The following is a 57,671-nucleotide window of genomic DNA, read 5'->3' on the forward strand; positions in this document are numbered from 1 at the left end:
TCAACTATTACGCTTCCTGATAGCTCTCAAAGGAAGTGGATGAGATTAAAATCTAATGGTTATTATCGCCAGTATGCTTATTGGGTTGAAGGAATTGGAGATATTGAAATGGGCTTTTTTGCCAGTGGCGACTTTGAAGGAGGAAGAACAAGCTTAATTTGTCATAAGGAGGAACAAGAACTTATTTGGGAAACATTGGAAAACAGAGATATTGCTGATTGTAATTCTTTAATTGGGATATTAGAACCCAATGGGGGCGGGTGTACTATAAACTATTCCAAGCAATCTAACAGTAAACAGTATAATATCTGGTATTTTGGGCAAAATGCAGGCTTAGATTTTAACGGAGATACGCCTGTAGCTTTAACAAACAGTGCAATGTTTGTTGAACATGGCTGTGCAAGTATTTCTGATGCCAACGGAAATTTATTGTTTTATACTGACGGAAAAACTATTTGGGACAAGAATCATGTGCCTATGCCCAATGGAACTGGACTAACTGGACAGGCATTTTCAACCCAATCAGTTATGATTGTACCGCAACCCGGAAATGATTTGGTTTACTATGTATTCATAACGAATGAATCGTGGAATAGTAATAATTTCTGTTATTCAATAGTGAATATGCGCCTAAATGGGGGAACGGGAGATGTGGAATACACCAAAAAAAACTCTCTCATTTTGGCAAATGTAACCAATAAACTTACTGCCACCTATCATGCAAACTGTAAGGATATCTGGATTATAGTCCATGGTTTAGGAAATGCAAATTTTTATGCTTATCTGCTTACTTCCACAGGACTTGAATTATCACCAGTTGTATCATCAACGGGTATTGTGAATAATAATAATTTTGACAATATGCAGCTTAAAGTTAGTCCTAATGGAGAAAAACTAGCTAACTGCATTTCCAATATAGGGAGGGTTCAATTATTTGACTTTGATACTCAGACCGGAACAATAAACAATCCCATTACTATAAATTTTCACTCCCGGTTACGCCCAACCAGTTGTGAATTTTCTCCTAACTCGGAAAAGTTTTATATTTATTGTTTAGACCCCAAGATCTCCAATCCTGTTTTTCAGTATGACATAACATCAAACGACAGTCTTGTTATAGCAGAAAGCAGAGAGATGATTTCTTATAAGGGCGGAGGTTTTCTTCAATTGGCTACAAATGGCAAGATATATGTTTCAAACCCATACAATGAATCCTATATAGGTGTAATAAACAGCCCTAATGCATCGGGTACATCATCAAATTATATTGAAAAAGCAATCTATCTGGCAGGAAAGAAAAGCTATACAAGCCTTCCAAATATATTAATAACAAAGCCTTGTGTTGAGCAAATTGATTTTACTGTAAATATCGGCTGTCAAAATAAAAACTCATTTTTCAACTTTATCGGAACTTATTGTGTTGATAGCTTGAAATGGAATTTAGGAAACGGTACTTGCTCGGAAGTTCAATTAACAGACTCATTTCATTATATATATTCGTTCTCAGGGGACTATATAACTAAAATGATTTATTGGAGAAATGGCGTATCTGATACCATTGAAAAAAGCATCGAAATTCCTCAAAGCTATATAGATACTCAAATATTTAAAATCTTTCAGGGAGACACATTATTTGTTGGGGGGAAATACTATACAACTTCGGGTAATTATTCAGATACATTTCAGAGTGTATCAGGTTGCGATAGTGTTGTTTTCACTAACTTAACTGTTTGTAATATTGATTCAAGTATCCAATATTTTGAGATATGTCGTGGAGATAGCATACATATTGGTTCAAATAGTTATTATGAAACTGGCACTTATATTGACACTCTTATTTCAAGTTTTGGTTGCGACAGCATTGTTACAACCAATTTGACTATTATTACTCCCATTGTTACCCTCAACACTTACAACGAATGTGAAGGGTTTAGCGTAATAGTCGGGGCAAATACCTATTCCGCTTCGGGAGTGTATAAAGATGTCGTAAACGACTGCGATACAATAATTACAGACCTAACCATTAACCCATTACCAATCTTCTCTTTTTTAAAGACAGACGATAATTGCAAGGATGGAATAGGGCGTGTTGCTGTTGCCAATGTTTCAGGCACACCTCCTTTTTCCTATAATTGGAACACAGGTTCAACCGATTCTGTTATTACGGACTTAGGGGCAGGTTATTATGTTGTATCTGTTATAGACAGCAACAGTTGTACAAAAGCAGACACAGCAGAAGTGCTTAATTTCGACATAGACTGTGAGTTTTATCTGTATGTTCCCAATGCTTTTTCTCCGAATAGGGACGGACTGCATGATGTTTTCAAAGTGGTTACACATTCTTTGAGCCATTTTGATATGCAGATTTACAACCGTTGGGGTGAAATGATATTCAGGAGTGATAATCCCAATGTGGGTTGGGACGGAACATTTGGTGGTGTGGATTGCAAACAAGATATTTATACTATTGTCATTCACTACGGAGGGAAAGCGGGAACAGTTTTGCAGCATAAGAGTACATTGCATTTGCTACGATAGAACAAAAAGTATTGAAGAAATAACAGCACCTACAAACTCATAAAGCAAACAGAATAAGAAAATAACTACAAAATAATCCAATAACTTAACAAAAAATCATCATGAAAAGAAAAGTACAACTTATCTTAATGGCTGTGCTGTTGCCTTTTAGCCTCCCCAACCCCTCCCAAAGAGGGGCTTTCTGTTCTTCCGATGAGATTTCCAGGCATTGAGATGTTTTCTCCCTTGGGGGAATTAAAAGGGGCTTCACAGGGGAAGCTGTCGCCTGTGTTTTATGCTTCATTATCTCCATTTCAAAGCCCGACAATTCCGTTTCCGAACTCATTTTTTCACTTTCAAAGCCCAATATCTCATTTTCAAACGTCATTATCGCAGTTTCAAACGTCATCAACACAATTTCCAACGTCATCAACGCAGTTTCAAACGTCAACATCTCCGTTGTAAACGTCATTTGTTCAGTTTCAAAGCACAACATCGCAGTTTCCGACTTCGGAAACGCTCTTGTTGTGCCTTGAAACAGCGTTGTTCTCCTCTCAAACGCTCTTGTTCTCCTCTGAAACACTGTTGTCGTCCTTTGAAACTGCGTTGATGACGTTTACATTTCAGTTTATGACGTTGGAAAATGAGATGTTGTCCTCGTCCATCGGAATAATGACATTGCCCACAGAATACACCACCTTTGCAAAGGGGATTTTCTTTGCAGAATTGCAAAAAATAATGTATAAAAAGGGGGTTGCCCCCTTTGTTATTTATTATTCGTTTACTTTTATCAGCTTGCAGGTGCTTATTCGGTTGTTGTCAAGCAGCACATGAACAAAGTACACGCCCGCACTTATGCGGGTAATGTCTATTGTGTTTCCGCCTCTTTGCAGGTTGCCCGATGTGATGAGGTTTCCTGCAATGCCTGTTATCTCGTAGGAGTACCCGCCTTGTTCCAAAACTTCAATGGTTAATTCATTGGTAGCGGGGTTGGGGTACAACTTTATGTTTTTAAATAGTATTGTGTTCACATTATCCGTTGAGGTATCTGCTTCCGCAGGTATGTGTATTGTATCAGAAAAGGCGGTGCAGCCGCCATTGCTCATAACCTGCAACTGGTATATTCCTGTATCACTCAAAACCAATCTTGGGCTGTTTGTGCCTGTGGGGTTGCCGTCCCTTAGCCATAGATATTTGGGGGAAACATCATCTGTCTTTAAGGTATCGTTATCCCTGTAAATGGTTGGAGCATTGGGGACAGTATCTACTGTTACTGTAATGGTATCATACAGCACACAAAAGTTAGGGGTTACTATTTTAACAAAGTAAACGCCTGTGGTATCAGTAACCAACTCATTACCTGTATTTCCGTTGCTCCATTCGTAACAGTGCATACCCAAAGGTGCTTGCAGGGTTAGGCTTGCGCCTACGCTCTCACACCAACCCGTGTCAGAGCCTAAAAAGTTCTTGTCTATCTTGGGTAAGATTGTTACTTCTTTGGTTACTGTGTCGCTTCTGCTGCCGTTGCTTGCGATGTAGCGGACACTATAAACGCCTGTGTCCTCAAATTCAATTAAGGGGGCTTTAATATTAGCGGTAACAGGTGCTGCGCCTTGCTTTGTAATAAGCCAATCGTGAGTAGTGGCGGAAAACGTGTCTTGTCCGTGAAATTGAATTGTGTTTTCAATGCAATTTAAGCGATAGGTAAAATTGATTGAGGGGGTGTAATGATAGCTTGGGTTAAAATTACACAATCCAATAGAGCCAGCAATAGAATTGCCAAAAGGGTTTAAATCAACCGCTTTTTCTTGGAATGTTGGTAAACTGTCGTTTATGTTTTCAATAGCACTTAGAAAGGAAGAGTCCATACTGCCGACATAGATTACATCATTGAAATTTGTCAGATATTGAATTGTTCCATGAAGATATTTGGTTATTAAAACCAACTCCTTATTTTCGTAATAATACAAGTAAGACGTATCCCTGTTGGCATCAACAGTTTGTATAAAAAGGCGATTGCCTTTGCCATTATACGCCACGCAATAGACATTTGAGTTAAAGTAAATAGTATCGGATATTTTAAGGATACCTGTACTATTATCAAAATCAAATATTTCTACTTTTCCTGTACGCAGGATTGCTGCTGCTACCTGATTGCCCTGATAATTTAAGAGCATATTTCCCTGACAGTTAAATGACCAGAAAGTGGGGTCGCCTTCTAAGATATTACCTGTTACAGACTGGACGGGACATTCAACCAACCCTTCTTTTGTAAGCAAATATGAAAAATAAGAATTGGAAGTGTAACCGTGCGCTATAATCCAAATGTCTTTGCCGTTATCGTGATTTATTGCAGTCAATTTTTCAGTAGTTGCAGACAGCAATAATTTGTTCTTTACTATCACTTTGCCCCCTCCATTATTTGATTTTGTGTTTATTACATTGTGTCGCAACCCCACATTTGGAAAAATACTCGGTACTGTAACAAACAAGTGTACTAATGAATCATTTTCGGGGTGTTGCAATAAAACAGAACCTTGCGTAGAGGATGGGTGTCCATTTATGTCTGTTCCATTTTCAACAATATCATGATTTTTGTTCCAAACAGTCCTTGTGTCTGTATAGAACAGTAGATTTCCCGCAGTATCACAAAGGGTAGAGAACCCTTCCCACGTTTGTTTTGTTTGTCCGTCAAAAACAGGTGCAGGCGAGCCTGAATTAAAGTCCACCCCTGCTTGGTAGCCAAAATACCAAATGTTAGCCCGCTTGTAGTCAGGATTGGTTTCGTAGGGTTGGGCGTAAGTTGGAAGCAAACAAATTATGCTAATCAATATCAGAAAAGAAATCTTTAAGCGAGATTTCATGAATTTTGAGCAGGGACAAGAAGTAATCCATTGAGAGGTTTTGTTGTCCCCGCTCCACTTTCCAATAGTAAGCCCTGCTAAGGTCAAAGTCCATTGCAAAATTCTCATAGCTCGTGTACCCTTTTTCAATTCTTAATCGCTTTAGTTTCGCTCCAATTTTAGCGATAATTTCTGGGTTTTGCAAATTCATTTTGCAAAACGCCTGAATTTTGATTTGTTTTATTACTCTCTACCGAATACATTTGAGCCCTTAAAAGGAATAATTCTATGAAAACAAAAATTTTACTATTGACAATTTCTCGCTTGTCTTTCATTCAAAGTGAGTAACGCCCAGTCCGACAGCGTAGAGTGTCTGTTTGACACGCTTTTGCAAAAGCAGCTTGCTTTCGGAGTCATGTCAAACCTCTGCAAACTGTGGCAGGACTTGGATTTGGAGGGAAAAAGAATGTTCCTTAGTTCGATTTTCCCGAAAAAACTGATATTTGAGAAAAATCAATGTCGAACTACGGACGGCAGTTCTGCTATTGCCGATTTATTGTTGATTACCAACGATTTGCAATCCGATGAAACAAAAAAGGCCGCCAATTTTGACGACCTGTTTATTTTTGTAGCCCGTACGGGAATCGAACCCGTGTTGCCAGAATGAAAATCTGATGTCCTAACCCCTAGACGAACGGGCCAGCGTTCTTTTCCTTTTTTAAGGAGGTGCAAAAGTAATGTTTGTTTTTTAACTTCCAAATAACTGCAAGAAATATTTTTTTATGTATTGTAAATTCATTGAATTTTGTAGCTATGAACATCAAGGTTGTTGTTGTTAACTCAGCACAAATGCTCGAACAGGCAATGAAAATTAGGACAGCTGTTTTTGTGGAGGAGCAGGGAGTTGAAAAGGAATTGGAATTTGATGGTCTAGACCATCTTGCAACCTCTTATTTACTTTTGCTGGATAATGTGCCTGTGGGTACTACAAGAGTGAGGAAAACAAAAGAGGGGTGTAAAATTGAAAGGTTTGCTGTGCTGAAAAATTACAGAATTCAAGGGCTTGGTAAGACATTACTGCATGATGTGATGAATAAAACTTTGCCTTTGGGTGAAAGAATTTATTTAAATGCCCAAGAACAAGTGGTTGAATTTTATAAGAAAAACGGTTTTCAAGTGTGTTCTGACAGGTTTGTTGAAGCAAATATTCCTCACTTTCAAATGGTTAGTGTCGAATCGTTAATACGGGGGTAATCACTTCATTACTTTGATTTCCCGCTCTATCTTCTAAAGTTGCAACAAATAGGACAGAATCAGGTTCATATCCAAGATATGGACTCGTTGGTATTCTTACGGTTATTTCACCTTTAATAGATTTGTCTTTGCCGGAAGGTGTGAGATATGGTGTATATTGATTAAAGTTTAGAGTGTCATTGCTTAAAGGAATGATATAGGGTGTTTGATTTCCGTTGGTAATTTCGAAAAATCGAATGAAAAAATTTGGTCCGGACAAGGTGTCTGAATCAGGTTTTCCTAAATCGCCATCTCCGTCAGTATATGAAAATTCTAAAATTATAATGGAGTCTCTGGAAACATCTGTTGAACTTATTACTTGCGCAGATTTTAGTTGTAAGACAGGAATGGGTGAATTTGAAAATGGTTCTTTTTTGCACGCACTATACATGAAAAGAAGGGAGAGCAGTGCTATCTTTGCAGCCGATTTGGTTATGAATCTTACTTTATCAGACATTCTGAATGCAAACTTAGGTGATAATCGCAATTTTAATGAAACTGCTGTTGTATTATTTCGTTGGCAATATGAGAATAATCTGATATATCGTCAATATGTTGATTTGATTGGGGTGCGTCCTGCATCAATCAATCATTATCTGCAAATCCCTTTTCTTCCGGTTGATTTTTTTAAAAAATATCAAATTCAAAGTGGTGTTTTTGAACCGGAAAGCGCTTTTTCAAGTAGTGGTACAACGGGCGGAACTCAGAGTCTGCATTTTGTAAAATCATTAGATGATTATACTCGAACTTCAATCTATTGTTTTCAGACTTTTTTTGGACAGTATTCAAACTATTGCCACCTTGCATTGTTGCCTTCTTATTTGGAACGTACAGGCTCTTCTTTAATTTATATGTTAGAACAATTTGTACGTCATTCTCAATATGTTCAAAGTGGATTTTATTTAAATGAATTTGACCGGTTGGATGCTGTTCTCAAAGCGAATGAAAAAGCTAAAGTCCCAACAGTTCTATGGGGAGTAACCTTTGCGCTTCTGGATTTTGCAGAGTTTTTCACAGGAAAACTCAACAATACAATGATAATGGAAACAGGGGGGATGAAAGGACGTAGAAAAGAAATTACCCGTCCGGAACTTTATGAAACCCTTTCAAAAAGGTTTAGCACAACAAACATTGCTTCTGAATACGGAATGACTGAAATGTTCAGCCAATGTTATAGCAAGGAACAAGGGGTGTTTTCGTGTCCACCTCATGTGAAAGTACTCGGAAGAGAGTTGAATGACCCATTCGCTATTTGTGAAGTTGGACGTAATAAAGCAGTGAATATTATTGATCTTGCTAACATACATTCTTGTGCTTTCATAGCCTTATCTGATTTATGCAATATTCATAATGACGGCACATTCGAAATACTTGGGAGGGTTGATATGAGCGAAATCAGAGGGTGTAATTTAATGGTTAAATAAGAAGAGCAGGAGCCCGTTTAAGATGATTTGTTTGCTTAAATAAATTCAGTATAACAACAAACTAACAACTGTATATTTGTGCCCGATTATGGTGCGAAATTCATCTCAAAATAATTTAGATTTTAACAACACAGAATCTGCTTATGGCTATCTGTCCGACAAACAACTGAATGCGGCAATTAAGCTTTTTAAAATGTTTAACTACCCTGCATTGGTAAAGTACGGACCTGCTTTTGCTGGTTTTTCCATGAAAATTGGTTTGCCGGTTAAGGGTCTTATAAAGAATACAATCTTTGCTCATTTTTGCGGAGGTGAGTCAATTATTGACAGTAAATCCAAAATCAATTTTTTATATAATCATAATGTCAAAACCATACTGGATTATGCAGTAGAGGGAGAAGCAAATGAAGCTGTATTTGATGCCACGTGTGCGGAAGTGATTAGAACAGTAGAAGAATCTGCAGTGAATGATGCCATACCTTTCGCAGTTTTTAAACCAACCGGTGTTGCTCGTTTTGCTTTATTGCAAAAGGTGAGTGCCGGAGAAAAATTGACTCAAAATGAACAAGATGAATTTGAAAAAGTCAGGGCAAGATTTGATGCAATTTGTAAGAAAGGAAGTGAGCTCAATGTGCAAGTGTTGATTGATGCAGAACACTCTTGGATTCAACTTGCTATTGATAATCTGGTCTTAGAAATGTCTGAAAAGTACAATAAAGACCGCGCTTTGATTTTTAATACTCTTCAGTTATATAGACACGATAGGGTGCAATTCTTAAAAGATTGTTTCGAGAAATATACATTCCCCCTTGCATTTAAGTTTGTGAGAGGAGCATATATGGAAATAGAAAGAGAACGAGCAGCACAAATGAATTATCCAAGCCCAATCAATGCAGATAAGCAATCAACTGACAGGGATTTTGATGAAGCGGTATCAATCTGTTTACATAATATTGACCGTTGTGAGGTGCTTATCGGGACACACAATGAAGAGAGTTGTCTTAAAGCTGCACGTCTTATGGCAGAATTGAAAATCGCATCTAATGACAAAAGAGTTTATTTTTCACAATTATTGGGAATGAGCGATAATATTAGCTTTATCATGGCAAAAGCAGGATATAATGTGGCTAAATATGTACCTTATGGTCCTGTAGCAACTGTTTTGCCATATCTGTCCAGAAGAGCTCAAGAGAATAGCTCAATTGCCGGACAATCTTCAAGACAATTGCAATTATTAGTAGGAGAAAAGAACAGAAGAAAAAAAAGGCAATAATCGATTTGGAGCAATTGCCAATATCAAAGTGAAATTCAGTACTGTTCTTAATGAAACATAGAAGTAATTACAGTTTAGACATAAGTCAGGAATAAATATTGATTATATTTGCGGAACATTAAAAAACTCAGTACCTTGACCCAAACTTCTCAAAGAAAAGCCGACCACATACAACTTGCATTTGAATCTGTTGCCGATGGTCAGGATAAGCGTTTTTATTATGAGCCAATGTTAGCAGCACACCCAACTGAAAATACTATTCCGCTTACAAAAATTGGGAACAGACAAATGAAATTACCGCTTTGGGTTTCAAGTATGACCGGAGGTTCTGAAAAAGCAGGACATATCAATCGCAGTCTTGCACAAGCCTGTGGGAAATACGGAATAGGTATGGGATTAGGTTCTTGCAGGATTGTTTTGGAAGACAGTAAATATTTTAGCGACTTTGATTTGCGTGCATATTTAGGAGATGAAGTGCCTTTTATGGCAAATCTTGGTATTGCGCAAATTGAAAATATTGTTGCAAATGGCGATTATAAGATAGTAGAAGACCTAGTACATTCACTGCAAGCGGACGGATTGATTATTCATGTCAATCCATTGCAAGAATGGTTTCAGCCGGAAGGTGATAAAATCACTGTTAGCCCTATTCAAACTTTGAAATCATTTCTAAAGCATTTTAATTATCCTATTTGGGTAAAAGAAGTAGGACAGGGGTTTGGTATAAAAAGTCTTGAGGCATTGTTAGAGTTACCTGTTAGTGGGATAGAGTTTGGTGCATACGGAGGGACGAATTTTGCGAAACTGGAATCGCTCAGACACAAGAGTAACGCTGCAAACAGCATTTTGCCATTATCCAAGGTCGGACACACCGCTGATGAAATGACAGAATTTATTAATGACTTATTTAACCGAAAACCACAGTTGTTTGAAAATAAAATAATGGTTGTGTCAGGAGGGATTAAGAATTTTTTAGATGGATATTATCTAATCAATAAACTCAATGTGCCCGCTGTTTATGCACAAGCATCAGCTTTCTTAAAACATGCTTTGGAAGGTTCGCAAGCAGTAGAACAGTTTATTGAGTCAGAGAAGAGAGGATTGATGGCAGCGTACGCATATTTAACTGTAAAGAAATGAAAGTAGAATCACAAAAGTCTATTAAGGGCTTTTCTAAGTTATCCAAAGAAGCAAAGATTGAATGGGTTGTAAATAATTATACAAACAATCCCGAACTTTCAACTTCATTATTAAAAAGCTATTGGCATGAAGAATTGTCAATACAGAAATTGCATGATGAGTTTATTGAAAATACATTAACTAATTATTATCTTCCTTTTGCTGTTGCTCCTAACTTTAATATCAATGGGAAGATGTATTGTATTCCGTTGGCAATAGAAGAGAGTTCGGTTGTAGCTGCTGCAGCAAAAGCTGCCAATTATTGGCTGGGTCGTGGTGGATTTAAGACCTCTGTCATTTCTACCACTAAGATTGGACAAGTACATTTTATTTGGAAAGGAAGCGATAAAACCAAATTGTCTGAATTTTTCAATCAAATCAAACCTAAGCTGTATTCCCAAACAGAGTCGCTGACTCAGAATATGCGAAAACGCGGTGGAGGTATCTTGTCTATTGACTTGCGCGATAAAACAGACGCAATGGAGCACTATTATCAAATTCATGCAACATTTGATACCCGAGATTCGATGGGTGCAAACTTTATTAATTCTGTTTTAGAAGAGTTTGCAAAAGTGCTAAGAAGTGAAATCCAATTACAACCATGGAGCGATATTGAAAAAGAAATACAAGTAGTGATGTGTATCTTGAGTAATTATACACCGGATTGCAGGGTGCGTGCGGAGGTTTCATGTCCTATTCAGGACTTAGATGGTGATATACTGTCGCCAGAGGAATTTGCTTATAAATTTCAGAGAGCGGTTCGAATTGCAGAAGTGGAGCCATATCGTGCAGTTACACATAACAAGGGTATAATGAACGGAATTGATTCAGTTGTGATTGCTACGGGAAATGATTTTAGGGCTATTGAAGCTTGTGCTCATGCTTATGCTGCTCGCAATGGACAATATGCAAGTTTGACACATTGTAATATTGAAAATGGACAGTTTGTTTTTTATTTAGAAATTCCTTTATCTCTCGGAACGGTTGGAGGTATTACTTCTCTACACCCTATGGTTAAATTTGCTCATGATATTTTAGGACATCCCGGAGCGGAAGAACTGATGCAAATAACAGCTGCGGTTGGTTTAGCTCAAAATTTTTCTGCGGTACGTTCACTCACAACCACCGGAATACAAAAGGGACACATGAAAATGCACTTGTTAAATATTCTGAATCAATTGGGAGCATGCGAGGATGAAAAAGCCAAGGTTATCGAATACTTTAAGGACAAGGTTGTAAGTTATAATGCGGCTGTTGCAGCATTTAACAAGTTTAAATCCTGATTTATTGTTTCTTGATTCTATTGGGATTATTTTTAATAAAATTACCCCAACCCCCTTTGTTTGCTGTAGTTTTGTTGCCGAATTTGCGTGGTGTAAATTGTGTGATATGACATACAGCGGCTCCTAAAGCATCGGTTGCATCAAAGAATTGTGCATCATTTTCAAATTTTAATAACCTTGAAAGCATTTCTGCAACTTGTTCTTTGCTTGCATTTCCATTGCCGCTGACTGTGAGTTTAATCTTCTTAGGAGTGTATTCAAAAATAGGAATATTTTTCTGCAATCCTGCAGCAATGGCGACTCCTTGCGCCCTGCCTAATTTTAACATACTCTGAACATTTTTGCCATAAAATGGTGCTTCAATCGCCATTTCATGAGGCTCATATTGATTGATAATTGCGGTTACACGTTCAAATATAAAGTTGAGCTTTTGGGCATGGTCCTCAAGTTTGCGCATTTCCAAAATACCCATGCTTAACATGGTCATTTCCTTGCCAATCATACCGATAACCCCATAACCCATGATGTTGGTTCCTGGGTCTATTCCTAATACAATTTTATCAAAGTCCGAATTTGAGTAGTTTGTGCGCAAATGCTTTTCTTTGCGGACAAAGATAGAAGGTCTGCATTTTAATTCATGGAGAAGTTACACACGAATTTAATTTTACTGCTCAAAATAATATTTGCATGTTTGATTCTGACTGTGTGTGTAGTTCCTTTCTTACCGAATGGTAGGTTTACGATTTTTATTAATCAAGATTTAATCAAGTTAGTATATATTCCTTGGTCGGTTTTGCCGGTTGTAATGCTGTTCTCAGTATTGAATTTCTTGTTGGAAGCGCTTAAATGGAAGAAAGTAGGTGCTGTGGTTGAACAATTTTCATTCATAACAGCAATCAAAGGTGTTTTTGCAGGGATTGCTTTTAGCAATATCTTTCCTTGGAAAACCGGTGAGTTTATTGGCAAAATTGCATGGTTAAAAGAAGAAAATCGCGCCAAAGGAGCTTATTTGTCTGTTTATAGCTCAATGACCCAATTGTTTGTAACCATTGTTTTGGGATTGTTAGGACTTTATTTTTTCTCTGTGAATGGCATTAATGAAATTGAAAAGAATAGGATCAGTTTAATTTCAATGGGCTTGTTGTTGTTTTTATTATTGTTTTTGTTTGTGTTTAGAAACCGTGTTTTGCAAATGACAGGAAAGGTTTTGGGAAAGAGAGTCGGAGAATATTTTCAAAGCATGAAATCAATCCCTTTTACACTTACCATTCAACTGCTTGTGCTTTCATTTTTGCGATATGTTACATTTTGTGCCCCGTATTTGATATTATTTAAAATTTTTGTTCCTGAATTGTCTGTCTTTATAGCTGTAACGGGAGTGTCACTTGTCTTTTTGTTGCAATCTATTGTGCCCGGTTTTTTGTTGTCTGATTTGCCGGTTAAGGGCTTTATTCATATTGCTATTTTCTCAACTGTCATTGCTGAAGCATGGATTGTTGGGAACGCAGTTTTGCTTGTGTTTATAATCAATCAAATAATTCCATCCGTAATTGGTGCATGGATATTATTAGCAAAAAGATTTAGGAATGTGTAAAACAGCAGATGTTAAAATGCTCTTATTTTGCATTTTCAATCTATGAATATACTTTCTCAGCTTATTGGTACTCTCTATGTTGTAATAATGCTCTATTTTGGAATGGGGTTTATAAAGGGACTGAGGAGGTCAATAAGCAAGAAATCGCTAACACAAAACTTTCAAGATTTTACTATTATAATTCCATTTAGAAATGAGGGGGAGACGTTAAGGGCATTAGTACGTTCTTTGGATGTCCTTAAACAACCAAAGGATTCAAATGTTAAATTTATTTTTTCAAATGATCATTCTGAGGATCATTCTTTAACAGTATTACAGGATACATTAGCTCAATTTCCTTTTGAATATGAAATTATTCTCAGTGCAGGCGATGGAAAAAAAGCAGCTTTACAAACTGCTATTCATCATGTTAATACGGATTGGATTGTTACTACCGATGCAGATGTTGAAGTGCCTCAAACATGGTTGTTGGAAATAGAAAAAGCGATTGCACAAACGCACGGACAAATGATTGTAATGCCAATTGAACTAAGCACAGACGGTAGTTTCTTTCAGGATTTGCAAAAGTTAGAAAGTGCCGCATTGGTTGCCATGAATGCAGGAGCGTTAATGATGGGAAATATGTTTTCTGCAAATGGAGCAAATCTTGCGTTTACCAAGACAGTTTTTAATAAAGTTGGAGGATATGCACCAGAAATGAATGTTGCTAGTGGAGATGATGAATTTTTATTAAAGAGAGTGCATCATTTTGACAAATCTTTAATTGATGTGTATTTCACATCAGAATCTAAAGTGGTTGCACAGCCTTGTCATACGTTTAAAGAGTTGATTAATCAACGCACTCGCTGGGTTTCAAAGACAAAGATAAACAAGCTCGACATCAAACAGTTTCCTGTCATTATTCCAACTTTTTTTATGTTATATTTCATTGTGTCTATACCCGTTTTCTTGTTTACCGGATACAGTTTACATTCTACAGGTCTTTTATTTCATAAGTGGATTGGCGATTTGATTATTTACGGTTTTATGGCTTCATTTTTTAGTTTGTCATTGAGAAAGAACCCTCAGGTTGTATTATTGATTTTAGCAATGCCCTTTTATCAAATTGCATACATGGCTCCTGTGGTATATAAGAGATTCTTTGGGCAGTTTGCTTGGAAAGGGAGGAAATACCATGCTTGATCCATTAGAAATTAAGATTTTGTCAACGCTGCTTTTTGAAGAAACCTTTGAGCATATTTTAGAAGATTCAGGAGAGAAAAACAAAAATATTGTGTCAGATGTTCTCAGAACCTTAATTGTCAAAGATTTGGTTAGAGTCTATGAAAAACAACAAGAGCGATATATACCTGTTGCTCATATAGAACCGGATTCATTTAAAGGGCAATATTTTAGAATTACTTCTAAAGGATTGAAATACCTTTGATTTCTGTTTTGTTATTTTGTTCCTATTCTGGATTGCTTCGGGCGTAGCCCTCGCAATGAAGTGAGGTGGCGCGTCATTGCGAGCCGTAGGCGCTGCAATCCAGCAAGCGGAAGATTAGCGTTGGTTGTTTTGTTGTGAGAGGATAAAGTGTGATTGTCCTTCTGAATTGCTTCGGGTAGGGAGACTGTGTTGACTTGAATTAATGTAATGTGAAAGGATTTTTAAGCCTTTTTTAGTATTTCAAAACCGATGGAACAATCCAAACATTTTTTCTTAGTGCAATAACTTTCTTTTAGTTCTATCAAGCCTTGACTTTCAAAGCAGTTAGAAGGCTTAATTCCGATACTTCGCCAATGCCGAATGATATTATTGTTCTCCGGTTTAATATTTTCAAGCCAAGACAACGCTTTTTCACAATAATCATCATTGCCGGATTCTTTGCCATAGAGAAACACAAATGGGACACAAGTGTTTACTATCAACAAGTCTATTGAATCTTTTGACAAATCATTGTTTAGAAATTTGCCCTGAATGCCGGGTTTGTAATGGTCTTTCCAATATTCAGGAATATTGGTGTTGAACAATTTAATTAAATCATTCACAGTACTTGCTTCTAAAACACGAGCGGGTAAGTGGTAGTTTCTATTTAAAAGAGATGCAAGTTGAACCAAACGAATAAATGGGAAATTGTATGGTCGCATTTTAGAGAATTTCCATAGGGTAGGAGAAAGTGTGTTAAGACTGTATTTATGTTGTAAAAATTTGAATTCTTCATTTAGAAAGCGCGAATATTCATCAGCATTTTCATCAAGAAACAACAATCCTGAACAACCAATTAACAAGGCTTCACTTGTAATGGGTTTGTCTTTTAGTAAGTCAAATATTTTGATGGGTAAGCAGGTAGATAGTTCTTCAAATGCATGTTGATTGGTTTTGAAACCGAAATTGCGAAAAAGCGTTTGATAAAAAGCCCTAAACCAATCATTGTTATTTTCGATTAATATCTTTTGAATACGCTCGGTCTTACGCTCGATACGTTCTACAACTGTTCTGTGAAGCATTTGATGTACTGCCAAAGAATTCACTTCCTTAATTGAGTCCTCACATGGGATTTCTTTTAGAGATTGAATTAAGGATACATAATTGTTCAGTTGCTTTTGTGATATGATGTTTTTAAGCTCTAGACAAGGCAGGACATCACCGTCTTGTAAATGTATTTCAGTGTCGTGTTGCCAAACTATATGTAAGATTACATTTTTATAAGCAGGGTCTTTTGAGTGTCCGTGCTTCAACCAATCAGAACTTTTAATATGAAACTCAATATTTCCAGCCCATACAGTATTGTCTATCCTGATTTTAGCCTGAATGAAATCGGGTCCATTGTTACTATTGTGTAATCCACGGTTAAGGACTTCGAGTTTTCTACCATCAGTTAAAATGTAATCCGGTTTGTGCAACAGCCCTGTTTTCCAGCAGGCTTGTAAGAAGTCTTCCCGAATCATAGGCTTTAGAGTTTTTAGATATCAAACTTAATTCCTTGTGCGAGAGGTAGTGTTGTTCCGTAATTGATTGTAACGGTCTGACGTCTCATATAGGATTTCCATGCATCAGAACCACTTTCTCTACCTCCTCCTGTTTCTTTCTCACCTCCGAATGCTCCTCCAATCTCTGCACCGGAAGTGCCAATGTTTACGTTGGCTATACCACAGTCTGAACCATTGGCTGCAAGAAATGCTTCAGATTCTCTTAAATCTGTAGTGAAAATTGCAGAACTCAATCCTTGCTTTACGTCATTTTGCATTACAATCGCCTCTTTAAGGTTGTCATATTGCATTACATATAAGATGGGCGCAAAAGTCTCCTCTTGTACTATTTTATAAAAATTCTGTACTTCGATGATTGCAGGGACTACATAACATCCGGATTCATATTCCTTGCCATTTAAGACATCTCCTCCAAAAAGAACCTTTCCACCTTCTTCTTTTGCCAACATAATGGCTCTAACAAAATTTTCAACTGCTACTTTGTCAATCAGCGGACCAACGAGGTTATGTTCATCCAACGGATTACCGATTTTTATCTGTTTATAAGCAGCAGTAAGTCGTTTTATAACTTCTTTATAAATTTTCTTTTGTACAATGATTCTACGTGTTGTAGTGCAGCGTTGTCCGGCAGTGCCAACAGCGCCAAATACGACAGCGCGAATTGCTAAATCAAGGTCTGCTTTGTCGGATATGATAATGGCGTTGTTTCCGCCTAGTTCTAAAATTGACTTACCTAATCTCTCGCCAACCAGTTTAGCAACAGATTTTCCCATACGTGTTGAGCCGGTTGCAGAAAGGAGTGCAACCCTATTGTCTGTTGCAAGTCTTTTTCCCATATCTGCGTTTCCATTAATTAATGTTATCACACCTTCCGGAATTTTATTGTTTACCAAAACTTCCTGCAAAATGTTCATCACTGCAATGGCAGAAAGTGGAGCTTTTTCGCTGGGTTTCCAAACACAGGTATTTCCACAAACCAATGCTATAAAAGCGTTCCAGCTCCATACCGAAACAGGAAAGTTAAAAGATGAAATTATTCCCACAATACCCAAAGGATGCCATTGTTCTAACATTCTGTGGTGTTGACGTTCAGAATGCATGGATAAGCCATACAGTTGACGACTCAATCCCACGGCAAAATCACTGATATCAATCATTTCTTGTACCTCACCCAAACCTTCTTGCAGGCTTTTACCCATTTCATAAGAAACCAATGCGCCAAGTTCTGACTTGTATTCTCTGAGTCTGTTTCCCATCTGTCTTACAATTTCACCTCTTTCCGGTGCAGTATATTTACGCCATTTATGAAAGGCATCCTCTGATCTTTTGAGTACAGCTTCATATTCAGTTTCACCTGCATACACGATTTTTCCGATGAGTTTACCATCTACCGGTGAAATGATTTCCCTACTCTTAGTTCCTACTGCCGTAATCCAATTTGTACCGGTACAAACACTTTCATTTAATCTTCTAATTCTGAGTTTCTTTAGAATGTTGCTTATATCTTGTGTTTCCTTTGCCATGTTTTTTTCTTGAGAGTTACAAAGATATGATATTTGAGAGTCCTGTTGTCAATCGTTTAACCAAAAATTATAGCTTTGACGCAGCTTGTATGCATTCAAATCAAAAGAATATCTTTTATTTTTTGATGTTCAGCTACGCTGTTCTTGTCTTATTTAATTTGGCATTTATTCCTATTGCGTGGATTGATGAGATTATGGATTTAGATCCTGCTATGAGATTTGTGGAAGGGCATGGGTATAACAGTAATTTATGGTCATATAAAGGTTCCGAGAAACTGTTTCTCGCGAATTTGCCTTTGCGAAATATGCCTTTTGTTGTAATGGGTTATCTGTTTGGAGCTGATATATTTTGGATACGACTTCCGCATGTGTTGTTTTTCTTAGGTGCATGCTTCTTCTTGTTTAAATTGCTCAAATTTTATTCTAATGAAACAGTTGCCTGGATTGTGTTATTATTTTTTGTGTTTGACAAAGGGATTTATGAGAGTTTGCGTGCTGTGCGTTGTGAAATGCAAGAACTCTTATATATCTCCGCCTCTTTGTATTTTACATTTATTAAGAAGCGAATATTCTTATCGGTTTTATTGAGTGGATTGTTGGCAATAGTACATCCCGCAACTTGGGTTATTTCCGGATTGATTGCGTTGAAAAATATTTTTGCCGTGAAAAAATTTCAATCCAAAATACTGGCTATTGTCTTGTATTTATTACCAACTATGATTTGGTTATATGTAATCAAATTAGATTTTCAAGGTGTTGTTACTCAGCTCTTTGCTGCCGGTATGGATCATACAGAAATCGCTCAAGGATTAAATATTCTTGGTGCTCATTTTTACAAAAGATTTAATATTTATTTTAGCTCTCAACCTTGGGTTTGGTTAGGAGTGTTGGTCGCACATTTAATTGCATTAAGAAACCTAATCAGAGAGAAGGACTATCTTTCATTTATTTTTATTTCACATTCGTTGTTTTGGTTGTTTCTACTCGCGCCTAATTATCGTTACAATCCAAGTCTGCTCTTGTTCTCATATTTATTGATAGCAAAAGAAATTGCTCGTATCAAGTGGCAATTCTCATGGGCTAAAGTGCTTGTTGGAGTTCTGCTTATAACTCAAATGCTGCCTTTTGCAGCAATTAATATAATGGGAATATTACAACGAGAAGAGCGTAACCCTTATCAAGTGCAGCAATGGCTTTCTCAACAAGTATCTCTAAAAGGAAGAACATTGCTATGTGGTGAATCTATCGGATTATATTGGCTGCATAGTCGTATTGATAAGAGTGGAAAACTGAACTTTTGTGCGCCTAACTATCCCCATAAGTTTGATTTTTCGAAATATGACCAAATCGTCTTGTTCACATCTGAGGATATTGCTTTATCGCCATTTGCCGAATACGTAATTCCGATCAAATTTCCACAAATTACATCTTTGTTAAGCAAGTCTGGTTCACCTACATACAATGGGATGAAACTTTATAATGTATCACCCGAGCAATTAACGGAGTATTGTTTAAAGATTCGACATGGAGACCCGTGGTGATAATCTAGAAATCACCTATATCTGTCAAAGCTTCAAAACCGTCATCTGTAACCAGAATAGTATGCTCAAACTGGGCAGAAAGTTTGCCATCAATTGTTCTTGCTGTCCAGCCGTCATATTTGTCAACTTTGCACCTTGCTTTTCCCTGATTGATCATAGGCTCTATCGTGAAAATCATACCCGGTTGCATAATTGCACCGGAATCTTTGGCTGCGCTGTGATCTACTTGCGGTTCTTCGTGAAATTCCACACCAACACCATGACCTGCAAATTCAAAGACAACTGAATAACCTTTGGGTTGAACAAATTTGCTGATTGCAAAGCCAATATTCCCAAATCTGTTACCCGGCTTGACTTGTTCAATTCCTATCCAAAGACTTTGACGGGTTGTTTCTATCAAGTTTGCAGCTTGTGTTGAAATTTCCCCTATTGGATACATTTTGCAAGTATCTCCATAATAACCATTCAGAATAGGAGTAACATCTATATTTAAAATATCTCCCTCTTTCAATATATAATTGCTTGGAATACCGTGACAGACCACATCATTCACTGATGTACAACAATGTCCCGGAAAGGGAGGATGTCCATAGCCCTTTGTTGCAGCAATTGCACCATGATCTTGTGTGAATTCAGCACATTTTTGATCTATGTATTTTGTTGTATTGCCGGGCACTGCATACTGTTCTAAATATTTTAAAGTCTGTGCGGCTAGTTTACTTGCAGCTTTTATTCCTTCAATTTGTTCCTGATTTTTTATCAGAATTCTTGATTTCTTTCCAAACATGTTATCACTGATTTTTCGGATTCAAATTTAGGTTGTTCAAAAGGATTATTCTGAAACTAATTCAAAGACAGCCAATGGTGCCATCCTTCCTTTGTTTAAAGTCAATCTGTTTTGGCCAACTGATAGATTGTCCACGGTTTCTAAAACTTTTAAATATTCATCTTCAATACTTTCCGGACATGCCATCATGGTGCTAATGCCTGGAGTTAATTCAAGCTTGAATTGATTCTTTATTTGGTAGTGTAGGGTAATATTGTTGCATCCGACTTTAGTAACTGCATTTCCTTCTTTGGAATTGAAAATGATGAAATGGGTTTTTTTTGAACCGGTTACTTGATGACCATTTAACTCAACCAATTGCCATTTCTTATCTTCAACCTCTGAATTTCCATTTTTAGTTAAAATATAGAAATGTTCTAAAGTTCCTTGTTGTACCTGACCTTCTTTGTCTAAATATCGCAATTGAGATTCTTCTACTTTAAACAAAGGTGACCTTTCATTCTCATCAATATTATTTAACCTTATTTGATTGTTTTTCTCCCATGTAAAAACTCCGGAAAGTGTATCGGTTAAAGAAGAAGAACCTTTGATGTATTTACTAATCCAGAGGAATGTTTTATCATCATTAAGTGTTAAGTCAGTTTCAATTCCATCACAATCTGCGCAAGGCAACACACCGGAGTATGTTCCTTGCCAATCCAATGAGGTTTCAGCGGTGTGATTATCACTTGGAGATACATGTACGGATTTATTACTGCTGTTACATGCAATTGTCATTGATATTCCTATCAAAGACGGGAGGATTATTTTTGTGTTTAAAATTATGAATTAAATTTAAAGGAGTGTACCATTAAGAACGATGGCAGCAATAGTGAAATATATGATTAACCCTGTAACATCGACCAAAGTAGCTACAAAAGGCGCAGAAGAAGTAGCTGGGTCTATTTTTAATTTCTTCAGAATAATTGGAATCATAGAACCGGAGAGTGTTCCCCATAAAACAATGCCAATGAGTGAAAGAAATATGGTTAAGGCAATCAAGAACCAATGTTCACCATAGTCGTACCATTTAAAGAACTGCCAAACAGAGATTCTTAGCATCCCTATGCTTCCCAAAACCAACCCCAGTAAAAATCCCGATAGTATTTCTCTTTTCATCACAAACCACCAGTCGCGCAGTGTTAGTTCTTTCAGTGCTAAGGCTCTGATAATGAGGGTCGCTGCTTGCGAACCGCTATTTCCACCGCTGGAAATAATCAGTGGTACAAACAGTGCCAGTACCACCGCTTGTGAGATTTCTGATTCAAAATAGCCCATCGCGGTAGCAGTGAGCATTTCGCCTAAAAACAATATAATCAACCAAGTAGCGCGTTTTTGTGTAAGTTTAAAAAGACTGGTCTTTACATAAGGAAAGTCGAGTTTTTCCACACCTCCAAACTTTTGAATCTTTTCAGTTTCTTTTTGTTCGGCAACGTCCATAATATCGTCAATTGTTACAACTCCTAATAATAAGTTGTCATCATTCACGACAGGGATTACCACCCGATCATAATCTTTAAATTTTTGGATTGCAATTTCTTGAGTATCGCTAATGAGTAGTGAAACGAAATTGCCATCCATTAAATCTGTAATTTTTTTATTAGGGGCATTTAATACCAGTCTTCTGACTTGGATGTCATCTAGCAACTTACCTTCGTTATCAATCACATAAATTACATTGGCAGCTTCGGAATCTTTAAAATTCTTGCGTAAAAATGCGCTTGCCTCTGCAATAGTCATGTCTTGAGTAATGGCTGCATAGTCAGTATCAATGAGTCGGGCAACACTGTTTTCAGAATATCCTAAGAAGTTTTGGGTTTCCTTCTTGTTTTCATCGTCCAGATAATTGATATAAACAGTTCTTTCAAGAGCAGTGAGATCACTAAAGAAACTTGTACGGTTATCACTACTTAAATTGTTTAATAGTGTAGTAGCTTGATTGAGTGATAAATGTCTAACAAGTTGATGTTGAAGTTGTACATCAATGTATGGGAAAGCCCATAATTGTGTGTCTTGATCAAGGTTTGCAAAAGTTACGCAGGCTTTGTCTTCAGGAATGGAGTCTAATACTTCTGCAATTTCGGCAGGGTGTATTTTGTCCGCTCCCTTATCAAAAAGAGAAAAAATATCGAAATCGGAACTCCAATCAATATCTCTTATTTTGTCTTGAAGTACTTCTGCCTCTTTCTCCATACTCCTATCCGGTTAACGTTCAACATTCAATTTAACCTTGTTTCGCATAGGGTTAAATTTTGGAGGTGCAAATTAAAGTGTTACTCTCTACAAATCATTCATTGAATTGAAAAAAAACGCCTTTGATTGTTTGGGAGTAAAAACAACAAAGGCTATATAGTTTCATATATAGCCTTTGAGCATGTTTATTTTTAGACCGCGGGTTACTCGGTCTGTTCATTACTGAGGTAATTCAGTTGTAGGTGTTTGATTTTGTGGACCTGCATTGTTTGGTTGCTCATTACTGTTGTCTGTAGGAGCGGGCATTGTAGGTGTGGTTGCAGGTAACCCTTTTTCCATAATTTCTTCTAATTGAGGATCGATTTTACCGTTTTTAGTACCAGGAGCAGTGGTTTTAACATTGTTTTTTGGTAAAAATCCGGCAGACAATAATGAGATAACAATGACAAGACCTGCAGCAGTCCATGTGATTTTCTCTACAATATCTGTTGTTTTCTTTACTCCGAAGAATTGATTTCCGGTTGAAAAGTTAGAAGCTAAACCGCTTCCTTTTGGGTTTTGAATGAGTACAACTGCAATGAGAACTACGCCAATTATGATTGCAAAAATTAATAAAACGGTTAACATATCTATTCGGTTTCTTTTTTAATCTCGTTAATAAGGGTTGCAAAATAACTCCCTTTTTGTGGATATTTCAACTTTAATTTTTCATAAGCCCATAAGGCTTGTTCAAAGTGCCCTTGTTTTACATAAATGCTTGCTAATGTTTCTGTTACAATGTCGTCATCTAACTCAAGACTTCTGATTGCAGCCTTTTCTGCTTTAAAAAACTCTGTTTTAGGATGACTAATGGTAGGTTGTTTTTGTAGGAATGAATCAATAATTGACAAAGAATCATTGACTTTAGGTTTGACCGGTATTGTTGGGCTTGGTTCAATTGGGTGGTTTTCCACTATAACTTCTTGTGCAGGTTTAACAACAGTTTGAACAGGTACAGAAAACCTGTTGAGCCAATCTGAGAAAGTATGAGTTTCAATCTCTTGTGCTGCAATTTCTTGCTCTATTTGTATGGATTCTGTTTTTGGAGGTTGCTCTACCTCAAATGATGTTGTTTCTGTGTGTTCAGCACTTTGTGTTTTCTCTTGATTATCGGTTAATATTATTTCTTCGTTTATAGAAAATCTTTCAGTTTGAGATTGAGCAGAAGGCTCTGTTGAGGACTCTGTATTTAATTGACTTTCCTTCTCTATATTAATTTCTACATTCTCTGAAAGTGTAATTGACTCTGTTGTGGGCTCTTCTTTGATTATTTCATTTAATAAATCCTCAGTAGGAGTGTTAGATTCAGTGCTATTGATATATGTAAACAGCCATGTTCTGTCATATACCCTAAGCGAAGCTTTCTTTAATTGTCTGTCGTATTTGTAATGTTCCTTTATCTTGTAAATTTTTGAAAGCAAAATCTGAGGTAAATGGAAATAAGGAAACTCAACTACCAACGTTTCTAAAGTTTCAATTTCTTTGTCAGTAATTGAATAAGGGTTACGCAATATGTCAGTTAGTCTTGTTGGTGTCATAATTTACCACTTCAAAGCTATGTCATTAAAAATATCTTGAACTAGCATGGTTGTAATATCATTAATAAGCTGTGTTTCAATAGCGGAATAGTCGGTAGATGCGGGGAAATTAACAAAGTTAGAGTATGATTTATTGAAATCAAATTTAGGATGATTTGGACTTGAGAAATTCACCTTTACCACCATAGTCAATCTGTTTTCAGTAGCGGAAGTGTTGCCTGAAATACTAACCGGTGCAATATTATAACCGGTAATAACACCATCAATTTGGTAATCGCCCTCTTGTTCTTTTAAAAAAAGACGTGTTTCACTTTGAAACTTATCTTTTAACTTTTCAGTAAATACTTGGCTTAGTGTGGGAGCAACTTGCGGAGCTTGGTTTGGGAAATATTGAATGGAAATGCTTTTGACATCATCTGGAATATTAACACCGGACAAAGAATAAATTCCACAACGGTTAAATAACAGCAGTGAAATCATCAATAGTGCAAGACTAGTAATATGAGTCTTATTCGAGTTCATATTGTTTAATTTTGCGATACAAGGTTCTTTCAGAAATACCTAATTCCTTAGCTGCTTTTTTGCGCCTCCCTTTGTTGCGTTCAAGAGACTTTTTAATCATATCTTTTTCTTGTTCTTGAATTGTTTTAGTCTCTTCAATTCGTATGGTGTGCGGTTCGTTTTCGGTGTTGAAAGTTGGGTGGTGCGGTTCGTGGTTTGAGGGTGGGAGAGTGATTGAAAAATCAAATGGATGACTCTGTTCCTTGATTTCATCGCTAAAAACCTGCCTGATTGCACCTTCGTTTTCTTGAATAAATGTGCTGTTATGACCTCCGCTTTCTATTAGGCGAAAGACCAACTTTTTTAAGTCAGTCATGTCTCTCTTTAAGTCAAACAATACTTTATATAAAATGTCTCTTTCACTGAAATTGTCATTTTCATGATTAGACTGAGACAAGGATACAGCCGGTAAAGAAGTTGTTTCTAGAGGCAGGTAGTTTTTTAATGTATTGACATCAATAATACCTTCTCTTTCAAGTACACAGAGTTGTTCTGTAACATTTCGCAATTGTCTCACATTACCTTGCCATGAATAATTTTCAAGCATCAATCTGGCTTCAGGAGTTAATTCAATGTATCGAGTGTGATATTTCTCTGCAAAATCATTCACAAACTTTAAGAATATCATATAGATATCCTCTTTGCGTTCGCTCAATTTAGGGATAGTAATTGGCACTGTTGCCAATCTGTAATACAAGTCAGTTCTGAACTTTCCTTTCCCTGCACTTTCAAGGAGGTTCTTATTGGTAGCAGCCACAACCCTCACATTTGTTTTTTGGATTTTGCTTGAACCAACACGAATAAATTCCCCTGATTCTAATACACGTAATAATCGAGCTTGGGTTCCTAAAGGCAATTCGCCAACTTCATCAAGGAAAATCGTACCACCATTCACAGTTTCAAAATAGCCTTTTCTTGCATCTGTGGCTCCGGTAAATGAACCTTTTTCATGTCCAAATAATTCTGAATCTATTGTCCCTTCAGGTATTGCACCACAATTGACAGCAATGAATGCACCGTGTTTGCGTGTACTGTTTTGATGAATGATTTTTGAAAATACTTCTTTTCCTACTCCGCTTTCTCCATAAATCAACACACTCATGTCTGTAGGTGCTACACGCAAAGCGGTTTCAAGAGCGTGATTAAGTTTATGAGAGTTTCCTACTATCTCATATCTGTTTTTGATTTGTTGAAGTTCTCTTTCGCTTATCATGTTTAATTTAAGGGTTTGCCTTTAAGGGTTGTGGTAGTAGTTGATTCAACCAATATGTCAACAAAGTCTCCGGGTTTATGGGTAGTTTTAGGAAAAACAACCATGATATTTTGGTCATTTCTCCCTCTCAAATCGTGTTCACTTTTTTTAGATTCTCCTTCCACCAATACTCTAACAACCTTACCAATAAATGATTTATTTTTCTCATTCGAAATATTGTTTTGTAATTCAATGACTTCAGCCAATCTACGCTTTTTAGTTTCTAAAGGAACATCGTCCGGTAATTTTTTTGCAGCCATAGTTCCGGGTCTTTCACTGTAAAAGTACATGTAGCTAAAATCAAACTGTGATATTTCCATTATGCTCAATGTTTCTTTGTGATCGTCTTCTGTTTCGGTACAAAAGCCAGAAATAATATCACATGAAATACCACATTCAGGAAGAATTTCTCTAATTCTTCTCACCTTATCTAAATACCATTTTCTGTCATAGGTTCTGTTCATTTTTTCTAAAATACGGCTACTGCCTGATTGTGCAGGTAAATGAATATGCTTGCAGATGTTGTCATGGCGTTTCATGGTGTATAACACTTCATCGGTAATATCCTTTGGGTGAGAAGTGGAGAAACGGATGCGCATTTCTGGATTTACATTGGCACACATTTCTAATAATTCAGCAAATGTTATTGCTTTTTCTTGTTGCTCTTTATCTGCTTTTTCAAAATCCTTCTTTGGACCTCCTCCAAACCATAAATAACTATCTACATTTTGACCTAACAAGGTAACTTCCTTGTATCCAACATCAGAAAGTTCTTTAATCTCTCGTATAATACTTTCCGGGTCTCTGCTTCGTTCTCTGCCTCGTGTAAAAGGCACTACGCAAAATGAACACATGTTGTCGCACCCTCTTGTAATTGAAACAAACGAATTGACTCCATTAGAATTTAGCCTGACAGGACTAATTTCACCATAAGTTTCTTCACGTGATAATAATACATTGATTGCCTTGTCGCCTTCATCCACTGCAGCAAGTAATTTAGGAAGTTCGCGATATGCATCCGGTCCTGCAACAACATCCACCAACTTTTCTTGTTCGAGCAGCTTTTCTTTCAACCGCTCTGCCATACAGCCAAGTACTCCAATGATTAAGTCTCTGTTTTTCTTTTTGTTTGCTCTAAGATGTTTCAATCTTTCGCGTATCTTTTGTTCCGCATTATCTCTTACTGCGCACGTGTTAATGAGTATCACATCAGCATCCGTTTCGTCATCTGTAGTACGGAAACCGTGATTGTATAATATTGAGGCAACAATTTCGCTGTCGCTGAAATTCATTGCACAACCATAACTTTCTATGTATAGCTTTCTGTTTATTGTTTCGATTGCAACGGGAATATCTGAAACAAGAATTTCGGTATCTGACATAACTTTAAATAGAGGTGCAAAGATAGGATTCAAACATTAAAAATAATTGTTTAATTCTCAAAGATATCAAACTGCCCAAGAGTGTTTTTCCCTTCTGTATTTTAAGATTTTATTACAGTAATTAGATTATTGCTTACCTAAATAAAATAAATATCCCTTCATGGGATTGGATATAAAAGAAAAGGGCAGTTTTTACTTGCCCTTTTTAACACTTTCCTTTGTTTCGTCATTAGATTGTGGCTTAGATGAAGTTTTAATTTCAAGACCATCTTTTTCTTTATTCATCACAACCTTCAGTTTTGCCCCTTCTTTAATTTCACCTTTTAGGATTTCTTCAGCTAAAGGATCTTCCATATATTTTTGAATGGTGCGATGCAGTGGACGTGCGCCAAAATCAGCATCAAATCCTTTGTCAACCAAAAATTCTTTTACTTTTTCATCAATCTCAACTTCAAGACCTAAATCTGCCACTCTCTTTAGCATTTTATTTATAGAAATATCCATGATTTTAAAGATATCCTCTTTTTCAAGGCTCTTAAAGACAATGACATCATCAATTCGGTTAAGAAACTCAGGACTAAAGAATTTTTTTAATGCATTTTCAATAATCTGTTTACTCTCTTTTTCTTGATTGCTGATTTTATTACTGGTTGCAAAGCCAACACCTGTTCCAAAGTCTTTTAATTGTCTGGAGCCGATATTAGATGTCATAATAATCACCGTGTTTCTAAAGTCTATTTTTCTACCGAGACTATCGGTCATAAATCCTTCATCGAGTGCTTGCAATAGAAGATTGAAAACATCTTGATGTGCTTTTTCAATTTCATCGAACAGAATAACTGAATAAGGTTTTCTGCGCACTTTCTCGGTAAGCAATCCTCCTTCTTCGTATCCCACATAACCGGGAGGAGCCCCCACGAGTCTGGACACAGCAAATTTTTCCATGTATTCACTCATATCAATTCGTATCAATGAGTCTTGAGAGTCAAACAAATATTCACTGAGGGCTTTTGCCATTTCAGTTTTGCCTACACCTGTTGGTCCAAGGAAAATAAAGGAGCCAATGGGTTTGTTAGGGTCTTTCAAACCGGCACGCGTTCTTTGTATTGCTTTTGCAAGTCTGGCAATAGCTTTGTCTTGTCCTATCACTCTTTTTTGTAGGTCAGACTCCATATTGAGGAGTTTTTTACCTTCACCCTGCGCAATTCTTTTAACAGGAATACCGGTCATCATGGCGATAACCTCTGCTACATCTTCTTCACCAACCACATATTTTTGATTCTTACTATCTTCTTCCCATTTGATTTTAGCATTGTCAAGGTTTTTGAGCAGTGTTTTTTCAGTGTCTCTTAACCTTGCAGCCTCTTCATAGTTTTGTGATTTAACTACCCTGATTTTTTCAACTTTCACTTGTTCGATTTGACTCTCAAGGTCTAAAATTTCAGAAGGGACGTGAATATTTGAAATATGTACTCTTGCTCCGGCTTCGTCAAGTACGTCAATTGCTTTGTCAGGTAAATATCTGTCAGAGATATACCTTTCAGAAAGTTTCACACAAGCTTCTAATGCTTCTGGCGTGTATGTTACAGAATGATGTTCCTCGTATTTGTCTTTAATATTGTTAAGAATCTCCAATGTTTCACCGGCAGAAGCAGGTTCAACCATGACCATTTGGAATCTTCTTTCGAGTGCTCCGTCTTTCTCAATATATTGTCTATACTCGTCTAAGGTTGTTGCTCCAATACATTGAATTTCGCCTCTAGCTAAGGCAGGTTTAAACATATTAGATGCATCTAAAGAGCCGGAAGCTCCACCGGCTCCAACAAGTGTATGTATCTCATCAATGAATAAAATGACATCATCGCTTTTTTCCAATTCATTCATGATTGCTTTGATTCTCTCTTCAAACTGTCCTCTGTATTTAGTGCCTGCAACAAGGGAAGCCAAATCGAGTGTTACCACTCTTTTATTGAATAAGATTCTGGAAACTTTCTTTTGTACAATACTTACCGCAATCCCTTCTGCAATAGCAGTTTTACCCACACCGGGTTCGCCTATCAACACAGGATTGTTCTTTTTTCTGCGCGATAATATTTGAGAAACTCTTTCAATTTCTTTCTCTCTTCCAATCACCGGGTCTAATTTTCCTTCTTCAGCATCATGTGTAAGATCTCTGCCAAAATTATCTAATACAGGTGTCTTAGACTTAGAATTCTTATTGCGTAATTCGTCAATTTTTTTGTCCTCAGAATAGCTGCCTTCTTCAGCCCCGTCATCTGCATTTGGGTTTTCATTTCTTGGAGAAGTTGGAGGGTTGTTGAGTCCAGGCAAACCTTCTTCTAATGCAGATTTGAAAATGTCATAAGTTATACCGTATTGGGAGAGAATTTCTGTTGCCAAATTGTCTTCATCTCTTAAAATAGAAAGCAATAAATGCTCGGTTCCAATAATTTCGGTCTTAAACATTTTAGCTTCAAGATAAGTTATTTTTAATGCTTTCTCTGCTTGCCTTGTAAGAGGTAAGTTTCCGATATTGATTGATTTGCCGGAAGTAGATTTGACTGCATCTTCAATGGATTTTTTTACTCGTAAAACATCTACATCAAGGTTTTTAAGGGTTTGCAAAGCTCTGCCTTCGCCTTCTCTGATAACCCCAAGTAACAAGTGTTCAGGACCGATATAGTCATGACCCATTCTAATCGCTTCTTCACGGCTAAACTGAATAACTTCTTTTACTCTGGGTGAAAATTTATTTGCTGACATTGTATAATGAAAAGATTCTGTTGTTTAAAGGTTCAAAATTACTCATTCTATTTCTATCTTCCAGTTGTGCTTTGGTATATCCATGCAAAATTTAGTTATAAATTAGGTGGAAAAATATTGACATTAGCTTGTGTAAAAATATATTTCAGCTATGTTTGAAAATCGTACCATGTTACAATATCAATAGATTTGTGTCAAAAAGTCCGTATTTGCTCACTTTGTAGCGATTAATCTGTCTTTGTGATTGTGCCATTATTGGTTCGCATTGCTGTTTTTTAACTAAACACATAGAAAATAGTTGTGGAAAAGTTGTAACTCAAATGTACGAACTTGCAAAGCATGATACTACGATATTAATTTGCTTGCTCAATGAATGATTCACCTTTGCAAAATAGAAAAAAAGACAAGAAGAAAACTTCTTATTTAGTACCGCAGGATAACTTGGGACGAAGAGTGCCCGCAGCTGTTGAAATAGAACAAGCGGTATTAGGCGCATTGTTGCTTGATGGAAAAGCGTTACTCAGGATACAAGAGATTCTCGTTGACGACTATTTTTATGACGATAGAAACAAGGCTGTTTATAATGCAATTTTTGCATTGACAAAGAAAAATGAGCCGATTGATATTTTGACTGTCATAGAGAAGTTAAGAGAAACAGATAAGCTGGAATTTGTTGGGGGAGAGTTTTATGTGAGTGAATTGACCATGAAGGTTACCTCTTCAGCGAATATTGAATTTCATGCACATATTATACTTGAAAAATATGTATTGAGAGAATTGATTCAAATATGTGGTGAGACCATTAATCATGCTTATGATGCCGGAGTGGATTCATTTAGTTTACTTGATGAAACTGAAAAGGCAATTTATGAAATCAAAAACAAGGGGATGAAGAGAAATTATGAGAGTATTGGTAACCTTGTTTCTAAAGCGCTCACTCAAATTAATGAAAATAAAAATCACAGTTCTTCTATAACAGGTGTACCTAGTGGAATCATTGGTGTTGACAATATTACATCCGGATGGCAAAAGTCTGATTTAATCATTATTGCCGGTCGTCCGGGTATGGGTAAAACCGCTTTTGCACTTACGCTTTTGCGAAATGCAGCAGTAGGAAATAAAACTCCGGTAGCATTTTTCTCATTAGAAATGTCAGCAGTACAATTGGTTACTCGTATGATTTCTGCTGAGTCTGAAATAAGTTCGGAAGCCTTGAGACGTGGAAATCTTGAAGAATATGAATGGCAACAGCTTGTTACCAAAACGCAAGCATTGTCCGAGGCACCTATATTTATTGATGATACTCCGAGCTTGACAGTATTTGAGTTAAAGGCTAAAGCTAGAAGACTACATTCTCAACATAAAATTGGTATGCTCATGGTGGACTATTTGCAATTAATGAAGGGTGAAGACCAAAATCAATCTAAAGTAAGTATGAATAGAGAACAAGAGATTGGTTATATCTCTCGTTCCTTGAAAACATTAGCAAAAGAACTAAACATCCCTGTCATTGCGCTGGCTCAGTTGAGTCGTGAAACTGATAAACGTCAGGATAAAATGCCGCAACTCTCAGATTTGCGTGAATCCGGTTCTATTGAACAAGATGCAGACATGGTAGCTTTCATCTACCGTGATGACTATTACAATAAAGGAGATGAAGATGCATACAATGATGGAGGTGTGGCTTCAAAACTAATTATTAAGAAATATAGACATGGTTCGTTGGGTGATGCTAATATGTACTTTAGTAAAAAGCTGCAACGATTTGTGGATGAGTCTGAATCTAAAATTGCAAACTTTATTCTGCCTTCTAAAATGAATGAAAATGATGCTATTGACAATTCATTCAGGGATTCTATCAGTAACAAAGCCGATATTTTTAAAAGCAATAACGATGTGGATGACCCTTTCTTAAATTCTAACGATACAGATTCAAACTTCTTTGATAACTGATGATTGTCTGATAATTGTGTGATTAAATCATTGTGATGAACCAAAAGAATAAAAGAAAAATAATCAATGATCCTGTATATGGATTTTTGACTTTACCATCTGATTTAATCTTTGACTTAGTTGAGCATCCTTATTTCCAACGATTGCGTAGGATTAAGCAATTAGGTCTTGCAGAGCTTGTATATCCGGGAGCTATACATTCCCGATTTCATCATGCTTTAGGAGCCTTGCAATTAACGTGTAGGGCGTTGGATGTTCTGAAGCAGAAAGGTGCTGAAATTTCAGAACATGAATACGAAGCTACTTGTGCCGCCATTTTGTTGCATGACATAGGTCATGGACCTTTTTCTCATACGTTAGAATATATTCTTGTCAAAGATTTGCATCATGAAAGAATCTCTACGCTGATTATGGAAAAAATGAATCAAGAGTTTGAAGGCAGGCTGGCTACTTGTATCAGTATATTTAACAACCAATATCCAAAGAAGTTTCTCCATCAACTCATCTCAAGTCAGTTAGACATGGATAGGTTAGACTATTTGAGTAGAGATAGTTTCTATTCAGGAGTGAGCGAAGGAGTGGTGAGTGCTGATAGAATTATTAATATGTTAAATGTGGTGGACAACCACTTAGTGCTAGAAGAAAAAGGGATTTATAGTATTGAGAAATTTATCATAGCACGCAGGCTCATGTATTGGCAGGTTTATCTGCACAAAACGGTTGTTTCGGCTGATATTTTGTTGAAACAAGTACTTATGCGAGCAAGGAATTTAGCGGTGGACGGTGAGGATGTGTATGCAACACCGGCTTTGACACCATTCTTGTTTAGCAAACCCAATGAACAAAAATTTGAACAAGAAACTGATACATGGTTAGCACGTTTTACCTTGCTTGATGACGCGGAGTTGACAGTTAGTATCAAACAATGGCAATTTCACAAAGATTCAATTCTTGCTACTTTGTCAAAAAACTTCGTTGAGAGAAAGCTTCCCAAAATACTTATATCCAATTCAGTAATTTCAGCGCAAGAATTAGAAGCAATACAAACAGAAATAAAGAGAAAGTATAAAATCAACGAAAACGACCTTGGCTATTTTATTCAGTCCGGGACACTTGAGAATAATGCATATAAGCAAGATACTCCGGAATCTATCAGTATCATTAGGAAAGATGGAGCCGTTGTAGATGTTACCGAAGTGTCTGATAATTACAACCTTTCGGCATTGAAAAAAACCGTTAGAAAGTACTATTTATGTTACATGAAATAGGATAACGAGCTGCGAATAAACCTAATTTTGCAGAAAAAATAAAAACATGAGTTTACCTCCTTTAAAAGGCAATCAAAAGCGAGTTATCATAGTAGGAGCAGGATTTGCAGGACTCAAACTCGCAGAACTATTGCCAATAGACCTTTTTCAAGTAATATTAATAGATAAAAACAATTACCATCAATTTCAACCCTTGCTATATCAGGTTGCTACATCTGGTTTAGAGCCAAGTAATATATGTTTCCCTTTGAGAAAAGTGTTTCAAAATAAATGGAATGTATATATGCGGTTCACAGAGGTAACCGGTGTAAACCAAGAAGCAAAGACAATTGATACCGGTATAGGTACAATTCCCTATGATTATTTGATTCTGGCTTATGGTGCTGTAACCAATTTCTTTAATAATGAGATGGTAGAGAAAAATTCATACTCCATGAAGTCAGTTTCCGAAGCCCTTTTACTTAGAAATACTTTATTGCAAAATTACGAAAAAGCATTGAGTGCTCAGTCTGATGAAGAAAGAGATGAATTGTTGAATGTGGTGATTGTTGGAGGCGGACCTACAGGGGTGGAATTAGCCGGAGCTATTTCTGAAATGAGAAATAAAATCCTTCCTAAAGATTATTCTGAAATTAACTTTAGAGAAATGAAAGTGTACCTTATCGAAGCAGGACCGAAACTGCTGGGAGCGATGTCTGATAAATCAGGAAATACCGTTCAAGACTATTTAGAACATTTGGGAGTAAGCGTCATAAAAGGCAATGCTGTTAAAAACTTTGATGGACGTATAGTTGAACTTGCGGATGGGACTTCACTTCATAGCAATACATTGATATGGGCTGCAGGTGTTAAGGGTAGTAAATTAAAAGGTCTGTCAGACGAAATGTATTCGCGTAGTACAAGATTATTGGTAGATGAATACAGTGCTGTCAAAGGGACTGATGGCATATATGCTATTGGAGACATTGCCCAAATGGAAACAAAGGAGTATCCTAAAGGACATCCGCAAGTTGCTCAAGTTGCTTTGCAACAAGCTGCATGTCTTGCTAAAAATATGGTGAATCCATTCAAAGGCAAAAGCAAAATACCTTTTCAATACAAAGACAAAGGAAGTCTTGCTACAGTAGGTCGCAACAAAGCAGTGGCAGACATTAAGAAATTGAAATTACGTGGATTTATTGCTTGGTTTGTTTGGATGGCAGTGCACTTAATTTCTATTATTGGTGTAAAAAATAAATTCTTTGTTGTTACCAATTGGGTTTGGCAGTATTTTACTTACGACCCTTCATTACGTTTAATCATCAGAGCCAAGTACAGAAAACCCTAAAGCATGGAAGACCTTTTTACTGACGAATATTTTATGGAAATCGCGCTTAAAGAAGCGCAAAAGGCATTTGAAGAAGATGAAGTTCCCATTGGGGCAATTGTTGTGCATGGAAACAAAATCATAGGGAAGGGGTATAACCAGACAGAAAGATTGAAAGATATTACAGCTCATGCAGAAATGTTGGCAATTACATCTGCTTCTCATTATATTGGCAGTAAATACCTTGAAGAATGTACACTCTATGTTACGCTTGAGCCTTGTGTGATGTGCATGGGTGCGTTGAAGGCAGCACGTATTTCTAAAATTGTATTTGCAACATCAGAACCTAAAACAGGGTACTCTATTTTTCTTCCTGAAACATTTTCCAAATCAATTCAAATAGAGTGTGGAGAAAAGCAGCAAGAGGCTTTGGATATATTACAGAGATTCTTTAAACAAAAGAGGATATAATTTGACAAAGTAGAAAATGCGAAACATAATTGGATTAATACTTCTCTTTTTCTTGCTGAATTCATGTTCAATTGAAATCGCTAAACATCGTTATAGCAGAGGGTGGGGAATACGTACCTCAAAAACACACTATGTTCACACAGAAAGAAAATATAATGCATCAATCCAAACCAAATCCTTTGCATTCCCGCTTAAAGATACAGTGAGAGGGTACTTGGTTCCTGATACTATATTTTTAAAGGACTCCATACATCATTCGGATTCAACAGAAAGTTATGATTTGTCTCCCCCTGTTTTATTTAATCCTGACACTGTTAATTCTGTTAAAAGTCATGAGCAAGTGCTTGAAGAATATCGAAAAGCAAAAAGTAATCTTGAGAAAATCAGTATATGGACAGTCGCAACCTTTGCTATTGCACTAGTTGCAGTGCTCGCTGCCGGTTCAATTGTCGCAGGCACAGCAGGAGTAGGAATCGTGCATTTATTCTTATTTACTATGGCAATCTTGTCTTTGATTTCAATTTATCGTTATATTAAAGTATTCAAACTCTTACGGTTTTTGTATAAAGAAGGACCTTCATTTTTAGATGCTTCCAATCCTCAACATGAAGAAAAATTGAAATTAAGATTTAGAATGATGGTCAATGCCTTGTTTATTGTGCCTTTGGCTTCATTATTCATGACAATTATGTTGCATAAAAGATTGTTACCTGAGGATGGTTATTTTGTTACTGATCTCAATGAACTATTGAGAAATAAAGCAGGATGGTATATCTTTTATTCCATTCTACTATTGATTTTGTGGGGATACTTGTTCTATTTAAGTTATCCTTATCTGTTTATTACGCTACTTTCAATTCTTTAGGAACAAACAAGGCTGCCTATTAGATAGACAGCCTTTTTTATAATATTTTCTTTATTAGCAATTATTCAATACTGATAACTTTGACTTCAAAAATCAAAGTAGCATTAGGAGGAACAACCCCACCGGCACCTGCAGCACCATATCCTAATTCAGAAGGAATTATCAAAACAGCCTCAGTTCCGGGATTTAATAACATCATTCCTTCATCCCATCCTTTGATTACTTGTCCAACACCCACTTGGAATTTGAAAGGTTCATTTCTATCGAACGATGAATCTAATTTTCTTCCATCAGGGAGTGTTAGCGTATAATGACAAGTAATGGTTTGACCTGCTTTTGCGGTAGCACCTTTACCTTGTTTTTTAATAACATATTTCAATCCGCTGGCTGTGGTTTTTGCTCCTTTGGTTATTTTAGCTAACACTTCGGATTCTTTCTTTTTTCTTTCTTCTTCTTTCTTTGCAAGTTTTTCGGCAGCGTGTTGCTGTTCATATTCAAACACAGCAGCAGCATTAAATTTCTCTGCTTCTGCACCGATTCTAACAATAGAAATATGTTGCATAACATCTCCTTGTTGAATTGCATTGACTACTTCTTGTCCTTCAACCACGTGACCAAAAACAGAATGTTTTCCATCGAGCCAAGGTGTTGCAACGTGTGTAATAAAGAATTGACTTCCGTTCGTGCCGGGACCGGCATTTGCCATAGAGAGAACTCCGGGCCCTACATGCTTTAAGTTGTCGTCAAATTCGTCTGCAAAACTATATCCGGGACCACCTGCACCTGTTCCTTGAGGGTCGCCTCCTTGAATCATAAAGTTGGCGATTACACGGTGAAATTTAAGCCCATCATAGAACGCTTGTCCAACTGCAAAGCTGTTGTTCTTAATAGTACCTTCTGCTAAACCAACAAAATTCGCTACAGTCATTGGCACTTTTTGGAATTCTAATTCCAGCAAAATATCACCTTTATTGGTTTGGATTTTTGCATACATCCCTTCTTTGAGGGCTACTTCTTTATTGTTATTCATAACGTAATATTGATTGTTCTTTTTAATCACTTCAACCTTGACAGGTGTTTTGTCTGTTAGACTAGCCGGCTGAACATCGGTAGTAGTTGAAGTGGGTGTCTCTGTTGATGTAGATTCATTGTTTGGTGTTTCTACATTGGTGTTTGCGCATGCCGTCATACAAAGGATTGCTCCGGCAATGGCATAAGTGAAAAACTGTTTTTTCATATAATTATAATTGTTAAAATGCTAGGATTTCTTCTTTGTCAAAATACTCAATAATATGCTGCTTCAAAAATAGCTCTTGTTCTGATAAATCAAGCATAGGGATAGGTTTAATTGATTTCCAACGGGGCCAGCCATCGGAGTCAATGCCTTCAAGCTCATAATAACCTGAATAGCTCAAAATTTTACATGTTGCAATATGAAGCAACATTACTTTTTCATCCTTAGAGAAATTGCTGTCAGAGATTGTGCCTAATTCTCTAATCCCAATAATAAAAAGAATTGCATTGAGATCAGGGTTTTTGTGGTCAAATCTATTTGCGATAAAATCAGTAAGTTGTCCCCACTTTGTCAATATCTCATTACTCATGCTTTTTTTTACTTAATATTGCCTCTGTTAAAACCTGATGTACGTACAGATACAAGGCGCCACAAAGAAATGAAAATCATTGGAAAGTTATTAAATAAGAGCAAAATAATTTCTACCGCATTGCTATTAAATAGGGTGAATGCAATAATCTCTCAGAGGCGAACATTAAAGAAGATGCTGTTGAAAGCCAAGAATACCCAATTTGGCAAACATTATCATTTTAGTGAAATATTAGAGGAGAAGGATGTTTACAAATCGTTTTCGCAGCGTGTACCGCTATCTAATTATTCTACAATGTTTCCTTGGTGGCAGCGAGCATATAACAATGAAGAAAATGTAACTTGGCCCGGCAAAATCGAATATTTTGCATTAAGTTCCGGTACTTCCGAAGGAGCCAGTAAGTATATTCCAGTGAGTGAGGATATGCTCAAATCTATTAAGAAAGGAAGTGTAAGACAGATTCTTAATATTGCTTTTACAGACCTGCCAAAAGACTTTCTTGCAAAACATTATCTGATGATTGGTGGTAGTACTGATTTGAATTATAATGGATATGTCTATTCGGGTGATTTAAGCGGCATTACAACCCAAAATGTTCCTATTTGGTTTGAAAGATTTTCAAAGCCGAGTATGGAAATCAGAAGTACCAAAGATTGGCATGAAAAGATTGAAAGAATAACAGCTGAAGCAAAGAATTGGGATGTAGTGATGATTGCGGGAGTTCCGGCTTGGATTCAATTGCTAATAGAAAATATTGTCAAAACCTATAATCTCAACAATATTCATGATATTTGGCCAAATTTCTCTGTGTATGTTCACGGAGGTGTGGATATTACACCCTACAAGAAAGGACTTAACGCATTATTAGGTCAGCCTATTATGTATTTTGAAACATATTTGGCTTCAGAAGGGTTTATTGCATTTCAACAAAAGATTAGCGCGAAAGGAATGAAGTTAATCTTTCGCAATGAAATGTTTTATGAGTTTATCCCTTTTGACAGAAACAATTTTAATGATTCCGGAGAGTTAGTTGACAATCCGCAAGTGTTGTCTTTGTCAGAAGTAACAGAGAATAAAGAATATGCCATCATTATTACTACTTGTGCAGGTGCATGGCGATATATGATTGGCGATGTAGTGAAATTTGTTGATGTTGAAAATTGTGAAATCAAAATTACCGGAAGAACCAAGCACTTTTTAAGTATGTGCGGGGAACACTTGTCGGTGGATAATATGACGAGAGCTATTGAAATTGTTTCTAATAAGTTGGATGTGAATTTTGTAGAGTTCACTGTTAAAGGTGTGCCTTATGGAAATTTATTCGCTCATCAATGGTATATTGGCACTAATGGTTGCGATGTAGATGAAGCGCAGGTTACAGCATTGTTAGATAACACGCTAAAAGAATTAAATGATGATTATGCTACTGAAAGGATGCATGCATTAAAGAATATTATGGTCAAATTAGTGCCCAATCAACTGTTTCTACAATGGATGGATAAACAAGGAAAGACGGGTTCTCAAAATAAGTTTCCGCGTGTACTCTCTGATGAGAAATATCAAGTTTGGGTTGAGTTTGTTCAAGAATCTCTTAATGTCAAAATATAATTATACCAGGCTGATAGGAAAAGCATGGGTGATGCTTTGCTTATTGCTGCTTCTTTCGTGTAGTTCTAATCGTAACAATCAAATTACAGTACAAAACATTCAAGAGTTTTGTAGTCATTTAGAGAACGATAAAAACCTTTCGGATTTGCAAGTGGATTTTTTTAGACAATTAAATGCCATTGCCAAAGGTAGGGAATCATATAAAAATTTACTATCAAGTCAATCCACACATCCAAAACCCCAAGAATTTGAACATATATTAATCAATGAAAAGGATTTTGAATATATCAGCCAGAGGATATTTACTGTATTACTTGATAATAATATTACTTACGGTAAATTGTTAGCGGATTTACAAGCATCAGACTCACTCAACAATCTTTTTACTAATGAACTGATAATGGTATATGGACAAATAGATTCAGTTTGCAAAGAGCTTGATCATTCAATGCCGGAAACACATGAACCTTATATAAGCCCGTCAATTTTATATGGTTTTTGTCCTTATATGCCAGATAATCATCCGTTATATATAAAAGCAGAATCAATACGAAATAAAAGAAACAGCGAAATTGAATATCGTTTTCCTATTCTTTCTAAAGTCAGAAAAATGATGGGAGAACTCTTTGTTGGTATATCGTAACTGCTATTCACTTTTTAATATTTTTGTACACGATGGATATGTTTTTTGGGAATATAGATGACAAGGGAGACTTAGTCTTACATCATGATGAAGTCAATCACTGTTTTAGAGTAATGCGTAAAAAAGCGGGTGATAGGATTGGGGTTATGAACGGGAAGGGCTTGATATGGGAAGCGGATATCAACGAAATGACTTCTAAAACCGGAGTGTTGAGCAATTTCCAAAAAGTGATTTCAAATGTTTTGCTCCCTTATACCATGCATTTGGCTGTAGCTCCGACTAAAAATGCCGAAAGGATAGAATGGCTATTAGAAAAGTCTATTGAAATTGGCATACACCATTTTACACTTCTCTATACACATAGGACAGAGCGAAAGCGAGTAAATATTGAGCGATTAGAAAAGATAGCTGTTGCAGCATTGAAACAGAGTTGCCAACCGATATTGCCGACAATAACCGAATGTAATTTTAAGGAGTTTGTAACCAAGCGAACCACGCAAGCAAAGTTTATTGCATCTTGCAAAGGATTTAGCAATATTCAACCGATTTCAGCATTAGCAAACACATCAGACATAGTGGTTATGGTAGGTCCCGAAGGTGATTTTACAGATGAAGAATATAACGCTGCATTGCAGCATGAATTTATTCCAATCAGTTTTGGGACACAAAGGCTTAGGACAGAAACAGCAGCTCTGTTAGCTGTAATGTCCCGCTATTCCTTACAAAATTAGACGTGATGCCAGCCTTGTGCTTCTAATTTATGTTTATTGCCATTCTTGGATATAAGATTAATTCCTTCGCTTTGTTCAGTAACATATCCGATTACGCTGATATCTACACTGTTTTTAATCTTATCGTAGTCATCTTGTTTGAGTGTAAATAATAGTTCATAATCTTCTCCGCCATTTAATGCACATACCGTTGGGTCTAATCCAAATTCACGTGCTTTACTATATGTGGTCTGGTCAATTGGCAATTTTTCTTCATAAATTACAAAGCCTACATTGGAATGTTTTGATAAATGGTGTAACTCACTGCTAATTCCATCCGATACATCAATCATGGAGGTAGGGTGAATATGTAGATTTTTGAACAAATCAATTATGTCAACTCTTGCTTCAGGTTTTAATTGTCTTTGCAAAATATAATCATTGCCTTCCATGTCCGGTTGAATTTCTGGGTTTTCAAGAAATAATCTTTTTTCTCTTTCTAAAAGCATATACCCAACATAAGCACTTCCCAAATCGCCACTCACACAGACAAGTTCAGCTTTTGTCGCTCCCTTACGATACACTACTTCTTTCTTTTCAACAAAGCCAATGGCTGTAACAGAAATAAAGAAACCTTTATGTGAAGACGAGGTATCCCCACCAACCAAATCAACGGTATAATGTTCACATGCAGCCTTGATTCCTGCATACACTTCTTCAATAGCTTCTAATGTAATTTTACTGCTCAACCCAATGGATACAACAATCTGGCTTGCGTGTCCGTTCATTGCTGCAATATCTGAGATATTTGATGCCACTGCTTTATAACCCAAATGTTTTAAAGGAGTATAAACGAAATCAAAATGCACGCCTTCTAATAAAATGTCGTTGCAAACAAGCATGTACTTTGTGCCGCAATCAATAACCGCTGCATCGTCACCAACACCTTGCACGGTCGTGGGCTGAGTATTGGTAAATTTAGATGTCAAATGGTCTATCAACCCGAACTCTCCTAAGGATTCAATTTTTGTCTTTTCTGTATTTTTAAACATTTTTGGCTTATTTTAGCATTGCAAAAGTAAACTTAAACTTTCAATACCACTTAGCATGACCAAAAGTCAAATATTGAGCAATATTCTGAATTCGCTTTATCCTAATCTTTGTCCGGGATGTAATGCAGTATTGCCAAATACAGAGATGGTAATTTGTGGTCATTGTGAATTAAATCTACCTGTTACAGATTATCACCAGTTGTCTGAAAACCCTGTTGCTAAACTCTTTTGGGGTAAAATTGACTTTGTAAATGCCACTTCATTTTTGAAATTTAACAAAAAAGGCATAGTGCAAGGAATGATGCACCAGTTGAAATATCATGGGAACAAAAGGATAGGGGAGTTTCTAGGATATAAATTCGGTGAAGTATTGCACAATTCATCTTTTATGGAAGGTATAAATGGAATCATTCCTCTGCCATTGCATCCACGTAAATTGGTGCTTAGGGGATATAACCAATCCGAGTATATTGCTATTGGAATGTCAAAGTCGCTTAATATTCCGTTGCTTAATCATTTTGTTGAGCGGGCAGTTAATAATATTTCTCAAACCAAAATTGCAGGTGTGGACAGACATCAGAATGTTCAAAATATTTTTGCACTGAGACCCAATCATACGATTGGTAATCAACATTTATTAATAGTTGATGATACCATTACAACCGGAGCAACATTGGAATCTCTTGGGAGGCTGATTACTACACAAACAAACTGTAGGGTTTCGTTTGCGACAATTGCATCAGTAGTCTAATTTACTTTGTTAGCAATAGCATTATCGTAAATTTCCTTGAATTCTTCTATAGAGCCAAAAGTGGTGTTATTGATTTGCAACAGGTTGCCTTTTGCAACACCTATAAAACCAAATGGAACTTGTGTTGATAACAACAATTTTTCAAACTCAGATTGTGCATTCGGATGAATACTAACAAGCACTCTGCTTTGCGCCTCGCCAAACAATAAAGAGTCTAAACGGTGTTCTTGGTTTATATTCACTTCAAATCCTATATTATTTTCAAACGATTTTTCCATTAAACCAATGAACAAACCTCCTTCTGACAAATCATGAGCGGATTGCAACAAACCTTGTCTAATGGATTTTTTTATCACTTCTTGCAAATTCCACTCTTCATCTAAATTGAAATAAGGAGCAGGAGAGTGGTTTACATTGAGATATTTTGCTAAATACTGAGAAGAATTAATGCAATTTACATTCTTACCTAAGAGATAAATCAAATCACCTTCATTCTTAAAAGACAATCCGGTGTGTAAAGAAGAGTCTTCAAGCAGTCCAATCATTCCGATAGAAGGGGTTGGGAAAACTGCTGTACCGTCAGAACTTTGATTGTAAAAACTAACATTTCCGCCTGTTACTGGGGTTTGGAACTTGAGACAAGCTGAACGCATACCATCAATTGCATGTTTAAATTGGTAATATACGCCTTTGTCATAAGGATTTCCAAAATTCAAACAGTTCGTAACCCCGGTAGGAACTCCTCCTGAACAAACAATATTTCTAGCAGCTTCTGCAACCGCAATTGCTGTACCGGTCTCAGGATTTGCATAAACGTAACGCGAATTGCAATCAACAGTCATTGCAATTGAGCGATTGGTGTTTTTGATTTTAACTATGGCTGCATCACTTGCTTTTCTTGTACTTTGATTTACTGTTCCAACCATGCTATCGTATTGTTGATAGACCCAACGTTTAGAAGCAATGTTAGGAGTTCCAGTCAAGAACTTAGCAACTTTGATAGCTGATGTAAAATCAATATCAGGGATTTGGTTTAACGAAAATTTTCTAATTTCAGCAAAATAAGCAGGTTCCGCCCATTCCCTGTGATATACAGGGGCACCGCCACCTAACACAAGGCTTTCTGCAGGCATTTCGGCATCTACTTCTCCTTGCATTAAATATCTAACATTTCCTGTGTTTGTTACCACACCTATATGGGCATATTCAACTTCCCATTTCTTAAATATTTCTTCTGCCAAATGTTCTTTTCCTTTTTTCAACACCACTAACATTCTTTCTTGTGATTCTGACAAAAGCATTTCCCAGCCTTTCATGTTGGCTTGTCTGAGCGGAACTTTATCTAACCAAATATCCATACCGGTTTTGCTTTTGGCACACATTTCACTGGTAGAACAAGCAATACCCGCAGCCCCCATATCTTGCATTCCAACAACAGCACCGGTTTCTATCAGTTCCAAAGATGCCTCTAAAATTAATTTTTCAAAAAATGGGTCGCCTACTTGTACAGAAGGCAGGTCATCCGCTGCATTTTCACCAATGTCTTTTGAAGCAAATGCTGCACCATGAATACCGTCTTTGCCCGTTGTTGAGCCAAAGATGTAAACGGGATTGCCTATGCCGTCAGCTACTGCAGAAATCGTTTTTCCAACTCTTGCAATACCAACACTCATTGCATTCACCAAGATATTGGTTTCATAACAATCATCAAAGTAAACTTCACCACCAACAGTAGGAATTCCAAAAGCATTTCCATAATCTCCTATACCTTTCACCACACCATTTACAAGCCATTTGGTTCTTTTTGTGTCAATATTACCAAATCGCAGGCTGTTAAGTTGAGCAATCGGACGTGCTCCCATTGAGAAAATATCTCTATTAATTCCGCCTACTCCTGTTGCTGCACCTTGATATGGCTCTATTGCGCTGGGATGGTTATGTGATTCAATTTTAAAAGCACATGCCAATCCGTCTCCTATATCCACTAAACCTGCGTTCTCTTCACCGGCCTTTGCAAGCATAAATGGTCCTTCTTTAGGAAGGGTTTTAAGCCAAACAATCGAATTCTTATAAGAACAATGTTCACTCCACATCACAGAGTAAACACTTAGTTCTGAAAAGTTAGGGGTACGCCCTAAAATTTTCTTGATTTTGTCAAATTCTTCGGCTGTAAGCCCTAATGATATTGCAGTTTCTACGGTTGGGAGCTTTTCCATTATTGTTTTTTTTTGAGCGCGAAATTAGTGTTTTTGAGAGGAAGAAAGAAATGATTATTGACTTAAAGCCTTTGATAATTTCTTTTTCCAAAAATAATAAAAGGGGAGTCCTGAGAAGATAAGAAACAAGCCGGTGAATGACTTTTCAGGAGATTCAATAAAGGTAACTACTAATAACACAATGCAGAAAATACAAAAGATGATAGGTATAACAGGGTATCCTATTGTTTTATAGGGTCTTGTGGTGTGGCTTGCTTTTTTTCTTAAAATAATGACACCAAAAACGATTAATCCATAAAAAGAAAAAGCCACGATGACCACCAAATCTGTCAATAAATCAAATGAGCCTGAGAATACTAGTAAACAGGCCCATACACATTGAAGTATCAGCGAATTATGCGGTGTGTTGTATTTTGAATGAGTTTTCTTAATTCTTTCAAAGAACAAACCTTTTTTTGCCATTGCATAATATATCCTTGCTGAAGCTAAAATGGTTGCATTGGTGCAACCCAAGGTGGCAATAAGAATCATTGAACTAATAATATGTGCGCCACCGTTGCCAAAGATTTTGTCTATTACCAATACTGCAGCAATTTTATTCTCGTCTTTAGTGGTTTCTCTAATAATGTCATCAATTGGCATCACATATAAGTATGCTGCATTGACCAAGACATAAAGAAAAACAATAATCAACAATCCAATAGTAACAGCTCGTGAAATGTCTTTTTCGGGTTTTTCCAACTCCTCACCAACAAAACCTAATGACATCCAACCTTCATAAGCCCAAAAGGCGTGTCTCATGGCTACAATTATAGCTCCTATTAGTCCCCATAAACTTAATTTTTCAACAGAAACAACAGTTGATGGAGTCGTAAAAGTGTGAGCATTGCCCACAGAGCTACCAAAGGAAATCATGACAATCATTAAAATACACAAGATGATAATGACTGTGAAAATCATGCTTAAGTTCCCGCCCCATTTGGCTCCGCGAATATTCACAAGACTTAAAATAGCAATAAGTGCACAAGCAATAAGCTTGGCACCAATATTATCCAATGGTTGGATGCCCAAAATGGAAAATGAAGCAAGATGTTCCGGTAGGTGAGGTAATTCAATATATGTGCCTATAGCCCCAGCGAACACAAAAGCAATAGATGCTATGGCAGCACTTTGAATTACTGTAAAAGAAGCCCAACCATAAAGGAATGAAATAGTTTTGCCATAAATTTTTTCAAGCCATGCAAAAGGACCTCCGGATTCCGGGTACATTGAGCCTAATTCAGCAATACTCCACATACCAAAAAGTGTAAGCAATCCTGCTAAAGCAAATGCTGCAACCACAAGAAGGGGAGACCCTAATGTGTCTGACATGGGTGCAACTTTCTTGAAAACACCGGAACCTATGATTGAACTGATGACTATGACTATAGCCATCCGCAATCCAAATGATTTTTTTAAACCTTTATGGGTAACATTTTCCATGATTTATGTTGCCATAAGGCTTTGTTGTAAGTGATTAATTATTTGACCTTAAATTTTTCCGACATTGCACGCTTCATGGAGTCCATTTTCTCTTGATCCTTTTTCATCATATCATCTACCTCAGTTTGTTCATCTTGAGTCAATGTGCCATTGCCACCGGAACATGCGGTCCAAATAGAAAAATATACTCCAATACAAAGAAGCAAATAGTACTTTCTCATTTTAGAATAGTACGTGAAATAACAACTTTCTGAACTTCGCTGGTTCCTTCATAGATCTGTGTAATCTTAGCGTCACGCATCAATCTTTCAACGTGATACTCTCTTACATATCCATAGCCACCATGAATTTGAACTGCTTCAGTTGTAACCTTCATGGCAGTCTCGGCTGCATATAACTTAGCCATTGAACTTGCTAAACCATAATCTAAATGTTGATCTTTTAACCAAGCAGCTTTAAGACATAATAAGCGTGCGGCTTCAATTTCAGTAGCCATGTCAGCCAGTTTGAACTGAATAGCTTGGTGGTTCATAATTTCTGTTCCAAAGGCTTTTCTTTGTTTAGAATAAGCCAGAGAGAGTTCATAAGCACCGGATGCAATTCCTAAGGCTTGAGAAGCAATACCAATTCTTCCACCGGCAAGCACTTTCATTGCAAACTTGAACCCAAATCCATCGTCTCCTATTCTATTTTCTTTAGGAACTTTTACATCAGTAAACATGAGCGAATGAGTATTAGAGGCTCTAATTCCCATTTTGTCTTCTTTCTTTCCAATGTGAAAACCTTCCCAATTTTTCTCTACTATAAATGCATTAATACCGTGATGTCCTTTTTCAGGATGCGTCTGAGCTATTACGATAAATGTATCTGCTGTGCTACCATTGGTAATCCAATTTTTTGTACCGTTTAAAAGGTAATAGTTACCTTTGTCTTCTGCAATTGTTTTTTGAGAGGTTGCATCAGAACCGGCTTCGGGTTCTGACAAGCAAAATGCTCCGTGTACTTCGCCTTTAGCCAAAGGAACCAGATACTTTTGTTTTTGTTCTTCTGTACCAAATTCTTCTAATCCCCAACAAACCAAAGAGTTGTTCACGCTCATGCACACGCTTACAGAAGCATCTACTTTTGAAATTTCTTCCATTGCCAATACATATGACACGCAATCCATTCCGCTACCGCCATATTGCGGAGAAACCATCATTCCCATAAAACCTAATTCTCCAAGTTTCTTAATTTGTTCTGCGGGGAATTTTTCGTGAATATCGCGCTCTATAACACCCGGTAATAACTCTGTTTGAGCAAAATCTCTTGCTGCCTGAACTACAGCTTTTTGTTCTTCTGATAATTGAAAATCCATACGTTGGTTTGTTTGGTGCGCAAAATTAGTTCTTTTGCCTTAATCGACAAGTGCAGTTTTATTAATCTGCTTTCAATGAAAAAATAGTCTTATTGCGACTTTGAGATTTGTTTTTTATCAAAATATCAACCTGAATTTTAACACGAATAAACCGTTATGAAACTGTTAATTTACTTATCAGCTCTCAAATTCGACCATTATTTTGTTTTTCTCAATGGCTTGTCTTTCAGTCACGTGTACCGCTTTGATGTTGCCATCCATTGGGCTTTTGATAATGTTTTCCATTTTCATTGCTTCGAGTATCAGTAATGAATCACCTTTGCGTACTGTATCACCCGGTTTTACCAATGTTTTGAGTACTAAACCCGGCATAGGGGATTTTACAAGGCTGGCTCCTTTATTCATCAACTTGTCAAATCCCAAGTTCTTGAGTAATTCATTCATAGGGTCTGAAATGCTTAACTCCATTAACTTTCCATTAATTTTCAGTTTTACTGTTTTGTTTTCTCTGTCAACTTTTGAAACAGCAATCCTGTATGAAGCATTATTGACAATCAGGAAAGCGAGTTCACCTTTTTTTATCCATTTGAAACTGCGCTCTACCTGCTCTCCGTTTATGAGCACTTGATTGGAATCAGTAGAACAAGTCAAAGTGCTATCTTGAAAACTAATTGTGAAATTCATGGGGTGATTTAATACTTAACAAACTTGGCTGCAAAGATGTGTTTTCCATTGTTAAGTTTCAAATAATAAACACCAGCTGCAAGTCCGTTTGTTGAAATTCGTTTTCTTGTTTCAAGGTGTTCCATGATACTTTCGAACACAATTTTGCCGTCTGATGACAATAGTTGAATTGAGTGAGAACCACCGCTTTTATTTTCAATGTCTATAAATTCATGAAATGGATTTGGATAAATTGTGATTCCATTGCCTAAAGAATATGCAGCTACAGAGGTGTTTTCTACTACATAAAAATGGGTTGTTTTTTGATTGTTATCCAAGAGTTGATCATCATCATAATGAATGACAGCTTCCATTTTGTGTAATGAGGAATCTAAGGTAGAAATATCATTGAAAAAATTATTAAAAATCAAGGTTTGAGAAGTTGCAAAACGAAGCGTGTCTGCAATAGCTTGAGAGTCTGTTCTAATAACATTGTCATTAGCATCAAGTAATCTTACTTCTAAGGTGGCATGAATAGGTTGTTGTCTTCCGTTGTTTAATACTTTGATTGAGACAAATGCTGGTATGTTTTTACCCAAAATAAAAGTGTCATTGTGCTTAGGAATGGTAATCTCAAATAGTTCCAAGTCATTGTTAACAATACTCTCAAATGTAAATTCTAAAGTATCATTAAAAGGGTTTTGATCTTCAATTTGAAAAATGTAAGCATGGACGGTATATGTTCCTACTAATGCGGGGAAATATGCAGGAAATACTATTGTATCTCTACCTCCAAATAGGGCAGGATTCGACTTCTTAATATAGTTGTATATAATATTGTTTTCAGGTGTTTTAATTATGATGGAAACAAAAGCAGAGTCTGCAATAATCCGAGAATTGTTTTGAACAATTAGAGTGGGAGAATAAAAACCTCGGTTTACTTCCACTTCTTCTTCGTTATTGTTTTTAATCATCCCTGCTACTTCAAAATCATAAGTTTTTGATACAATATATTGAGAATAGGCGGTGTCATTGAGTGTGTTTTCATCAGTGGAAAGTGATGTAAATGCACGAACTGCAACAATGCCTTCCGGTCTGGCATTAAAAGTACTGTCAAAACGAAGTGTATCAATGGATTTTGCAGAAAGTGAAACTGTTTTTACAAGTGTTTGGACAATCTTTCCAAGACTGTCTATACTCTGAAAATATATGGGGAATGGTGTAAATTGATTTTTAAATCCATCATTCGCAATCACAACAATTGGTCTGTACAGATTTGATAAGTTTAAAACGCTGTCATAAGTCGGATTGATTATTGATACAACCCTTACATCATTCTCATTTCCAACTGTAAAATCAATAATCAACGTGTCATTCTTTCTGTATTGATCTGTTTCAAGCAAAGTAATAAAATATGCCTTGTAGTTCCCATCATCAGGGTATGTAAACGCTTGAGAAAAAGTAACTGTTGTTGAGTCGTCAATAAAAACCTGAATTTTAGCAGTGTCATTATACACTAAGTTGCTGTTCTTGTATATCAAACAGACTACAGGGAAGGGCGTAAATTGATGTAGCCCGCCATAGTTTTTAACATTGATTTTGGGTCGAATTGAGTCGATATTAGAAGGGTAGTGCTTAGCTTGTGTTGGTTCTAATGCATAATTGGCGGCAACATCATTGTCTTTGGCAACATAGAAAATCCTCACTATTGTATCATTTTTCCTATCTAAGTCTCCTGCCATGTCTGTATATGCCACAATTTTATATGTACCGGTTTTTTCAGGTATGTAATCTTTGAACCCAATAGTAACGCTTTGTCCGCCTAAGACTGACTTGGTTACACTATCTGACCAAACCGCGTTATTTTGTTCATCTATAATCTTTCCAACAATTAAGAAAGTCCTGTTGTCAAACCCAAAGTTGTCTGCTTTCACAGTGGGCATGATTGTATCAATATTATATTGATATGTCTCACCATTGAAAGGAATAAAGACTAAGGTCATTCCTACATCAGAAAATTTACCTGCCAACACGCTGGAGGTAATGGTGTCATTCTGCTGAAATTGATCGGTGCTAAGGTTTGTGAACACTTCAATGGTGTATTCACCTGAAAAAGTTGGGAAAAATGATTTTTCAAAAGTAATCATACGGCTATTGCCTGATGAAAGTGTGTCATAGACCGTGGATGTGTATATTAATTGACCTCCATAATATTTGATATTACATTGAATAGCAAACGAATCCGTTTGATTATTAGTGCCTATGTTTTTAATAATTGCTTGAGGTGCAATGGTGTCAAAATTGCCGGAAATCAAAGTGTCTTTAGGAGTGAGAATACTGATGGGCGTAACATCATTGTCTGCTTGAATGCGAGGTTCAATCATAAAGCGGAATGGTGCGTCAGGACTGAAGTCGTTCCAATTCGAGCTTCCTGTAGGAGAGGTTTCAAAGAAAGTGCCAATACGAACAGGGTCTTCATTTTGATAACCAAAAGCAATATTGTTCAACCCAATTTGTCTTACACCCACAAAAAATGTCCCATTGACAGAAATAGGTGGCCATACAGGCATGATAAACTCACCCGCTTTTGAGGTTTGGGAATCCGATTGCCACAGCAGGGTTCCCGGTTTGCCATTAGGACCGCTTGCATCCCATATTCCTATTCTAAATGGTTGATTTCCAAAACCAAACATAACACTTATTTGGTTGATTGCTTTATTCTGAGAAGAAATAAATTTAGCTACAAAATCGCCTGTGCCTCCATTAAACCCAATTCCACCCGGTGCAGGCGGTTCCTTTAAATTGCGATAGGAGTATGTGAATGCTGTAGCTTCGCGTAAACCATCAACTGTGTCATTACTTGCTATTCCATCCGGTTCAATAACGACTAACAATGTATCCATTCCAATATTGTTTAAATTTCTGATTGGAAATGAAAACAGTTGCTGATGGTTTTTCTTGAGACTGAAAGTTAAAGTGTCAATAAAATTATTAGCTCCTACGCTATGCAAATAAGCATGTCTGTTTACTACATCGTATTTGCCTGAATTTAACAGAAGCACTTTTACTGTGTCGGGATTGCCCAATGGAACCGGAATTTTGCCAAATGAATACAATGCAAGTGCGCCAATTTCTATATTGTATCTTGGAAAATTGATTCTAAGCATGGGTTTACGTTCATTGCTTGAAGTTAATGAGTCGCTTTGTGCAAATACACCGGAAGCAAAATTGAATTTACTTTGGTTACTTAGATAACTGATTTGTGTGTTAGAATTATCATATCGCCAATTGATAGCTGCTAATTGATTGTCCGGTTGAGAATATTCTATTAAAAGTTCTAAATTCTGTCCAAAACTTGTGTCCCAAGGGTAGGGAGAAATAAAATCAAAGGTCACAAATCCTCTATTTACATTAATAATAGTATTAGGATTGCCATCAAATACTTTTACAAAGCCGCTGCCGGATAACTCGGTTGACCATCTGAGAATACCTGCGCCAAAATCCTTTTGGTTGGTAGGGCGTATATAAATTTTAAGGTTATTGTTGCCTTTTAGTGTATCATTATTGTCTTTAAAAAAGCTGACAGATGAAATGCTGTCACCATGTTGTAACATGCCCAAGTCTCCGGCACTGTATATATAAGCATATCGGCTTACCGTAAAAGAACCAGTTGTAGTGTACATTGGTCCATATATATTGGATGTAAAAGTCCCCGAGCCTATTGTTGTACTTTGAGCCTCTATGTTGCCTTGTGCTATTACAAAATAGGATAGTAAAATGAGTAATAGTCTTTTCATATTAAGTAAGCAACAAAGATAATCGTTTTTGGATGAAGTGTATTTGATGCTTTGTATAAACTTCCTTAATACTATTCTTATTTTCATTGAAGAAGCACTTTACCCAATGTATTTCTTATACAATCGTAGTTGTGTTAAATTAAAGAAAAAGGGTTGCGATGTTTGCTCACAACCCTATTTTATATACTCATGTAATGTTGATATGACTATTTATTTGGCTTCTTTTTTAGCTCTTTTCCACTTTTTGTATTTTTTGAAATAATGGATAGCTACAGGAATGATGATTAAGAAGGGCCACACGCTGATTAAGAATAGAGTAAATTCTACCAATGCTTGCCAGCCGTTTTCTAATGCTTGTTTCAACCTTTCAAAAAAGTTGATTTTGTTATCTGATTTATAAACGTAGTCCAATGTTTCAACGATGTACAAGTCAAGAGTACTTTCGGATATCTGTTGATTTAAAACTTTAAATTGAGCTTCAATGCTTTCGATTTCTGCTTGCAAATTGCTGATGCTGTTTTCGATTTCAAGTATGTCTTTTACAGAATTGGCTTTGCTTAAGAGTTCTTTATATCTATTCAAATATTCTTTCTTGCTCTCTAATCGGGTACTTAAGTCTATGTACTGTCCTGTAACATCCCGAACCTGAATATTCTTCCCTCGAATATCTCCCTCACCGGTCTCAATAGCAGCAATAAACTTATCAAAGCTGTCGGCTGCAACTCTGATTCGCAAGTTATAGGCAATTTGATTGTAGTCTTTTTCCAAAGACTCATTTTCATAATAGGCATTAAACCTTTTCAGCAATTGATCTATCGCTTGCTTGGATTTGTTTAAATTTCCGGTCTTAATAGACATTGAACCATCTTTAATAATTTTCTTAGTGGTCTTCAAGTTGTTTTGATTTTCTGAAAGTGAAGTAGTATTATCTGCAACACTTTTAGCATCCATCTCTACATCTTTTGGAGCAAAATTTTCTTCAGTTGCATAACCGGCATCATAGCTGTTAGCACTTTCAGACGAACCTCCGTTACAAGCAACAAGTCCAAGAAATGTAATAAGGATAAAAGGTTTTAATTGATGAGTTTTCATATTAGTATATTATTTAGAGTAGTTGCAAGTTTAATATTTTTAAACCGATGAAAGGTAAATGAGAAAAGAGGTAAAAAAAATTATAGTGAAGAAAACAAATGTTGAGCAAAAGTAACGGTGAAAAATAAGTCAAACTCAGACCAAGCACAAGTCTATCTCAGCCACAGACCGTGTATTCTCTTGTCAAATGTATTGTATTCTAAAGTAGGAAAGGGGACTTTTACAGCATTGAGAGCAGTACATAACAAACGCGACCAATGTTTTTTAGGCTTTAATAATTTTAGCCAATTTATATCAGCAGAGAGGTAATACTGCCTGTAACGGGGAATATGTGTATAATCAAAGGTGGTGTTGTTAGAAACCCAATTATTGCTAAATCCACCTAACATTCCTGATGCACCATATCCCAATGAAATGTTTAACCAGTCAGGAAAAAATTGGCTTTGCTTTCCTATGATATTCAAAGGATTGAAACTTAGCCAATAGGCTTGACCATTATAATCTTTCAAAAATTCTTGGTGTAGCCTCTTTCCTAATACGTTGGGTCTAAGAGAGGCATATTGAGATTGGAAGAAATTATATTTTAGTGTGAAACGCTGCTCATCCCAAGTGCGTGCTTGAGTATAAAACAGAAGGGAGCCGGCAGTATTGGCACCAATGTCGCTGATAGATGCGCCCCATCCGGAAGAAAAGCCGTCTAATACTTCTATCAGTGTCTGAAATCCAATCCCAACAAACAACCCATTCATTGCAGCATGTTTTTGTGAAAATCCTGCCCATTTGCCGGCTTCATTTGCCATTACGCCTAAGTAATATGCAGAATATGCATGTCCCAATTTATCCATTTGCAACCATTCGCGGCTATCATCAATAAAATGGAATTTCCCCATTTGATATTGGCTGTACCATGCAAAATATAAGCCTGAATGTATTGCAAGACCTGAACCTACTTCTGCATATATAAGATTGCGCTGGCGGTGCTTGTAAATAGAAGAAGTATCCGAATTGTTAGCAGCAGTATGGGTTGAGGCTCCAAAAAACAAGGGTAGGAGCAATACAAGCAATATTTGTTTATGAAAGGATTGCATTTTTAACTGCATCTAAAATAGCAAAAGCGTGTTGACTATCAATGGATTCAGCATACACTCTTAATACAGGTTCTGTTCCCGAAGGTCTAATCATCACCCATTCGTCATTAGGAAGATGAAACTTATAACCATCCAAGTCTTCTACTTTTTGTACTTTATAGCTACCGAATACTTGATAGTTATTGTTGCGGCAATGTTGGATTATTGATTGTTTTTTCTCCTCACTCAATGTTAAATCGTATCGCTCTACGGCAAATGCACCAACAATGTTGTACATCTCTTGTACAAGGTCTTCAATGCTTTTACCAGTGTCTGCCATATATGCCATCAGTGTAAGCCCCATCCATATTCCATCTCTTTCAGGAATATGTCCTTTGATTGCAATTCCCCCAGACTCTTCAGCCCCTATTAAAACATCATCTTCAACCATATGTTTACAGATGTACTTAAACCCAATCTTGGTTGTAACAGTTTCTAAACCTAAGTGTTGCGCAAGCTTATCTACTTTTGACGATACACTAAAGCTCTTAACAATTTTACCGCTCATTTTTTTGTATTTCACAAGGTAATAAGTAAGTAATAAAATAAGGTGATGAGAATCAATAAATCTTCCTTGAGAGTCAAAGAAACCAATTCTATCAGCATCTCCGTCAGTAGCTAATCCAAATTGAATGTGTGGCGAGTTTTTAATTAATGCAGCAAACTCACCCAAATTTTTCAATATAGGTTCAGGAGCTACACCTTGAAAGCCCGGATTGTGTTCACAATGCAGTAGTGTAGCTTGAGGCAATAAATTCTTAACTAAATTCTGACCTGCACCGTACATTGCATCATACGCCAGTTTCTCGGCAAAATTTTGCAGTTTTGGTAAGTCAAATTTGTTTTTAATTTGATCTGAATAGAGTTTCTCAAAATCAGAAAGCACAATTTTACCGACATTGACATATTCATCTAAAGCACTTAAGTCTCTGTCAGCATGCTCATTAACTAACGTTTCTACTTTACTAATGTCTTCCGGTAACACCGGACCTCCATAATTTGCTTTTAACTTATATCCATTATACGATGGAGGATTGTGACTTGCTGTAATTATTATACCTACGTCTGTTTTCAAAATAGTATTAGCTAATGAAATCATAGGAGTAGAAACAAAATGTGGGTCTAAATAAACAGTAACACCTAATTTTGCAAGTGAGCGAGCTACATATTCTGCAAACATTTTGCCTCCGAATCTACAATCGAATCCCACAGTTGCTTTAGGTGCAGCATTCGATTCTTTTAACCATACCGCAACTGCTTGAGTAATTCTCAAGACATTGTCAACGGTATATGTGTCTCCAATAATTTCACGCCAACCATCTGTGCCAAATTTGATCTGATAAGTCATGTTCTTTCTTCTTAATTAGTCTTAGAGTATTTTACAAATCGAGTAAGTTGAGTCCAAGAATATTCTTTTAATGCTTGATAATACAGGCTTGCCTCATCAGGATTGATAAGACTCCGATTGATTCGTGTAATCTGAAACTCAAATTGTTTTTCAAGCAAAATATCCTCAATAGATTTCAGCCCTATATTAAATTTAAGTATCCTTAAATCTGTCATACTGATAGGGTTTAGTTTCTTATTGTTCACATAAATTGTAACAGTACGGGGAGTCATGATGATAAAATCACCGGATTTTTCCCACACTTCGTCAATCTCAATCCGTGTAACCGCAAATTCCGACCGATATGTTCTATAATCAAAATACTTGTCAGCCCCGAGTTCAAAGAAGATTTCAAGGTTTTCTGATAGCAATTTTTCAAAACCATCAAAAAGTTGCATTCCCACCCCAAATTTGTCAATCGGTTTCTTGTCAATACTGTATGTAATTTCTTTGATAGGTTTGAGTTGTATTTGTGTCTCTTGTCTTTTATTAGGGTCAGTAGCTTGTGCGTGAACTCTGGCTTCGAGCTCAATATTATTTTCAAAATTTTCAGAGCCAAATTGCACTACCGAAAAGTCGTAACGTCTGCTGTATAATGCTGCCATATATGAAACGAAAGCAAATCCGTTTGCATTTGTTTTAATATGTTCTTTGAAAAGGAAAGGGCCAGCTTCTGACATATCAATATACCCGTAAGAAACTTTTCCTTTACTGCTTTCATTCATAAATGAAAGTCCAACAATCTCAAAAGAGAATTTGTTGCGAGTAGAACTCCATAGTTCGTTTATAAAGATGTATTTTGATTTTGTGAAATCGGTTTGAGTCCCGCTTTCAATTGCATTCAGTGCATCTGCTGAAATCCGGATAGTTTTTTTTGGAGAGTCCCATAAAGTGATTTTATTCTGGAGGATTAATGCATAGATAACTTCCGGCATTTGACTTGCCAAATTAAATCCCATAGTGTCGGGCTGGTTATCTGTAGAAACAACAAGCAATACAGGAACATTACTATAAATGTTTTTTGCATTTAACGAACTCGAAATGCAAATACTTGCTAAAATAACTCCAAAAACTAATCGCATTTTTATCATCACACAAAAGCGTTCTCTCCGGTAATTTCTTTTCCTAATATTAGCAGATGGACGTCATGTGTACCTTCATAAGTGATAACGCTTTCCAAGTTCATCATGTGGCGCATAATAGGGTAGTCGCCTGTAATGCCCATTGCTCCGTGTATCTGCCTTGCTTCACGGGCAATATGTAATGCCATGTCCACATTGTTTCGTTTTGCCATAGAAATTTGAGCGGATGTAGCTTTCCCTTCATTCATTAATGTTCCCAATCTCCAAACCAACAATTGCGCTTTTGTTATTTCTGTAATCATCTCGGCAAGTTTCTTTTGTTGCAATTGAAATCCGGCTATAGGCTTGTTAAACTGTTTTCTTTCCTTTGCATATCTCAAAGCTGAGTCATAACAATCTAATGCAGCACCGATTACACCCCAACTAATGCCATATCTTGCAGAATCTAAACAAGTCAAAGGTCCTCGCAGTCCTTTAACATTAGGCAAGATGTTCTCTTTGGGGACTTTTACATTGTCAAAAATCAGCTCTCCGGTTGCACTTGTTCTTAAACTCCATTTGTTGTGAGTTTCAGGAGTAGAAAACCCTTCCATTCCTCTTTCGACTATAACACCTCTGATGACACCTTCCTCATCCTTTGCCCATACAACAGCGATATCCGCGAATGGTGCATTTGAAATCCACATTTTGGCACCATTCAATACGAAATGATCTCCTTTTTCCTTAATATTAGTAACCATTCCTCCGGGGTTTGAACCGTGGTCAGGTTCGGTCAAACCAAAACACCCCATCAGTTCTCCTTTAGCTAATTTTGGGAGGTATTTTTGTTTCTGTTCTTCAGAGCCAAACTTGTAGATAGGGTACATTACCAATGAACCCTGAACTGAGGCGGTGGAACGTAGTCCGGAGTCGCAACGCTCCAATTCTTGCATTATAATTCCATAAGTAATATAATCCATGCCTCCACATCCGTATTCTGCAGGTAACTGAGGTCCAAAGGCTCCTATTTCTGCTAATCCTGAAATGAGATGATGCGGAAAAATGGCTGCTTGTGCAGAAGTTTCAATTATAGGAGAGACTTCTTTTTTTATCCATGCTCTTACAGCATCTCTTATCAGTAAATGTTCTTCTGATAATAAAGAATCAACAGCATATAAATCATGAGATTGAAATCTATCTTTCCCTTGATTGTGTTCTTTAGCAGATTCAAAATCAATAGCCTTTGAAATATCTAACATAAGGC

General features: G+C 36.7%; 49 protein-coding genes and 1 tRNA gene (1 of these 50 cut by a window edge). 19 read left to right on the forward strand and 31 right to left on the reverse strand.

What is annotated here, in order from left to right:
- Positions 1–2,538 carry the 3' portion of a gliding motility-associated C-terminal domain-containing protein gene (locus M0R38_04020; GenBank protein MCK9480915.1) on the forward strand. 420 nt of this gene lie to the left of the window's left edge, so 2,538 of the gene's 2,958 nt are visible here — the last part of the coding sequence; the start codon falls outside the window, past its left edge; it ends in the stop codon at positions 2,536–2,538.
- A gap of 85 nt (positions 2,539–2,623) precedes the next feature.
- Here the strand turns inward: M0R38_04020 and M0R38_04025 are convergent, their stop codons facing one another.
- From M0R38_04025 to M0R38_04040, 4 genes are all read right to left on the reverse strand, one after another.
- Entirely contained in the window at positions 2,624–3,100 is a 477-nt protein-coding gene (locus tag M0R38_04025; protein MCK9480916.1) for a hypothetical protein, read from the reverse strand.
- A gap of 190 nt (positions 3,101–3,290) precedes the next feature.
- Positions 3,291–5,330: a T9SS type A sorting domain-containing protein gene (locus tag M0R38_04030; protein ID MCK9480917.1), complete on the reverse strand. Its 2,040-nt coding sequence runs from the start codon at positions 5,328–5,330 to the stop codon at positions 3,291–3,293.
- Between the two features lie 10 nt (positions 5,331–5,340).
- Entirely contained in the window at positions 5,341–5,571 is a 231-nt protein-coding gene (locus M0R38_04035; GenBank protein MCK9480918.1) for a helix-turn-helix domain-containing protein, read from the reverse strand.
- 418 nt (positions 5,572–5,989) lie between these two features.
- Positions 5,990–6,061 (reverse strand) — tRNA-Glu (locus M0R38_04040).
- A 112-nt stretch (positions 6,062–6,173) separates the two neighbouring features.
- Here M0R38_04040 and M0R38_04045 point away from each other — a divergent pair.
- Positions 6,174–6,614, forward strand: a complete 441-nt coding sequence (locus M0R38_04045) for a GNAT family N-acetyltransferase (GenBank protein MCK9480919.1) — start codon at positions 6,174–6,176, stop codon at positions 6,612–6,614.
- On the opposite strand, the gene M0R38_04050 is transcribed toward M0R38_04045, so the two are convergent.
- On the reverse strand, positions 6,586–7,044 hold the full coding sequence (locus M0R38_04050) for a hypothetical protein (GenBank protein ID MCK9480920.1): 459 nt from the start codon (positions 7,042–7,044) through the stop codon (positions 6,586–6,588). The genes M0R38_04045 and M0R38_04050 overlap by 29 nt on opposite strands.
- Here M0R38_04050 and M0R38_04055 point away from each other — a divergent pair.
- From M0R38_04055 to M0R38_04070, 4 genes are all read left to right on the forward strand, one after another.
- Positions 7,043–8,077 carry an acyl transferase gene (locus M0R38_04055; GenBank protein ID MCK9480921.1) on the forward strand — a complete coding sequence of 345 codons (1,035 nt, stop codon included), beginning with the start codon at positions 7,043–7,045 and terminating at the stop codon, positions 8,075–8,077. The genes M0R38_04050 and M0R38_04055 overlap by 2 nt on opposite strands.
- 88 nt (positions 8,078–8,165) lie before the next feature.
- Complete coding sequence (locus M0R38_04060) at positions 8,166–9,350, forward strand: proline dehydrogenase family protein (protein MCK9480922.1); 1,185 nt, start codon at positions 8,166–8,168, stop codon at positions 9,348–9,350.
- 108 nt (positions 9,351–9,458) lie between these two features.
- A complete protein-coding gene (locus M0R38_04065; GenBank protein ID MCK9480923.1) occupies positions 9,459–10,490 on the forward strand; it encodes an isopentenyl-diphosphate delta-isomerase in 1,032 nt (343 codons plus the stop codon).
- The gene (locus M0R38_04070; GenBank protein ID MCK9480924.1) at positions 10,487–11,812 is read left to right on the forward strand and encodes a hydroxymethylglutaryl-CoA reductase, degradative; all 1,326 of its coding nucleotides are present in this window, start codon (positions 10,487–10,489) and stop codon (positions 11,810–11,812) included. The genes M0R38_04065 and M0R38_04070 overlap by 4 nt, the downstream gene beginning before the upstream one ends.
- A 1-nt stretch (position 11,813) precedes the next feature.
- Here M0R38_04070 and ruvC read toward each other — a convergent pair whose 3' ends face one another.
- On the reverse strand, positions 11,814–12,335 hold the full coding sequence (ruvC, locus tag M0R38_04075; GenBank protein ID MCK9480925.1) for a crossover junction endodeoxyribonuclease RuvC: 522 nt from the start codon (positions 12,333–12,335) through the stop codon (positions 11,814–11,816).
- Positions 12,336–12,449: 114 nt separating this feature from the next.
- Between ruvC and M0R38_04080 the strand changes: the two genes are divergently transcribed.
- Genes M0R38_04080 through M0R38_04090 form a run of 3 tightly spaced genes read left to right on the forward strand, consistent with a single transcriptional unit; the run spans position 12,450 to position 14,832 of the window.
- Positions 12,450–13,406: a hypothetical protein gene (locus tag M0R38_04080; protein ID MCK9480926.1), complete on the forward strand. Its 957-nt coding sequence runs from the start codon at positions 12,450–12,452 to the stop codon at positions 13,404–13,406.
- A 42-nt stretch (positions 13,407–13,448) separates the two neighbouring features.
- Positions 13,449–14,588 carry a glycosyltransferase gene (locus M0R38_04085; protein MCK9480927.1) on the forward strand — a complete coding sequence of 380 codons (1,140 nt, stop codon included), beginning with the start codon at positions 13,449–13,451 and terminating at the stop codon, positions 14,586–14,588.
- Positions 14,581–14,832 (forward strand): hypothetical protein, encoded by a 252-nt coding sequence (locus tag M0R38_04090; GenBank protein MCK9480928.1) that lies wholly within the window; start codon positions 14,581–14,583, stop codon positions 14,830–14,832. Before M0R38_04085 ends, M0R38_04090 begins: the two co-directional genes overlap by 8 nt.
- Positions 14,833–15,053: 221 nt before the next feature.
- Here the strand turns inward: M0R38_04090 and M0R38_04095 are convergent, their stop codons facing one another.
- A complete protein-coding gene (locus M0R38_04095; protein ID MCK9480929.1) occupies positions 15,054–16,334 on the reverse strand; it encodes a DUF2851 family protein in 1,281 nt (426 codons plus the stop codon).
- A 14-nt stretch (positions 16,335–16,348) separates the two neighbouring features.
- Positions 16,349–17,899, reverse strand: a complete 1,551-nt coding sequence (locus M0R38_04100; protein ID MCK9480930.1) for an aldehyde dehydrogenase family protein — start codon at positions 17,897–17,899, stop codon at positions 16,349–16,351.
- Between the two features lie 26 nt (positions 17,900–17,925).
- Between M0R38_04100 and M0R38_04105 the strand changes: the two genes are divergently transcribed.
- Positions 17,926–19,440, forward strand: coding sequence for a hypothetical protein (locus M0R38_04105; protein MCK9480931.1), 1,515 nt, complete (start codon positions 17,926–17,928; stop codon positions 19,438–19,440).
- Between the two features lie 4 nt (positions 19,441–19,444).
- Here M0R38_04105 and map read toward each other — a convergent pair whose 3' ends face one another.
- The 9 genes from map to M0R38_04150 form a co-directional block, all read right to left on the reverse strand.
- Complete coding sequence (gene map, locus M0R38_04110) at positions 19,445–20,227, reverse strand: type I methionyl aminopeptidase (GenBank protein MCK9480932.1); 783 nt, start codon at positions 20,225–20,227, stop codon at positions 19,445–19,447.
- A 45-nt stretch (positions 20,228–20,272) separates the two neighbouring features.
- Positions 20,273–21,004: a copper resistance protein NlpE N-terminal domain-containing protein gene (locus M0R38_04115; protein ID MCK9480933.1), complete on the reverse strand. Its 732-nt coding sequence runs from the start codon at positions 21,002–21,004 to the stop codon at positions 20,273–20,275.
- A gap of 57 nt (positions 21,005–21,061) precedes the next feature.
- Positions 21,062–22,459 carry a magnesium transporter gene (gene mgtE, locus M0R38_04120; protein MCK9480934.1) on the reverse strand — a complete coding sequence of 466 codons (1,398 nt, stop codon included), beginning with the start codon at positions 22,457–22,459 and terminating at the stop codon, positions 21,062–21,064.
- A 219-nt stretch (positions 22,460–22,678) separates the two neighbouring features.
- Complete coding sequence (gene secG / locus M0R38_04125) at positions 22,679–23,086, reverse strand: preprotein translocase subunit SecG (GenBank protein ID MCK9480935.1); 408 nt, start codon at positions 23,084–23,086, stop codon at positions 22,679–22,681.
- Between the two features lie 2 nt (positions 23,087–23,088).
- Positions 23,089–24,036: a hypothetical protein gene (locus tag M0R38_04130; GenBank protein MCK9480936.1), complete on the reverse strand. Its 948-nt coding sequence runs from the start codon at positions 24,034–24,036 to the stop codon at positions 23,089–23,091.
- Between the two features lie 3 nt (positions 24,037–24,039).
- Positions 24,040–24,558 (reverse strand): LPS assembly lipoprotein LptE, encoded by a 519-nt coding sequence (lptE, locus tag M0R38_04135; protein ID MCK9480937.1) that lies wholly within the window; start codon positions 24,556–24,558, stop codon positions 24,040–24,042.
- Positions 24,545–25,810: a sigma-54 dependent transcriptional regulator gene (locus M0R38_04140; protein MCK9480938.1), complete on the reverse strand. Its 1,266-nt coding sequence runs from the start codon at positions 25,808–25,810 to the stop codon at positions 24,545–24,547. The genes lptE and M0R38_04140 overlap by 14 nt, the downstream gene beginning before the upstream one ends.
- A 2-nt stretch (positions 25,811–25,812) precedes the next feature.
- On the reverse strand, positions 25,813–27,231 hold the full coding sequence (miaB, locus tag M0R38_04145) for a tRNA (N6-isopentenyl adenosine(37)-C2)-methylthiotransferase MiaB (GenBank protein ID MCK9480939.1): 1,419 nt from the start codon (positions 27,229–27,231) through the stop codon (positions 25,813–25,815).
- 192 nt (positions 27,232–27,423) lie between these two features.
- Entirely contained in the window at positions 27,424–29,994 is a 2,571-nt protein-coding gene (locus M0R38_04150) for an ATP-dependent Clp protease ATP-binding subunit (GenBank protein MCK9480940.1), read from the reverse strand.
- Positions 29,995–30,363: 369 nt separating this feature from the next.
- Here M0R38_04150 and dnaB point away from each other — a divergent pair, with 369 nt between their 5' ends.
- From dnaB to M0R38_04175, 5 genes are read left to right on the forward strand one after another with little or no spacing between them, the layout of a single operon-like run.
- Positions 30,364–31,947 carry a replicative DNA helicase gene (dnaB, locus tag M0R38_04155; protein ID MCK9480941.1) on the forward strand — a complete coding sequence of 528 codons (1,584 nt, stop codon included), beginning with the start codon at positions 30,364–30,366 and terminating at the stop codon, positions 31,945–31,947.
- Positions 31,948–31,982: 35 nt separating this feature from the next.
- Positions 31,983–33,215, forward strand: coding sequence for an HD domain-containing protein (locus M0R38_04160; GenBank protein MCK9480942.1), 1,233 nt, complete (start codon positions 31,983–31,985; stop codon positions 33,213–33,215).
- A 46-nt stretch (positions 33,216–33,261) separates the two neighbouring features.
- Positions 33,262–34,542, forward strand: coding sequence for an NAD(P)/FAD-dependent oxidoreductase (locus M0R38_04165; protein ID MCK9480943.1), 1,281 nt, complete (start codon positions 33,262–33,264; stop codon positions 34,540–34,542).
- A 3-nt stretch (positions 34,543–34,545) separates the two neighbouring features.
- Entirely contained in the window at positions 34,546–34,992 is a 447-nt protein-coding gene (locus tag M0R38_04170) for a nucleoside deaminase (GenBank protein ID MCK9480944.1), read from the forward strand.
- Positions 34,993–35,008: 16 nt separating this feature from the next.
- Positions 35,009–35,857, forward strand: coding sequence for a hypothetical protein (locus M0R38_04175; protein ID MCK9480945.1), 849 nt, complete (start codon positions 35,009–35,011; stop codon positions 35,855–35,857).
- A 61-nt stretch (positions 35,858–35,918) separates the two neighbouring features.
- Here the strand turns inward: M0R38_04175 and M0R38_04180 are convergent, their stop codons facing one another.
- Both M0R38_04180 and M0R38_04185 read right to left on the reverse strand, forming a co-directional pair.
- Complete coding sequence (locus M0R38_04180) at positions 35,919–36,887, reverse strand: peptidylprolyl isomerase (GenBank protein ID MCK9480946.1); 969 nt, start codon at positions 36,885–36,887, stop codon at positions 35,919–35,921.
- Positions 36,888–37,107: 220 nt separating this feature from the next.
- The gene (locus tag M0R38_04185; protein MCK9480947.1) at positions 37,108–37,461 is read right to left on the reverse strand and encodes a hypothetical protein; all 354 of its coding nucleotides are present in this window, start codon (positions 37,459–37,461) and stop codon (positions 37,108–37,110) included.
- Positions 37,462–37,530: 69 nt separating this feature from the next.
- Between M0R38_04185 and M0R38_04190 the strand changes: the two genes are divergently transcribed.
- From M0R38_04190 to M0R38_04200, 3 genes are read left to right on the forward strand one after another with little or no spacing between them, the layout of a single operon-like run.
- Complete coding sequence (locus tag M0R38_04190; protein ID MCK9480948.1) at positions 37,531–39,069, forward strand: GH3 auxin-responsive promoter family protein; 1,539 nt, start codon at positions 37,531–37,533, stop codon at positions 39,067–39,069.
- Complete coding sequence (locus M0R38_04195) at positions 39,056–39,712, forward strand: hypothetical protein (protein ID MCK9480949.1); 657 nt, start codon at positions 39,056–39,058, stop codon at positions 39,710–39,712. Before M0R38_04190 ends, M0R38_04195 begins: the two co-directional genes overlap by 14 nt.
- A gap of 32 nt (positions 39,713–39,744) precedes the next feature.
- Complete coding sequence (locus M0R38_04200) at positions 39,745–40,443, forward strand: 16S rRNA (uracil(1498)-N(3))-methyltransferase (GenBank protein MCK9480950.1); 699 nt, start codon at positions 39,745–39,747, stop codon at positions 40,441–40,443.
- Here the strand turns inward: M0R38_04200 and thiL are convergent.
- Positions 40,440–41,474 carry a thiamine-phosphate kinase gene (thiL, locus tag M0R38_04205; GenBank protein MCK9480951.1) on the reverse strand — a complete coding sequence of 345 codons (1,035 nt, stop codon included), beginning with the start codon at positions 41,472–41,474 and terminating at the stop codon, positions 40,440–40,442. The genes M0R38_04200 and thiL overlap by 4 nt on opposite strands.
- Before the next feature lie 55 nt (positions 41,475–41,529).
- Here thiL and M0R38_04210 point away from each other — a divergent pair, with 55 nt between their 5' ends.
- Positions 41,530–42,225 (forward strand): ComF family protein, encoded by a 696-nt coding sequence (locus tag M0R38_04210; GenBank protein ID MCK9480952.1) that lies wholly within the window; start codon positions 41,530–41,532, stop codon positions 42,223–42,225.
- Here M0R38_04210 and purL read toward each other — a convergent pair.
- From purL to M0R38_04265, 11 genes are all read right to left on the reverse strand, one after another.
- Positions 42,222–44,441, reverse strand: a complete 2,220-nt coding sequence (purL, locus tag M0R38_04215; protein MCK9480953.1) for a phosphoribosylformylglycinamidine synthase subunit PurL — start codon at positions 44,439–44,441, stop codon at positions 42,222–42,224. The two genes, M0R38_04210 and purL, sit on opposite strands and share 4 nt — an antisense overlap.
- A gap of 54 nt (positions 44,442–44,495) precedes the next feature.
- Positions 44,496–45,923 carry an amino acid permease gene (locus M0R38_04220; GenBank protein ID MCK9480954.1) on the reverse strand — a complete coding sequence of 476 codons (1,428 nt, stop codon included), beginning with the start codon at positions 45,921–45,923 and terminating at the stop codon, positions 44,496–44,498.
- A 38-nt stretch (positions 45,924–45,961) separates the two neighbouring features.
- The gene (locus tag M0R38_04225; protein MCK9480955.1) at positions 45,962–46,144 is read right to left on the reverse strand and encodes a hypothetical protein; all 183 of its coding nucleotides are present in this window, start codon (positions 46,142–46,144) and stop codon (positions 45,962–45,964) included.
- Positions 46,141–47,280, reverse strand: coding sequence for an acyl-CoA dehydrogenase (locus M0R38_04230; protein MCK9480956.1), 1,140 nt, complete (start codon positions 47,278–47,280; stop codon positions 46,141–46,143). Before M0R38_04230 ends, M0R38_04225 begins: the two co-directional genes overlap by 4 nt.
- A 177-nt stretch (positions 47,281–47,457) precedes the next feature.
- Positions 47,458–47,964 carry an acetyl-CoA carboxylase biotin carboxyl carrier protein subunit gene (locus M0R38_04235; protein ID MCK9480957.1) on the reverse strand — a complete coding sequence of 169 codons (507 nt, stop codon included), beginning with the start codon at positions 47,962–47,964 and terminating at the stop codon, positions 47,458–47,460.
- Between the two features lie 8 nt (positions 47,965–47,972).
- Positions 47,973–51,740, reverse strand: a complete 3,768-nt coding sequence (locus tag M0R38_04240) for a T9SS type A sorting domain-containing protein (protein ID MCK9480958.1) — start codon at positions 51,738–51,740, stop codon at positions 47,973–47,975.
- Positions 51,741–51,950: 210 nt separating this feature from the next.
- Complete coding sequence (locus M0R38_04245) at positions 51,951–52,832, reverse strand: DUF4349 domain-containing protein (protein ID MCK9480959.1); 882 nt, start codon at positions 52,830–52,832, stop codon at positions 51,951–51,953.
- A gap of 152 nt (positions 52,833–52,984) precedes the next feature.
- Positions 52,985–53,920: a YfiM family protein gene (locus M0R38_04250; GenBank protein ID MCK9480960.1), complete on the reverse strand. Its 936-nt coding sequence runs from the start codon at positions 53,918–53,920 to the stop codon at positions 52,985–52,987.
- The gene (locus tag M0R38_04255) at positions 53,904–55,307 is read right to left on the reverse strand and encodes a phosphoglucomutase/phosphomannomutase family protein (protein MCK9480961.1); all 1,404 of its coding nucleotides are present in this window, start codon (positions 55,305–55,307) and stop codon (positions 53,904–53,906) included. The genes M0R38_04250 and M0R38_04255 overlap by 17 nt, the downstream gene beginning before the upstream one ends.
- Positions 55,308–55,318: 11 nt before the next feature.
- Entirely contained in the window at positions 55,319–56,437 is a 1,119-nt protein-coding gene (locus M0R38_04260; protein ID MCK9480962.1) for a hypothetical protein, read from the reverse strand.
- Positions 56,437–57,666, reverse strand: coding sequence for an acyl-CoA dehydrogenase family protein (locus M0R38_04265; protein ID MCK9480963.1), 1,230 nt, complete (start codon positions 57,664–57,666; stop codon positions 56,437–56,439). Before M0R38_04265 ends, M0R38_04260 begins: the two co-directional genes overlap by 1 nt.
- Between the last annotated feature and the right edge of the window lie 5 nt (positions 57,667–57,671).

The organism is Bacteroidia bacterium (assembly GCA_023228875.1).
Taxonomy (GTDB): domain Bacteria; phylum Bacteroidota; class Bacteroidia; order NS11-12g; family UBA955; genus JALOAG01.

Bases quoted from the DNA above. Each gene is read 5' to 3' on its own strand.
- ruvC (MCK9480925.1), bottom strand. From the start codon at position 12,335: ATGGGTTATGGGGTTATCGGTATGATTGGCAAGGAAATGACCATGTTA.
- M0R38_04235 (MCK9480957.1), bottom strand. From the start codon at position 47,964: ATGAATTTCACAATTAGTTTTCAAGATAGCACTTTGACTTGTTCTACT.
- M0R38_04230 (MCK9480956.1), bottom strand. From the start codon at position 47,280: ATGGATTTTCAATTATCAGAAGAACAAAAAGCTGTAGTTCAGGCAGCA.
- M0R38_04220 (MCK9480954.1), bottom strand. From the start codon at position 45,923: ATGGAAAATGTTACCCATAAAGGTTTAAAAAAATCATTTGGATTGCGG.
- M0R38_04200 (MCK9480950.1), top strand. From the start codon at position 39,745: ATGGATATGTTTTTTGGGAATATAGATGACAAGGGAGACTTAGTCTTA.
- mgtE (MCK9480934.1), bottom strand. From the start codon at position 22,459: ATGGAGAAAGAGGCAGAAGTACTTCAAGACAAAATAAGAGATATTGAT.
- dnaB (MCK9480941.1), top strand. From the start codon at position 30,364: ATGAATGATTCACCTTTGCAAAATAGAAAAAAAGACAAGAAGAAAACT.
- M0R38_04195 (MCK9480949.1), top strand. From the start codon at position 39,056: ATGTCAAAATATAATTATACCAGGCTGATAGGAAAAGCATGGGTGATG.
- M0R38_04240 (MCK9480958.1), bottom strand. From the start codon at position 51,740: ATGAAAAGACTATTACTCATTTTACTATCCTATTTTGTAATAGCACAA.
- lptE (MCK9480937.1), bottom strand. From the start codon at position 24,558: ATGAACTCGAATAAGACTCATATTACTAGTCTTGCACTATTGATGATT.
- M0R38_04055 (MCK9480921.1), top strand. From the start codon at position 7,043: ATGAAAAGAAGGGAGAGCAGTGCTATCTTTGCAGCCGATTTGGTTATG.
- secG (MCK9480935.1), bottom strand. From the start codon at position 23,086: ATGTTAACCGTTTTATTAATTTTTGCAATCATAATTGGCGTAGTTCTC.
- M0R38_04095 (MCK9480929.1), bottom strand. From the start codon at position 16,334: ATGATTCGGGAAGACTTCTTACAAGCCTGCTGGAAAACAGGGCTGTTG.
- M0R38_04070 (MCK9480924.1), top strand. From the start codon at position 10,487: ATGAAAGTAGAATCACAAAAGTCTATTAAGGGCTTTTCTAAGTTATCC.
- M0R38_04130 (MCK9480936.1), bottom strand. From the start codon at position 24,036: ATGACACCAACAAGACTAACTGACATATTGCGTAACCCTTATTCAATT.
- M0R38_04060 (MCK9480922.1), top strand. From the start codon at position 8,166: ATGGTGCGAAATTCATCTCAAAATAATTTAGATTTTAACAACACAGAA.
- M0R38_04210 (MCK9480952.1), top strand. From the start codon at position 41,530: ATGACCAAAAGTCAAATATTGAGCAATATTCTGAATTCGCTTTATCCT.
- M0R38_04180 (MCK9480946.1), bottom strand. From the start codon at position 36,887: ATGAATAACAATAAAGAAGTAGCCCTCAAAGAAGGGATGTATGCAAAA.
- M0R38_04085 (MCK9480927.1), top strand. From the start codon at position 13,449: ATGAATATACTTTCTCAGCTTATTGGTACTCTCTATGTTGTAATAATG.
- M0R38_04100 (MCK9480930.1), bottom strand. From the start codon at position 17,899: ATGGCAAAGGAAACACAAGATATAAGCAACATTCTAAAGAAACTCAGA.
- M0R38_04265 (MCK9480963.1), bottom strand. From the start codon at position 57,666: ATGTTAGATATTTCAAAGGCTATTGATTTTGAATCTGCTAAAGAACAC.
- miaB (MCK9480939.1), bottom strand. From the start codon at position 27,231: ATGTCAGATACCGAAATTCTTGTTTCAGATATTCCCGTTGCAATCGAA.
- M0R38_04140 (MCK9480938.1), bottom strand. From the start codon at position 25,810: ATGATAAGCGAAAGAGAACTTCAACAAATCAAAAACAGATATGAGATA.
- M0R38_04080 (MCK9480926.1), top strand. From the start codon at position 12,450: ATGGAGAAGTTACACACGAATTTAATTTTACTGCTCAAAATAATATTT.
- thiL (MCK9480951.1), bottom strand. From the start codon at position 41,474: ATGTTTAAAAATACAGAAAAGACAAAAATTGAATCCTTAGGAGAGTTC.
- M0R38_04035 (MCK9480918.1), bottom strand. From the start codon at position 5,571: ATGAATTTGCAAAACCCAGAAATTATCGCTAAAATTGGAGCGAAACTA.
- M0R38_04175 (MCK9480945.1), top strand. From the start codon at position 35,009: ATGCGAAACATAATTGGATTAATACTTCTCTTTTTCTTGCTGAATTCA.
- M0R38_04150 (MCK9480940.1), bottom strand. From the start codon at position 29,994: ATGTCAGCAAATAAATTTTCACCCAGAGTAAAAGAAGTTATTCAGTTT.
- map (MCK9480932.1), bottom strand. From the start codon at position 20,227: ATGTTTGGAAAGAAATCAAGAATTCTGATAAAAAATCAGGAACAAATT.
- M0R38_04045 (MCK9480919.1), top strand. From the start codon at position 6,174: ATGAACATCAAGGTTGTTGTTGTTAACTCAGCACAAATGCTCGAACAG.
- M0R38_04105 (MCK9480931.1), top strand. From the start codon at position 17,926: ATGATATTTGAGAGTCCTGTTGTCAATCGTTTAACCAAAAATTATAGC.
- M0R38_04160 (MCK9480942.1), top strand. From the start codon at position 31,983: ATGAACCAAAAGAATAAAAGAAAAATAATCAATGATCCTGTATATGGA.
- M0R38_04260 (MCK9480962.1), bottom strand. From the start codon at position 56,437: ATGATAAAAATGCGATTAGTTTTTGGAGTTATTTTAGCAAGTATTTGC.
- M0R38_04255 (MCK9480961.1), bottom strand. From the start codon at position 55,307: ATGACTTATCAGATCAAATTTGGCACAGATGGTTGGCGTGAAATTATT.
- M0R38_04090 (MCK9480928.1), top strand. From the start codon at position 14,581: ATGCTTGATCCATTAGAAATTAAGATTTTGTCAACGCTGCTTTTTGAA.
- M0R38_04170 (MCK9480944.1), top strand. From the start codon at position 34,546: ATGGAAGACCTTTTTACTGACGAATATTTTATGGAAATCGCGCTTAAA.
- purL (MCK9480953.1), bottom strand. From the start codon at position 44,441: ATGGAAAAGCTCCCAACCGTAGAAACTGCAATATCATTAGGGCTTACA.
- M0R38_04165 (MCK9480943.1), top strand. From the start codon at position 33,262: ATGAGTTTACCTCCTTTAAAAGGCAATCAAAAGCGAGTTATCATAGTA.
- M0R38_04115 (MCK9480933.1), bottom strand. From the start codon at position 21,004: ATGACAATTGCATGTAACAGCAGTAATAAATCCGTACATGTATCTCCA.
- M0R38_04250 (MCK9480960.1), bottom strand. From the start codon at position 53,920: ATGCAATCCTTTCATAAACAAATATTGCTTGTATTGCTCCTACCCTTG.
- M0R38_04245 (MCK9480959.1), bottom strand. From the start codon at position 52,832: ATGAAAACTCATCAATTAAAACCTTTTATCCTTATTACATTTCTTGGA.
- M0R38_04190 (MCK9480948.1), top strand. From the start codon at position 37,531: ATGAAAATCATTGGAAAGTTATTAAATAAGAGCAAAATAATTTCTACC.
- M0R38_04050 (MCK9480920.1), bottom strand. From the start codon at position 7,044: ATGTATAGTGCGTGCAAAAAAGAACCATTTTCAAATTCACCCATTCCT.
- M0R38_04185 (MCK9480947.1), bottom strand. From the start codon at position 37,461: ATGAGTAATGAGATATTGACAAAGTGGGGACAACTTACTGATTTTATC.
- M0R38_04225 (MCK9480955.1), bottom strand. From the start codon at position 46,144: ATGAGAAAGTACTATTTGCTTCTTTGTATTGGAGTATATTTTTCTATT.